This is a genomic window from Streptomyces sp. NPDC044063 (assembly GCF_056434285.1).
The window spans coordinates 254,108-310,739 of sequence record NZ_JBWKFM010000002.1 but is presented as its reverse complement, the minus strand read 5'-3'; the positions used below and the strand labels follow the sequence as shown (position 1 = coordinate 310,739).

Below are 56,632 nucleotides of genomic sequence, written 5' to 3'. Positions count from 1 at the left end.
AGGAGGTGGTCCGCCGCCTCGCGGCCGAAGGCCGGTGTGTCGCGGGTGAGGGCGGTCAGGGCGGGGTGGGTGGTGCGGCAGAGGAGCGAGTCGTCCCAGGCCACGATGGACAGCGCGGCCGGGACCTGGACGCCTCGGGCGGCGGCGACCGCGAGGCCGGCCACCGCCATGACGTCGTTGTCGTAGACGATCGCGGTGGGCGGCCGCCGGGCGGCCAGGACGCGGCGGGTGGCCTCCGCGCCCGCCGCGTCCGAGTAGTCGGTGGTGACCGAGACCGCGCCGGGCAGACCGCGGCGGGCCGCCTCGGTGCGCAGGGAGTCGATGCGGCGGCGGGTGTGGGCGAACTCCGGCAGGCCCGCGATGTGCACGATGCGACGGTGGCCGAGGCGGTGGAGGCGGTCGACGACGGAGGCCATGGCGCCGGCGTCGTCGGCCCCGACCACGGAGAGGGGCGCGCCCGGCGGGACGGCCGCCGCGGGGGCGCCGACGATCACGGCGGGCAGACCCAGCTCGGCCAGGAGGGCCGGGCGGGGATCGGTGTCGCGGGGGTCGACGACGAGCAGGCCGTCCACGCGGTGCTCGGCCCACCAGCGGCGGTGGACGGCGCACTCGGCGGCCACGTCCTCGACGACCTGGAGGAGCAGGCCGAGGCCGCGGCCTGCGAGGGATTCCTGGACTCCGGAGACGAGTTGGAGGAAGAACGACTCGACGCCCAGGGTGCTCGCGGGCCGGGCCAGGACGAGGCCGACGGTGGCCGCGCCCTCGCCGGACAGGGCCCGGGCGGCCGCGCTGGGCCGCCAGCCGAGCTGTTCGGCGACGCGCCGGACGCGGGCACGGGTGGCGGCCGAGACGCCGGGCCGGTCGTTGAGCGCGAAGGAGACCGCGCTCTCCGAGACCCCGGCGCGGCGCGCGATGTCCTTCATCGTCGGCCTGCGCGGCATGGCTCTCCTTCCCCGGTGCCCCCGCACACTAAAGCGCATTAGTCCGTGGCGGAAGTACGGCGGGAGTGTGGTGGGAGTGTGGGTGGGAGTATTGACGAACTCCCTTTCGGGGTGCAGGTTTTGACCTGCCCGGAGCGTCCGGGCCGCCGCATGTCCGCACGCTGTCTCCTGCCGGCCGTCCCCGTTCGAAGGAGCTCCGCCCGCCATGCCCGTACGCCGGTCCAGACATCCCGCCGTGCCGCTCCTCGCCACCGCGCTGCTGCTCACCGCCTGCGGTTCGGGCGGAGGTGGTGCGGACGGCGGTCCGGGTGCCGCCGACGGCACTCCGGAGGGCCGTATCACGTTCCAGACCTGGAATCTGCGCGCGAACTACAAGGACTATTTCGAGGGCCTGGTCCGGGATTTCGAGCGGAAGTACCCCGATGTGAAGGTCAGATGGCTCGACCAGCCCGCCGAGCACTACGCCGACAAACTCAGCGCCGACGCGGGCGGCGGCACCCTGCCGGACGTCGTCAACGTCTCCCCCGACCTCTCCTATCCGCTGGCCAAGGCCGGGCTGCTGATGAATCTGGACAAGGAGAAGGCGGCGGCGCGGTTCAAGGGCGAGTACACGGCGGAGGCCTGGCAGGGCAATGTGCTGCCGGGGCTCGGTGGCGCGTACGCCTTCCCCTGGTATCTGAACACCGGGCCGCTCTTCTACAACAAGGAGCTCTTCCGGCGGGCCGGCCTGGATCCGGAGAAGCCGCCGCGGACGTACGACGAGCTGTTCGCGGCCGCGGACCGCATGGCGGGCCGCTCCGGCGGAGGAGCCGCCACCCTGGCGAGCTCCCCCACCATCGAGGACTTCGGGCGCTACGGCGTGCGGCTGATGAACGACGACGCCACGAGGTTCACGTACGACGAGCCCAAGGGCGTGGAACTCCTGGCCCGTTACAAGAAGCTCTACGACCACGGCGGGCTCGATCCGCAGGCGCTCACCAATACGCCGGAGAAGGCGGGCCAGCGCTTTCTGGAGCAGAAGGTCGCCATGAATCCGGGCGGCGCCCACGACCTGGAGAACTTCCGGAAGAACGCGCCGACGCTCTACCGCGGCCTCGGCATCACGGACGCGCCCAACAACACCGGCAAGCCCAACATGTATGTGATGGGCCTCGCCGTCGGTGAGAAGAGCCGGCACAAGGCCGCCGCGATCGCGTTCGCCCACTTCGTCACCGACCGCGCCCACCAGGAGGAGTTCGCGCACAGGGTCGCCGTCTTCCCCAGTACCCGGGGGTCGCTGGAGGACCCGTACTGGACGAAGGACGACGGCACCGACGCGGGCCGGGTACGGGTGGCCTCGGCGCGGATGCTCAAGGGGGCGGTCAACTACACGCCCGTGGTGATGAGCGACGAGATGAAGACGGTGCTGCGCAACGAGGTGGCCAAGGCGCTCCAGGGCAAGAAGTCGCCGCAGCGGGCGCTCGACGACGCGGTGGCGCGGAGCAACACGCTCCTCGGCCGGGGCTGAGCGCGGGTGTCCCCCCGGCGTACGCACCGGGCGACCAGCCCCTGGCTGTTCCTGCTGCCCGGCCTGGCCGTCGTCGCGGCGTTCAGCCTCTACCCGTTCCTCGGCACCGTCCGCGCGGCGTTCACCGACGCCCGCACCCTGACCCCCGGCCACTGGGTGGGGGCGGCGAACTTCCGGGCGCTGCTGGACGACGAGCAGTTCTGGGTGGCGCTGCGCAACAGTGGTCTGTACGTGCTGCTGGTCGTGCCGTTCACCGTGGTGCTGCCGCTGCTGCTGGCGCTGCTGGTGCACAAGCGGCTGCCGGGCGTGGGCTTCTTCCGGTCGGCCTTCTACACCCCGGTGGTCGCCTCCGTCGTCGTGGCGGCCCTGATCTGGGGCTGGATGCTGGACGACCGCGGCCTGGTCAACGGCATCCTGGGCGCGCTCGGCGCCGGCCCGGTGGGATTCCTGGGTGACGAGTGGCTACTGCTGTTCAGCGCCATGGCACTCACGGTCTGGAAGGGCCTGGGCTACTACATGGTCATCTACCTCGCCGCGCTGGGGAACGTCCCGCGCGAGCTGCACGAGGCGGCGGCCGTCGACGGCGCGGGCGCGCTGCGCCGCTTCACCAGCGTCACCGTCCCCGCGCTGCGCCCGACGATGGTGCTGGTCGCCGCGCTCTCGTCGGTGGCCGCTTTCAAGGTCTTCTCCGAGGTCTATCTGCTGGCCGGCCCGTCGGGCGGGCCGGCCGGGCAGGACACGACGCTGGTGATGCTCGTACAGCGGACCGGCACCGGGCTCGACGGCCGGGTGGGCTACGCCTCCGCCGTCTCGCTGGTGGTCTTCGCCGTCACGCTGCTGCTGATGCTCCTCGTGCTGCGCGCGGGCCGGGCGAGGGAGGACGCCTGATGGGGAAGGACGTCTGATGGGGAAGGACGCCTGATGGGGCGCACGCCGGGCTGGGAGAAGGCGCTGCGCTACCTCCTGATGCTCCTGGTGCTGGCCGTGACGGTCGGGCCGTTCCTCTGGCAGCTGTCCACCTCCTTCAAGGGGACGGCCGAGGACATCTACACCTCTCCCCCGCGCTTCCTGCCGGAGCGTCCGACGACCCGCAACTACGCCGGGGTCGCGGACGTCATCCCGGTCTGGGACTACGCGCTGAACTCGCTGCGGGTCGCGGTGGCGAGCGTGCTCACCAACCTGGCCGGCGCCTCGATGGCCGGCTACGCGCTGGCGCGGCTGCGCTTCCGGGGGCGCCGGGTCGCGGGCCTGGCCTTCGTGATGGCGCTGCTGGTGCCGCTGGAGTCCATCCTCATCGCGCAGTTCACACTGATCCGCGAGCTGCGGCTGAACGACACGCTCACGGCCGTGGTGCTGCCCGGTTCCGTGGGCGCCCTGAACGTGCTGCTCATGCGGAACGCGTTCGCCGCCGTGCCGTACGAGGTCGAGGAGGCGGCCGTCGTCGACGGGGCGAACGTCTGGCAGCGGTTCACCCGGATCGCGCTGCCGTCGGTGCGCGGCACGCTGGCGGTCGTCGCGATCTTCTCGTTCATGGGGGCCTGGGACGACTTCCTCTGGCCGCTGATCGTCCTGTCCGACCCGGAGCACTTCACGCTGACGGTCGGCCTGAACTTCCTGCACGGCACGTTCGCCCAGAACCCCCGGTTGGTCGCCGCCGGGACGGTCATCGCGGTCGCCCCGCTCGTCGTGATGTTCGCCTGCCTCCAGCGGTACTTCTTCCGCGGCGTCGGCGAGGGCGCCGTCAAGGGCTGAGTCACAAGCTGAAGGGACACAACGCCTCATGCGCTTCGGCGTCAACTACACCCCCACCCACGGCTGGTTCCACCACTGGCTCGACTTCGACCTGGACACCGTCCGCGCCGATCTGGACTCCGTCGCCGCGCTCGGCGCCGACCACATCCGCGTCTTCCCGGTCTGGCCCCTCTTCCAGCCCAACCGGACCCTGATCCGGCCGCGCGCCGTCGAGCAGCTCGCGCGCCTGGTGGACGCCGCCGGTGAACGGGGGCTGGACGTCGGGGTCGACGGGCTCCAGGGGCACCTCTCCAGCTTCGACTTCGTCCCCTCCTGGACCACCACCTGGCACCGCCGCAACATCTTCACCGATCCCGCCGTGGTCGAGGCCCAGGCCGCGTACCTGACCGTGCTGGCGCGGGCCCTCGCCGACCGGCCGAACTTCCTGGGGATGACCGTCGGCAACGAGATCAACCAGTTCTCCGGCCGCCCGCACCCCGACCCCGACCGGATCGGCCCCGACGAGGCGGCCCGCTGGCTGCGGCGGATGCTCGACGCGTGCGAGGGGGGCGCGCCGGGCCGCACCCATCTCCACGCGTCCTACGACGCCGCCTACCACGACGACGGCCACCCCTTCACCCCCGCGCACTCCGCGCGGCTGGGGGCCGTGACCGCCGTCCACTCCTGGGTGTTCAACGGCACCGCGCAGCGGCACGGCCCCACCGGCGCGGCCACCGAGCGGCACGCCGCGTACCTCGTCGAGCTGTCCAAGGCCTGGGCCACCGACCCGGCCCGGCCCGTCTGGCTGCAGGAGGTGGGCGCGCCGGCCCCGCACGTCCCGCCGGGGCTGGCGGCGCGGTTCACCGAGGCGACGATCGCCGCGGTGCTGGACTGCCCGGACCTGTGGGGGATCACCTGGTGGTGCTCGCACGACGTCGACCGGGTGCTCTCGGACTTTCCCGAACTCGAGTACGGGCTGGGGCTGTTCACGAATGACCGGCGGATCAAACCGGCGGGCGAGGCGTTCGCCCGGGCGGTACGGGCCTGGCGGGAGGCGGGCGGACCGGCGCCCGCGCCCCGGCGCACGGCGCTGGTCGTGGACGCGGGCGACGAGGAGAGCGCGCCGGGGCGGTCGGTGTGCGCGCCGGGCGGGGCGTTCTTCGAGGCCTGGATGCGGCTCGCCGCCGACGGGGTCCGCCCGGCCGCGGTGCTGGCGCAGCGGGCGGACGACACGGGGCATCTGGCCGCCCGGGGGATCACGGAGGTGCTGACAGTGGCGCAGGTGACGGCATGAGCGTGACGCGTCGCGAGGTGCTGTCCGCCGGGGCCGCGGGCGTCGCCGCGGCGGCCGCCGGGACCGGACACGCCGCCGGAACCGGACACGCCGCCCGGACCGGACACGCAGCGGCCACCCCCGCGTCCGCCGGCGCCGACCTGCGACCCTGTGCCTCCTACTGGTTCCCCGACCGGCTGCCCGACGGCTCGCCCGAGCCCGGGGTCGTCTGGCGCGGCCTCGCGTCCTGGACGCCCGAGGAGGACCCCGACCTGCCGTTCAACCGGGCCACCGTCCCCCTCGCGCCCCGGTTCGCTCCCCCGCCCGCCAACGCCACCGCCCGCGCGGGCCAGGCCCGGATCAGCGCGCTGGCCGCGTTCGCCCCCACCTCCGGCAATCCGTCGCAGGGTTCGCCGACCGCCGACACGTACGCCTTCACGCACTGGGCGTACCTCGACGAGCTGGTCTTCTGGGGCGGCTCCGCGGGCGAGGGGCTGATCCTGGCGCCCAACGCGCCCGTGGTGGACGCCGCCCATCGCAACGGCGTGCCCGTCCTCGGCACGGTCTTCCTGCCGCCCACGGCGTACGGCGGCCGGCTGGAGTGGACGCGCGACCTGGTGCGGCGCGGCCCGGACGGCGGGTTCCCGCTCGCCGACGCGCTGATCCGGGTGGCGCGCGAGCACGGCTTCGACGGCTGGTTCCTCAACGCCGAGACGGGCGGCGGGGACGCCCGGCTGGCGGCGGACGTACGGGACTTCGTGGACCGTCTGCGGGCGCGCGGCGACGGGCTGCGCGTCACCTGGTACGACGCGCTGGCCGTCTCGGGCGACGTGGCCTGGCAGAACGAGCTCAACGACGCGAACGCGCCCTTCTTCCGCGCCGCGGACACCATGTTCCTCAACTTCGGCTGGGACCGCTCCCGCCTCGTCGCGTCGGGCGGCCGGGCGCGGGACATGGGGCGCGACCGCTACGAGCTGTGGGCCGGGATCGACGTGGAGGCGCGGGGCTGGGACACCCGCGTCGACTGGGACGCGCTCGTACCGGCGGGCGCCCCGCACACCGCCTCGTACGGCTTCTACCGTCCCGAGTGGACGTGGCGGAGCCTGCCGGAGGGAGAGAGATCACCGGGCGCCTTCCACGCCCGGGACGACCGCTTCTGGTCCGGTCACGCGCTGGACCCGGCCCGCCCGGACGACGGCGGGCCGTGGCGCGCCCCCGCCGCCTCCGTGGCGGACCGGTCGACGCTGACCGCGCTGCCGTTCGCGACGACCTTCAACACCGGCCACGGCCTGGGCTGGTACGAGCGGGGCGAACGCACCGGCGACTCCCCGTGGAACCACCTCGGGTTGCAGGACCGGCTGCCCGGCCGCCGCTGGGTGATCCACACCGCGGGTGCCCGGCCGGCCGTCGGCTTCGACTTCGCCGACGCCTGGCGGGGCGGCGGCAGCCTCCTGGTGGCCGGCCCGCTCGCCGCCCCGGCGACGCTGGAGCTCTTCGCCTCGATGCTGCCGCTGACCCGCCCCACCGTCGTACAGCTGGCCCACCGTACGGACCCGGGTTCCGCGGCCGTCCGGGTGGACCTGGCGGTCGCCCTCGACGAACGGCGACCGCACCGCTTCACCCACGTGCCGGCGGGCACCCTGCGGGCGGGCGGCCACGGCTGGAGCACCGCCACCCTGCGCCTCGGCACGGCGATGGCCGGCCGGCGGGGCACCCGCGCGGTGCGCGTCCTGGGCGTACGGCTCACGGCGCCGGACGGCGGGGCGGTGCGCTGGCGGCTGGGCGGCCTCGCGGTGCGGGACGACACCCCCTGGCCGGCGCCGGGCCGGCCGGGCGCCCCGGTGGTGACGGCGTCGGCGCGCGGCGCGGACGGCACCGCCGCGCTGCGGATGGCCTGGACGCCGGCCCGGGCGCGGCCGGGCGCGCCGCCCGTACGCCACTACGAGCTGCACCAGGTGCTGCCCGACGGGACCCGCCGCTTCCTCGGGGGCACGTGTGGGCATGCCTACTACGTCCCGGCGCTGCGCCGCCCGGCCGGCGAGGAGGCGTCGCGCCTGGAGGTGCGGGCCGTGGACGAGCTGTACACCGCGTCGGCGCCCGCTTCCGTCACGTACCGCTGGTAGTCCCGGGCACGAACACCGGACACAGACCGGACAAGGAGAGGCATGCACAACGACCGCGCCATCACCGAAGCCCGGCTCGCGAGGGTGCTGGACGAGCGCGTCCGCCCGGCCGTGTACCCCGAGTCGGTGCCGCTGGAGGTCTCCGTGTGGCACGCGCCCGGCGAGCCGGTGCCCGTCGCGGAGGGGATCGCCGCCCCGCGTACCCCGATCGCGGTGGGCGACCGGTGGGGCCCGGCGTGGGGCACGAGCTGGTTCACGGTGTCCGGTACGGTGCCGCGCGCCTGGGCGGGCCGGACGGTCGAGGCCCTGCTGGATCTGGGCTTCGACGAGAACATGCCGGGCTTCCAGTGCGAGGGCCTGGTCTACCGGCCCGACGGCTCGCCGGTGAAGGGCCTCAACCCGCGCAACCAGTGGGTGCGCGTCGGGGAGCGCGTGGCGGGCGGCGAGCGCGTCCTGCTCCACGTCGAGGCCGCGTCCAATCCGGTGATCATGGACTACCGCCCCTTCGTCCCCACGGAGCTGGGCGACCGGGAGACTGCCGACGACGCGCCGCGCTACCGCCTGGAGCGGATGGACCTGGCGGTCCTCGACCGGACGGTGTGGGAGCTGGTGCACGACCTGGAGGTGCTCGGCCAGCTGATGGCCGAGCTGCCGGAGGAGTCGCCGCGCCGCTGGGAGGTCCTGCGGGCCGTCGAGCGGGCGCTGGACGCCCTCGACCTCCAGGACGTCGGCGGGACGGCGGAGCGGGCGCGCGAGCGGCTCGCGGGAGTGCTGTCGGCGCCCGCGCATGCCTCCGCGCACCGGATCAGCGCCGTGGGGCACGCGCACATCGACTCGGCGTGGCTGTGGCCGCTGCGCGAGACGGTCCGCAAGGTGGCGCGTACGACCGCCAATATGACCGCGCTGCTGGAGGACGAGCCGGACTTCGTCTACGCCATGTCGCAGGCGCAGCAGTTCGCGTGGATCAAGGAGCACCGGCCGGAGGTGTACGCGCGGGTGAAGAAGGCGGTCGCTGAGGGCCGTTTCGTGCCCGTGGGCGGGATGTGGGTGGAGTCGGACACCAACATGCCCGGCTCCGAGGCGCTGGCCCGGCAGTTCGTGTACGGCAAGCGCTTCTTCCTGGAGGAGTTCGGGATCGAGACGGAGGAGGTGTGGCTGCCGGACAGCTTCGGCTATTCCGCCGCGCTGCCGCAGCTCGTCCGGCTGTCGGGGTCGAAGTGGTTCCTGACGCAGAAGATCTCCTGGAGCCGGTCCAACACCTTCCCGCACCACACGTTCTGGTGGGAGGGGCTGGACGGCACCCGGGTCTTCACCCACTTCCCGCCGATCGACACGTACAACGCGCAGTTGTCCGGGCGGGAGGTGGCGCACGCGGTCCGCAACTTCCGGGAGAAGGGCGGGGCGACGCGGTCGCTGGCGCCGACGGGCTGGGGCGACGGCGGTGGCGGGACGACGCGGGAGATGCTGGCGCGGGCGCGCCGGCTGGCGGACCTGGAGGGCTCGGCCCGGGTCGTCTTCGAGAAACCGTCGGCGTTCTTCGAGAAGGCCCGTGCCGAGTACCCGCAGGCGCCGGTGTGGGTGGGCGAGCTCTATCTGGAGCTCCACCGGGCGACGCTGACCAGCCAGGCGCGCACCAAGCAGGGCAACCGGCGGAGCGAGCACCTGCTGCGCGAGGCCGAGCTGTGGGCGGCGACGGCCGCGGTGCGGACCGGGTCCGCCTATCCGTATGAGCGGCTGGACCGGCTGTGGCGGACGGTGCTGCTGCACCAGTTCCACGACATCCTGCCGGGCACCTCCATCGCGTGGGTGCACCGGGAGGCGGCGCGGACGTACGCGGAGGTGGCGGCGGAGCTGGAGGAGATCGTCGGGGAGGCGCTGGCGGCGCTCGCCGGGGACGGCACCGGCACGGTGGTCTTCAACGCGGCGCCGCACGGGCGGGGCGGGGTGCCGGCGATGGCGGCCGCCCCCGAGGCACCCTCGGTGTCCCCGGCCACGACGGTGGAGCCGCGCGAGGGCGGCGGCTTCGTGCTGGACAACGGCCTGCTGACGGTGGCGGTCGACGGGCGCGGGCTGGTCGTCTCCGTGTACGACCGGCTGGCCGGCCGCGAGGCCCTGGCGCCGGGCGCGGCGGGGAACCTGCTCCAGCTGCACCAGGACTTCCCCACCATGTGGGACGCCTGGGACGTGGACGCCTTCTACCGGAACACGGTGACGGACCTGACCGGCGCCGAGACGGTGGAGGCGGTCGACGGCGGCGCGGTGCGGGTCGTCCGGGCCTTCGGCTCCTCGCGCGTGGAGCAGCGGATCGTCCTGGCGCCGGGGGCGCGCCGGCTGGACGTCGAGACGGAGGTGGACTGGCACGAGACGGAGAAGTTCCTCAAGGCGGCCTTCCCCCTCGACGTGCACACCGACCGGGTGGCGGCCGAGACGCAGTTCGGGCATCTCCACCGCCCCACGCACACCAACACCAGCTGGGACGCGGCGAAGTTCGAGGCGTGCGCGCACCGGTTCGTCCACCTCGCCGAGCCGGGGTGGGGGGTGGCGCTGGTGAACGACTCGACGTACGGCTACGACGTGTCGCGCTCGGCCCGGGAGGGCGAGCGGCCCGGGACCACCACGACGGTACGGCTCTCGCTGCTGCGCGCGCCCCGCTTCCCCGACCCCCGCACGGACCAGGGGACGCATCGCTTCCGTTACGCCCTGGTGCCGGGCGCGTCCGTCGCGGACGCGGTGCGCGAGGGCCATCTGATCAATCTGCCCGAGCGGCGGGTGCCCGGTTCGGCCGCCGTGGAGCCGCTGGTGGCGGTGGAGGGCGAGGCGGTGGTGGTCTCGGCGGTGAAGCTGGCGGACGACGGCGGTGGGGACGTGGTGGTGCGGTTGTACGAGTCGCTGGGCGGCCGGGCCACGACGCGGCTGACCACGGCGGGGTTCGCGATCGCGGCGGCGTCGGTCTGCGACCTGCTGGAACGCCCGGTGGGCACGCTCTCCGTCGCCGATGGCGGGGTCGAGCTGTCCCTGCGGCCGTTCGAGATCGTCACCCTGCGGCTGCGGCGGTCCTGACCCACTCGGTGCGACGGAGTCCCACCTCCCTAGAGTGGCGGGATGACGACGTACGTGGCACTGCTGCAGGGCATCAACGTGGGCGGCAGGCGCAGGGTCCCGATGGGGACCCTGCGCGAGCTCCTGACCGGCCTGGGGTGCGACGGCGTGCGCACCCACCTCAACAGCGGCAACGCCGTCTTCTCGCACCGCGGCTCCGGCGCCGCGGAGCTGACGGCGGCCCTGGAGCGGGCCCTGGAGGAGGAGTTCGGCTTCCCCGTCGCCTGCGTCGTGCGCTCGGCGGACGACCTGCGGCGGGTGGTCGACGGGGACCCGTTCGCCGGGCGGGTGGCCGATCCCGCCCGGTACGTGGTGATCTTCCTGCCGGACCGGCCCGACCCGGCCTCCGTCGCGGACATCGACCCGGCCGCCCACGCGCCCGAGGCGTTCGCGCTGGGCGAGCGCGAGGTGTACCTGCACTGCGCGGACGGCATCCGGGACTCCCGGCTGGCGAAGCTCCTCACCAACCGCCGGCTGGGCATGACGGGCACCTCCCGCAACTGGAACACCGTCACCAGGCTGGCCGACATGGCGGCCGAGGGGACGACGACGGCCGCCGCCGAGACGGAAGACGGCTCCGCTTAGCATGCGGACATGAAGCTGCGTTTCCCCCGCCGTCTCCCCCGCCCGCGCGGGCGACGGGCGGCCGCCGCCGCGGCAGCCGTCGCCGTGCTCGCCGGTGCCGGCACCTGGACCGTGGCCTCGGCCACCGGCGACCCGCCCGTGCACCGCGAGGACCGGGTGATCGCCGTGCCCGGGGAGCCGGGCGACGGCGCTCGCGACGTCCGCCTCGACACCTCCTTCTTCACCGCGGGCGGCTCCGGCCGCCGGCCCGCCGTCCTGCTCGCGCACGGCTTCGGCGGCAGCAAGGACGACCTGCGGGAGCAGGCCGAGGACCTGGCCCGCGAGGGCTACGCCGTGCTGACCTGGTCGGCGCGCGGCTTCGGCCGTTCCTCCGGCCGCATCGGGCTCAACGACCCGGACCACGAGGTGGCCGACGTCGGCCGGCTCGTCGACTGGCTGGCCCGGCGGCCCGAGGTCCGCCTGGACGCGAAGGGCGACCCCCGGGTGGGTATCGCGGGCGCTTCCTACGGCGGCGCGATCGCGCTCCTCGCGGCCGGGCACGACAAGCGGATCGACGCCATCGCCCCGCAGATCACCTACTGGAACCTCGCCGACTCGCTGTTCCCCGGTGACGTGTTCAAGCGGCTGTGGGCCGGCGTCTTCTTCACCACCGGATCGACCTCGTCCACCGGCCCCGGGGGGAAGCGGACGGGCGCCGGCGGGACGGCGGCGGACCGTGCGGCCGCCGCCGGCTGCGGGCGGTTCGAGAAGAGCCTGTGCGCGATGTACGAGCGGGTGGCCGTGGCCGGCCGGCCGGACGCGGAGGCCCGGGCGCTCCTCGAACGCCGCAGCCCGTCCGCGGTGGCCGACCGGATCAAGGTGCCCACCCTCCTCGTCCAGGGACAGAACGACTCCCTCTTCCCCCTCGACCAGTCCGACACGGCGGCCCGGGCGATCGCCCGCAACGGCGCGCCCGTCGCCGTCGACTGGGCCTCCGGCGGCCACGACGCGGGCGGCCTGGAGAGCGAGCGGCGGCGCGTCGAACAGCGCACCCGGGCGTGGTTCGACCGCTATCTGAAGGACGACGAGGGGACGGACACCGGACCCGCGTTCCGGGTCACCCGGACCGGCGGCATCGACACCACCGACGGCAGGACCCAGCTGCGTACGGCCACCGGCACCCGCTACCCCGGGCTGCGCGAGGAGACGCGCACGGTCGGCCTGACCGGCGGCCGGCAGTCGTTCGGCAACCCGGCGGGCGGCAACCCGGCCGCCGTCTCCACCGTCCCGGGCGTCGGCGGGGCCGCGGCCCAGCTGTCGGGCCTGGGCCTCGGTGTGTCCCTCGACTTCCCCGGCCAGTACGCCCGCTTCGACTCCGAGCGGCTGTCCGAGGGCGTCCGCGTCACCGGCTCGCCCACCGTGAAGGTGAAGGTGGCCTCCGGCACGGACGAGGCGGTGCTGTTCGCCAAGGTCTACGACGTGGGGCCGAACGGGCAGCAGGTGCTGCCCGGCGGCCTGGTCACCCCGGTGCGGGTCACCGGCGCGCGCGACGGCCGTACGGTCGAGCTGCGCCTGCCGGCCGTCGACCACACCTTCGAGGCCGGGCACCGGATGCGCCTGGTGCTCGCCGCGACCGACCTCGGCTACGCGTCGCCGACCGCCCCGGCCACGTACACCGTCTCCCTGGCGGGCGACGGGCTGAGCGTGCCCACGGCGCCGGACGTGCGGACGGGCGCCGCCGGACTGCCGTGGTGGACGTGGGGGCTGCCGCTCGGCGGCGTACTGGTCGCCGCCGCGGTGCTGCTGACCGGCCGCCGGCGCGGCGCGACCCCGGCGCCGGACCCGGCGCTGGCCGACGTGCCGCTGGAGATCACCGGCCTGACCAAGCGCTACGCCGGGGCCGCCGACCGCTACGCCGTGCGGGATCTCTCCTACCGGGTGGAGCGCGGTCAGGTGCTGGGCCTCCTCGGGCCCAACGGCGCGGGCAAGACGACCACCCTGCGCATGCTCATGGGCCTCATCCGCCCCGACGCGGGCGAGATCCGGGTGTTCGGGCACGCGATCCGGCCCGGCGCGCCCGTGCTGTCGCGGGTGGGCGCGTTCGTGGAGGGCGCCGGCTTCCTGCCGCACCTGTCGGGCCGGGCCAACCTGGACCTGTACTGGCGGGCCACGGGCCGCCCGGCCGAGGACGCCCACGTCGAGGAGGCGCTGGAGATCGCCGGCCTGGGCAGCGCGCTGGACCGGGCCGTCCGCACGTACTCGCAGGGCATGCGGCAGCGCCTGGCCATCGCCCAGGCCATGCTGGGGCTGCCGGACCTGCTGATCCTCGACGAGCCGGCGAACGGTCTCGACCCGCCGCAGATCCGCGAGATGCGCGAGGTGATGATCCGATACGCGGCCGCCGGGCGGACCGTCATCGTCTCCAGCCACCTCCTCGCCGAGGTCGAGCAGTCCTGCACCCACCTGGTCGTCATGGACCGCGGCCGGCTGGTGACCGCCGGCCCGGTCGCGGAGATCACCGGCTCGGGCGACACCCTGCTGGTGGGCGTCGCGGGCCGGCTCACGGAGGTGACGGTCGACAAGGTGGCCGCGCTGCCGGGCGTCGCCTCGGCGGTGCGGACCGACGAGGGCCTGCTCGTACGGCTCGACGGCGCGACCGCGCCCGAGCTGCTGGCCGAGCTGGTCCGGCTGGAGATCCCGGTGGCGAGCGCGGGCCCGCACCGGCGGCTGGAGGACGCGTTCCTGACCCTGATCGGAGGCTCGGCATGACCACGCTCACGACCCCGGAGGCCGCGCCCGGCTACCGGGCGCGCCACACCCTGCCCCTACGGGTGGAGGCGGCGCGCCAGCTCCGCCGGCGCCGCACCCTGGTGATGGGGGCGGTGCTGGCCGTGCTGCCGTTCGTGCTGATCGCGGCCTTCGCGATCGGCGGCGACCCGGGCGGCCGCAACAACCGGGTGACGCTGATGGACACGGCGACGGCGTCGGGCGTGAACTTCGCGGCCACCGCGCTGTTCGTCTCGGCAGGCTTCCTGCTGGTGGTGCCGGTGGCACTGTTCTGCGGGGACGCCGTGGCCTCGGAGGCGAGCTGGTCGTCGCTGCGCTATCTGCTGGCGGCCCCCGTGCCGCGGGCCCGGCTGCTGCTGAGCAAGCTGACGGTGGCGCTGGGCTTCAGCGCGGCCGCCATGGTGCTGCTCCCGCTGGTGGCCCTGGCGGCGGGCACGGTGGCGTACGGCTGGGGGCCGCTGCGCATCCCCACGGGCGGCTCGCTGGACGCGGGAACGGCCACGGCCCGGCTGGCGGTCGTCGTCGCCTATGTGTTCGTCGGTCAGCTGGTGACGGCCGCGCTGGCGTTCTGGCTGTCGACGGTCACGGACGCGCCGCTCGGCGCGGTGGGCGGGGCGATGGGGCTGACCATCGTCGGCAACGTCCTGGACGCGGTCACGGCGCTGGGCCACTGGCGCGACCTGCTGCCGGCGCACTGGCAGTACGCGTGGGCGGACGCGTTGCAGCCGCACGCGGAGTGGGGCGGCATGGTGAAGGGGACGGCGGTGTCGGTGGCGTACGCGGTGGTGCTGTTCGCCTTCGCGTTCCGGCACTTCAGGGGCAAGGACATCGTGTCCTGACCGGGTCTTCGTACGGGCCCCGGCGCGCCCCGCCTCACCCGCCGGCCCCGTACACCGGCCGGGGCCGCCTGACGCCGCCGAGCAGGCCCCGGACGGCCCGGCCCACCTCCACCGGGGCCCACCGGTCGGCCTTGTCGGTGGTCGGGCCCGGGTGCCAGCCCTCCATCACGGTGATGCGGCCGCCGGCGGCCTCGAAGACCTGCCCGCTGACGCCGTCGCTGGCCTCCGAGGCCAGCCAGACGACGAGCGGCGAGACGTTGCCCGGCGCCATCGCGTCGAAGCCGCCGTCCGCCGGCGCGGCCATCGCGTCGGCGAAGGTCTCCTCGGTCATCCGGGTGCGGGCGGCCGGGGCGACGGCGTTGACCTGGACGCCGTAGCGGGCGAGTTCGGCGGCGGCGACGAGGGTCAGGCCGACGATGCCGGCCTTGGCCGCGCTGTAGTTGGCCTGGCCGACGCTGCCCAGCAGCCCGGCGCCGGACGTGGTGTTGACGACGCGGGCGGCGGCCGGGCCGCCCGCCCGGGCCAGGGCACGCCAGTGGGCGGCGGCGTGCCGCAGCGGCAGGAAGTGTCCCTTGAGGTGGACGCCCACGACCGCGTCCCAGTCCTCCTCGGCGAGATTGACGAGCATCCGGTCGCGCAGGAAGCCGGCGTTGTTGACCAGGGCGTCGAGCCGGCCGAAGCGGTCGAGGGCCGTGGCGACGAGGGAGGCCGCGCCGTCGTCGGTGGTGACGTCCCCGGCGTGGGCGACGGCGTGGCCGCCGCGGGCGCGGATCTCGTCGGCGACCCGCCGGGCGGGGCCCTCGGAGGGGCCCGTGCCCGCGCGGTCCACCCCGAGGTCGTTGACGACGACGCGCGCGCCCTCGGCGGCGAGCGCCAGGGCGTGGGCCCGGCCGAGGCCGCGCCCGCCGCCGGTGACGGCGACGACGCGGCCGGCGCAGATTCCGGTCATCCTCGGTCTTCCTCCTCGTGGGATTCGTGGGACTCGTGGGACTCGTGGGACGGTGGCAGGGGATCGGAGGCCGCGTCCAGGAAGGCCGGGCGTTCGCCGCCGCCGTGCACGAGCAGGGCGGCGCCGGTGATGTAGGCGGCGCGGTCGGAGGCGAGGAACACGGCGGCCTCTCCGATCTCGTCGGGTTCGGCGAGGCGCCCGGCCGGCACGGTCCGGGCGACGGCGGCGGTGCCGCGCGCGCCGCCGTAGTGCGCCCCGGCGGCCTCCGTGCGCACCAGGCCCAGGACGAGGGTGTTGACGCGGACGGCCGGGGCCCATTCCACGGCCATGGTGCGCGCGAGGTTCTCCAGGCCGGCCTTGGCGGCGCCGTAGGCGGCGGTGCCGGGCGAGGGGCGGGTGCCGCTGACGCTGCCGACCATCAGGACGCAACCGCCGGCGCGCTGGGCGCGCATGAGGCGGTGGGCGGCGAGGGAGGCGGTCAGCGCGGCGGTGAGGTTGAGGGCGATCACGCGCGCGTGGCGGGCGGCGTCGGCCTCGTCGAGCCGCCGGTGAGGGGTGCCGCCGGCGTTGTTGACCAGGACGTCGAGCCGTCCGTGGTCGCGGGCGACGCGGTCGAAGAAGGCGTCGACGGCGTCGGGTTCGCGCAGGTCCACGGGGAGGAAGCGGGCGGTGCGGCCGGCCGCCGCGACGGGGTGCTCCGGGGGTCTGCGGGCGCAGACGACGACGTCCGTGCCGGCGCGCAGGAAGGCGCGGGCGATGCCGGCGCCGACCCCGCGGGTGCCGCCGGTGACGACGGCGACGCGGCCGTCGGAGCGTGGAGCGCTGACCATTTCGGGCACCTCCCGAGGCCGTCGGTCCGCTGCTACCGTCGCACCTAACAAACGTTAGGTGGAAAGGTAGCCGATGAGCGTCTCCACCGCACGCCCCGAACCGGGCGTCTCCGTCGTCACCGTCGACTTCCCGCCGGTCAACGCCCTTCCCGTGCACGGCTGGTACGAACTGGCCGATGCCGTGCGCGCGGCGGGCCGGGACGGTGCCACCCGCTGCGTGGTCCTCGCCGCGGCCGGGCGCGGCTTCAACGCCGGTGTGGATCTGAAGGAGTTGCAGCGCACTCCCGGTCACGAGGCCCTGGTCGGCGCCAACCACGGCTGCTCGGCGGCCTTCTCGGCCGTCTACGAGTGCGAGGTCCCCGTCGTTGCCGCCGTCCACGGCTTCTGTCTCGGCGGCGGCATCGGGCTGGTCGGCAACGCCGACGCCGTCGTCGCCTCCGACGACGCGGTGTTCGGCCTGCCCGAGCTGGACCGCGGTGCCCTCGGCGCCGCCACCCACCTGGCCCGGCTCGTCCCCCAGCACCTGATGCGCACCCTCTACTACACGTCCCGCACGGTCACCGCGCGGGAGCTGCACCGGCACGGCTCCGTGTGGCGGGTGGTGCCGCGGGACGAACTCGCCGCGGCGGCCCTGGCCCTGGCGCGGGAGATCGCGGCGAAGGACGGTGTGCTGCTACGGCTGGCCAAGGCCGCGCTGAACGGCATCGACCCGGTCGACGTCCGCCGCAGCTACCGCTACGAGCAGGGCTTCACCTTCGAGGCGAGCCTGACCGGGGTCGCCGACCGCCATCGTGACGCGTTCGTCTCCGGCGGCGCGGCGGCCCGGGGCACGGGAGAGGAGCGGCCGTGACGGCCGACAAGCGGATGACCGCCGACGAGGCCATAGGCAGGCTCACGAGCGGCATGACGATAGGCATCGGCGGCTGGGGCTCGCGCCGCAAGCCGATGGCCCTGGTCCGGGCCCTGCTCCGGTCGGACGTCACCGATCTGACCGTGGTGTCCTACGGAGGCCCCGACGTGGGTCTGCTGGTGGCCGCCGGGCGGGTGCGCAAGCTCGTCGCCGCCTTCGCCACCCTCGACTCCATCCCCCTCGAACCCCACTTCCGGGCCGCCCGGCAGCGCGGCGAGCTGGAGCTGATGGAGCTGGACGAGGCGATGTTCATGTGGGGCCTGACGGCCGCCGCGCACCGGCTTCCGTTCCTGCCGGTCCGGGCCGGACTGGGCTCGGACGTCCTGCGGGTCAACCCCGGTCTGCGCACGGTCACCTCGCCGTACGCGGACGGCGAGGAGCTGGTGGCCGTGCCCGCGCTCACCCTCGACGCGGCGCTGGTCCACCTCAACCGGGCCGACGCCCACGGCAACGCCCAGTACCTGGGCCCCGACCCGTACTTCGACGACCTCTTCTGCGAGGCGGCGCGCGAGGCGTACGTCTCGTGCGAACGCGTCGTGGACGGCGAGGAGTTCGCGGCGGCGGGCGGGCCGCAGACGCTGCTGGTGCAGCGGCACTGCGTCTCCGGTGTCGTCGAGGCGCCCGGGGGCGCCCACTTCACCTCCTGCGCCCCGGACTACGGGCGGGACGAGGCGTTCCAGGCGGCGTACGCGAAGGCGGCGGCCGACCCGGCGGGCTGGCGGGAGTTCGCCGCGCGCTTCCTGTCCGGAGACGAGGCGGACTACCGGGCGGCGGTGGCCCGGGCCCGGGAGGCGTCATGAGTACGTGCGCCAGCAGGGCGGAGGTCTGCGTGGTGGCCTGCGCGGAGGTCTGGCGGGGCGCCGGCGAGATCCTGGCGAGCCCGATGGCCGGCGTCGTACCGACGGCCGGCGCCCGGCTGGCGAAGCTCACCTTCGCGCCGGAGCTGCTGCTGACGGACGGGGAGGCGATGCTGGCCGCCGACGTCCCGGCGCTGGGCGCCCGGCCCCGTACGGTCGAGGGCTGGCTCCCCTTCCGCCGCCACCTGGCGCTGGTCGCGGGCGGGAAGCGGCACGCGATGATGGGCGCGAGCCAGCTGGACCGGCACGGCAACCAGAACATCAGCTGCGTCGGGGACTGGCGGCGCCCCGCCCGCCAGCTGATCGGCGTGCGCGGGGCACCGGCCAACACCGTCAACCACCCCGTCAGTTACTGGATCCCCCGGCACTCCCCGCGCGTCCTGGTCGAGCGCGTCGACATGGTCTGCGGCGTCGGCTACGACCGGGCCGCGGCCGCCGGGCCCTCGGCGAGCCGCTTCCACAACGTCCCGCGCGTCGTCACCGATCTCGCCGTGCTCGACTTCGAGACCCCCGACCGCACGATGCGGGTCCGCTCCCTCCACCCCGGGGTCACCGCCGAGGAGGTACGGGCCGCCACGGGCTTCCCGCTGGACGTGCCCGCCGATGTGGCGCGCACCCGCGCCCCGACGGACGCCGAACTCCGGCTGATCCGGGAGGTCATCGACCCGGCCGGGCGGCGCGACCGCGAGGTGCCGGCGTGAGGACGGCGCTGACCGGCCTGGTGGGGGTGCGGCACCCGGTCGTGCAGACGGGCATGGGCTGGGTGGCCGGGCCCCGCCTGGTGACGGCGGTGGCCGAGGCGGGGGCGCTGGGCATCCTGGGCTCCGCCACCATGACCCCCGACGGGCTGCGGGCCGCCGTGCGCGAGGTGCGCTCGCGCACGGACCGGCCCTTCGGGGTCAACCTGCGGGCGGACGCGGGCGACGCCGCCGAACGCGTCCGGATCATCATCGACGAGGGCGTCCGGGTGGCCTCCTTCGCGCTCGCCCCCTCCCCGGAGCTGATCGCCCGGCTGAAGGACGCCGGGGTCGTGGTCGTCCCCACCGTCGGGGCGCGGCGGCACGCCGAGAAGGCCGTGGCCTGGGGCGCCGACGCGCTGGTGGTCCAGGGCGGCGAGGGCGGCGGCCACACCGGCCCGGTGGCGACCTCGGTGCTGGTGCCGCAGGTGGTGGACGCGGTCGGGGTGCCCGTCGTCGCGGCGGGCGGCTTCCACGACGGGCGGGGCCTGGTGGCCGCGCTCGCCTACGGCGCCTCCGGTGTCGCCATGGGCACCCGCTTCCTGCTCACCTCCGACAGCACGGTCCCGGACGCCGTGAAGGCCGCCTACCTCGCCGCGTCGGTCACGGACGTCACCGTCACCACCAAGGTCGACGGCCGGCCGCACCGGGTGCTGCGCACCCCCTTCGTCACCGCCCTCGAACGCGCGGGCCGCCCGGCCACGTTCCTGCGGGCGCTGCGGCACGCCCGCGCCCTGCGCGGGATGACCGGGACGGGCACGGCCCGGCTGCTGCGCGACGGCCTGGCCCACAAGCGCGGCACGGACCTGGGCTGGGGCCGGGTGCTGCTCGCGGCGAGCACCCCGGTGCTGCTCCGGGCCGCGATGGTGGACGGCCGGACGGACCTGGGCGTGATGTCCGCCGGGCAGGTGGCCGGCGTCATCGACGACCTGCCGTCCTGCGCCGCGCTGATCGGGCGGATCATGGCGGAGGCGGAGGCGACGCTGCGCCGCCTGGGGACGGAGGAACCCCCCGGGGACGGGTTCACAGCCGTTCGATGATCGTCACATTGGCCTGGCCGCCGCCCTCGCACATCACCTGAAGGCCGTAGCGGCCGCCGGTGCGCTCCAGTTCGGCGAGGAGCGTGGTCATCAGCCGGGCGCCGCTGGCGCCCAGCGGGTGGCCGAGGGCGATCGCGCCGCCGTTGACGTTGACCCGTTCCGGGTCGGCGCCCGTCTCCGTCAGCCAGGCCAGCACCACCGACGCGAAGGCCTCGTTGATCTCGACGAGGTCGATGTCGCCGATCGTCAGACCGCTGCGGCGCAGGGCGTGGGCCGTGGCCGGGATCGGGGCGGTGAGCATGCGGATGGGGTCCTCGCCGCGGACGGAGAGGTGGTGGACGCGGGCGCGCGGGGTCAGGCCGTGGACGCGCACGGCGCGTTCGCCCGCCAGCAGCAGGACGGCGGCGCCGTCGGAGATCTGGGAGGAGAGGGCGGCCGTCAGCCGCCCGCCCGGCACGACGGGTTCCAGGGCGGCCATCCTGGCCGCGGTGGTGTCCCGGCGCGGGCCTTCGTCGGCGGCCATGGCGCCGTACGGGACGAGCTCGCGGTCGAAGCGGCCCTCGTCGGCGGCGCGCACGGCCCGCCGGTGCGAGGTCAGGGCGAACTCCTCCATCCGCTCCCGGGCGATGCCCCACTGGTGGGCGATCAGCTCGGCGCCGTGGAACTGGTTGACGGGCCGGTCGCCGTAGCGCTCGCGCCAGCCGCGGGAGCCGGCGAAGGGGCCCTCGGACAGGCCGAGCGGCTCGGCGGCCCGGCGGGCCGCGTAGGCGATGGGGATCTGCGACATGTTCTGCACGCCGCCCGCCACCACCAGGTCCTGGGTGCCGGAGAGGACGGCCTGCGCGGCGAAGTGGACGGCCTGCTGGCCCGATCCGCACTGCCGGTCGACGGTGACGCCGGGCACTTCCTCCGGCAGGCCCGCCGCCAGCCAGCTGGTGCGGGCGATGTCGCCGGCCTGCGGCCCGACCGCGTCCAGGCAGCCGAGGACGACGTCGTCCACGGCGGCGGGGTCGACGCCCGAGCGGTCGAGGAGCGCCGTGAGCACATGGGCGCCGAGATCGGCCGGGTGCACCGCGCTGAGGCCTCCGTTCCGCTTGCCGACGGGGGTGCGGACCGCTTCGACGACGTAGGCCTCGGGCATGGCGCGCTCCTCGGTTGGTGCGGCTGGTTTCCTACCGTGTTCCCTACCGTGTTCCCTACCGTGCGGAGATCCCGTCCAGGACCATGGACAGGTACTGCCGGGCGATCTCCTCGGGGCTGTGGGTGCCGCCCGGCCGGTACCACGACGCCGCCACCCACACCGTGTCGCGCACGAAGCGGTAGGCGAGGCGGACGTCGAGGTCGGCGCGGAAGGCGCCCTCGGCGACGCCGCGCTCGAGCGTGCCCAGCCACGTCTCCTCGAACCGCCGCTGGGACTCGGCGAGATAGCCGAAGCGCGGCCGGCCGGCGAGGTCCCTGGCCTCCCGCTGGTAGATGGCCACGGCGGCGCGGTGCCGGTCGATCTCCCGGAAGGACTCGGTGACCAGCGCCTCCAGGGTCGCCCGGGGGCCGAGCCCGGCGGCGAGCACGGCGTCGTAGCCGGCCCACAGCTCGCCGAGGAAGGCGGAGAGGATCTCGTCCAGCATCGACTCCTTGGAGTCGAAGTGGTAATAGAGGCTGCCCGCGAGCAGTCCGGCGGCGTCCGCGATGCGGCGGACGGTGGTCGCGGTGTAGCCCTGCTCGGCGAACACCTCGGCCGCCGTCGCGAGCAGCTCCTCGCGCCGGCCCGGGGCCGGCCTCTCGGTGGTGGTCTTCTTGCTGATCGGCACGGAGTCATTGTCGGCCACGTCTGTCGTCCCGTTGTCCGCGCTCAGGCGCGCTGACTGCTGACGGCCACGGTCTCGCCCGTCATGTACGACGAGTAGCCGCTGGCGAGGAAGACGATGACGTTGGCGACCTCCCAGGGCTCGGCCGCCCGGCCGAACGCCTCGCGCCGGGCCAGCTCGGCGAGCAGCGCGGGCTCGGCGACCCGTTCCAGGTGGGGGTGGGCGGCGAGGCTGGGCGAGACGGCGTTGACCCGTACGCCGAACCCGGCGGCCTCCACCGCGGCGCAGCGGGTGAGCGCCATGACGCCGGCCTTGGCGGCGGCGTAGTGGGCCTGGCCGCGCTGGGCGCGCCAGCCGACGACGGAGGCGTTGTTCACGACGACCCCGCCGGTGCCGCTCGCGCGCATGCGGCGCAGCGCGGCGCGGGTGCAGCGGAAGGTGCCGTACAGCGTGGTGTCGACGACCCGGTCCCACTGCTCGTCGGTCATGTCCACGAGCTCGGCGGTGCCGCCCAGGCCGGCGTTGTTGACGAGGATGTCGAGGGGACCGTGCCGGTCCTCGGCGAGGCCGAGGAGGGCGGCGACCCGCGCCTCGTCCGTGACGTCGCAGGGCTCGCCGGCGACCCGGTCGGCCCCGAACTCCTCGGCCAGGGCGGTGACGGCACGCGCGAGGCGGCCGCCGTGGAGATCGCCCAGGACGACGCTCGCGCCCTCCTCCAGGAAGCGGCGGGCGGTGGCCCCGCCGATGCCGGAACCGGCGGCCGCGGTGATGACCGCGGTACGGCCGGACAGCAGCTCGTGGGCGGGGAGGTAGGGCGGCGGGCCGAAGCTCTCGACGCTGCTCATGACCGTACGTTAACCTACCAAACACTTGTTAGGGAAGGATGGTTGATGACCACTGACCCTGTTGACCCGGTGGTGCGCTACGAGCGGCTCGGCCCCGTCGCGACCGTCACGATGAACCGGCCCGCGTACGCGAACGCCCAGAACTCCCGGATGACGTACGCCCTGGACGACGCCTTCCGCGCGGCCGCGGCCGACGACGACGTCAGGGTGGTCGTCCTCGCGGGCGCCGGCGACCACTTCTCGGGCGGTCACGACATCGGCACCCCGGAGCGCGACGCCCACCTCTCCTTCCCGCGCCGCGCGGGGCTGTGGTGGGACCACACGGACAAGGAGGGCGCGGCGTCGCGGTTCGCCCGCGAGTCCGAGGTGTACCTGGGCATGTGCCGGCGCTGGCGCGAGCTGCCCAAGCCGCTCGTCGCCCGGGTCCAGGGGGCCTGTGTGGCGGGCGGGTTGATGCTGGCGTGGGTGTGCGACGTGATCGTGGCGTCCGAGGACGCCTTCTTCGCCGACCCGGTGGTCCGCATGGGCATCCCCGGCGTCGAGTACTTCGCCCACCCCTGGGTCATGCCGCCGCGCGTGGCCAAGGAGTTCCTCTTCACCGGCGACCGGATGAGCGCCCGGCGCGCGTACGAGATCGGGATGGTCTCCCGGGTGGTGCCGCGCGGCGAACTGGAGGAGCGGACGGCCGCGCTGGCCGCCCGGATGGCCCGCATGCCGCGCCTGGGGCTGGCCCTGGCGAAGCGGGCCGTGAACCAGGCCGAGGACCTCCAGGGGCTGCACGCCGGGCTGGACGCGGCGTTCGGCCTCCACCACCTGGCGCACGCGCACAACGCGGAGACCACCGCCGACCCCCTCGGCGGCGTGGACGTCCGCGCCCTGAAGAACCGCGCCCCGAAGGACGCGTGATGGGCCCCGGCCCGGCTCCGGCCCCGACACCGAAGCGGGCCCCGGACCCCTGCGCCGCCCTCCTCCTCGACCCGGCCCCCGGCGAGGCCGCGTTCCGGGCCGAGGCCCGGGAGTGGCTGGCGGCCCACGTCCCGCGCGCGCCGCTCGCCTCCCCGGAGACCGAGCGGGGCTTCGCCGAGCACCGCGCCTGGGAGCGGACCCTCCACGCCGGTGGCTGGTCGGCGGTCTCCTGGCCCCGGCGCTACGGGGGCCGGGACTGCTCACCCCTGCGCCGGCTGGTCTTCGAGGAGGAGTACTGGGCGGCGGGCGCGCCCGCCCGGATCTCGCAGAACGGCGTCTGCCTCCTCGCCCCCACGCTCTTCGAGCACGGCACCCCCGCGCAGCGCGAGCGTGTCCTGCCGCCGATGGCGAGCGGGGAGGTTGTGTGGGCGCAGGCGTGGTCGGAGCCGGAGGCGGGCTCGGACCTCGCGGCGCTGCGCTCGACCGCCCGCCGCACGGCGGGCGGCTGGCTGCTCGACGGGCAGAAGACGTGGTCGTCGCGGGCGGCGTTCGCGGACCGCGCCTTCGGGCTGTTCCGCAGCCACCCCGGCGGGCGGCGGCCGCACGAGGGGCTGACGTACGTGATGTTCCCGCTGGACGCGGACGGCGTGACCGTACGGCCCATCGCCCGGCTCGACGGCCGGCCTGCGTTCGCCGAGGTGTTCCTCGACGGCGTGTTCGTGCCGGACGAGGACGTCGTCGGCGAACCGGGCGCGGGCTGGCGGGTCGCCATGAGCACGTCGGCGAGCGAGCGGGGGGTGACCCTGCGCGGCCCCGGCCGCTTCCTGGCCGCCGCCCGGCGGCTCGTCACGTTGTGGCGCACGACCGCCGACCCGGCGGACACGGCGCTGCGCGACCGCGTCGTGGACGCGCTGATCCGGGCCCGGGCCTACCAGTTGTACGGCTGCGCGGGGGCCGGCGGCGCGGACGCGCCCGGCGCGGCGGCGAGCCTCACCAAGGTCTTCTGGTCCGAACTGGACCTGGCGCTCCATGAGACGGCCCTGGACCTGCTGGGCCCGCGCGGCGAGCTGGCGGCCGGGGCGGACGAGGCGCCGTGGGGCGGGGCCTGGGCGGACGGCTGGACGTTCGCCCTGGCCGGGCCGGTGTACGCGGGCACGAACGAGATCCAGCGCGACATCGTGGCGGAACGGCTGCTGGGCCTGCCGAAGGGGCGGCGGGGGTGACGGGACCTTCCGGAAGGACGCCGGTATGAGGCTGGTGCTGGACGCCGAGCAGGCGGAGTTCGGGCGCACGGTGGACCGGATGCTCGCCTCGGCCGGGACCGCGGCGGCGGCGCGGGCCTGGGCGCGGGGTGAGCACGGGCCGGGGCTCGCCCTGTGGGGGCGGCTGGCGAAGGCAGGGGTGTTCGCCCTGGCGGTGCCGGAGGCGTACGGCGGGGACGGCCCGCTGCCGGTGGAGCTGGGCGTGGCCCTCGTCGCGGCGGGCCGCCACTGTGTGCCGGGGCCGCTGGTGGAGACGGCGGCGACCGCCGTCCTGCTGGGCCGGCTCGCGGCGGCGGGCGGGACGGCGGCGGCGGCGCGGGACCGGCTGCCCGGGCTGTGCGCGGGCGGCACGGTCGCCACGCTGGCGCTGGCGGGCGGGGGCCCGTACACGAGCCCCTACGCGCTGGACGCGGACGCGGCGCACCTGGTGTTCGCCGTGACGGACGACGCTTTCGACGGGCCCGTGCTGCGGCTCGCCGCCGGGCACGGTCCCGTGCAGCCGTCGCTGGATCCGGCGCGGCGGCTCATGCGCCCGGGCGAGGCCGGGGAGAGGCTCGCGGCCGGGCCCGCCGTGCGGGAGGCGGCGGCGCTGGCCGCGGTCTGGGCCGCGTACGCGACGGCGGCCCAGGCCTACGGGGTGGGGCTGACGCTGCTGGAGCGGACGGTCGCGCATGCCCGGGAGCGCCGGCAGTTCGGGGTGCCGATCGGGTCGTTCCAGGCGGTCAAGCACCGGCTGGCGGACACGCTGATCGGTCTGGAGTTCGCCCGGCCGCTGCTGTTCGGGGCCGCGGCGGCCCTGGCGGCGGGTCCGGGTCACGACCCGTCGGCCGCCGTGGCGGCGGCCAAGATCGCTGCCTGCGACGCGGCGTACGTGGCCGCGCGCACCGCGCTCCAGACGCACGGCGCGATGGGCTACACCGCCGAGAACGACCTGTCGCTGTGGATCGGCAAGGCCCGGGCGCTGCGGGCGGCGTGGGGCACGCCGGGGGCGTGCCGGGCCGAAATCCTTCACCAGATCCTTCACAAGATTCTTCACGAGTAAAACACCTGCTAACGTCGTAGCATGCCCACACCGCCGAAGCCGCCGCTCCCCGTGCCCGCCCAGCCCCGGCCCCGGCCCCTTCCGCTGCCCCTGCGCGGCCTCGTCCGACTGCGGCCCGCCGCCGACACCTGGCGGAAGGCGGCCTTCAGCGCGGCCGCCGCGATGGCGGTGCCCGACCTCGTGCTCCTCCTGCTCGGCCGCCTGGACCTGGTCCCCTACACCGCGGCGGGCGCGCTGTGCGCCCTCTACGGCCACGACCGGCCGTACGCCGCGCGGGCCCGCCTCCTCGCCGGAGTGGTCCTGGCGGCGGTCGCGGGCACCGGGGTGGCCCTGGTCTGCGCCGCGCTGATCCCGTCGGCGCCGCTGCTCGTGCTCGGCGCCGCGCTCCTCGCGGCCGCGCACAAGGTGGGGTGCGACGCCGCCCGCGTCGGGCCGCCCGGCCATGTGGTGCTGACGTTCGTCACGTCCGCCGCCTTCTTCCTGCCGCAGCGGACCGGGCAGGTGCCCGGGCACGTCGGCCTCGTCCTGGCGGCCGGGGCGCTGGCCTGGCTGATCTGCATGGCGCCCGCGGCGGTACGGCCGTACGGGCCGGAGCGCGCCGCCGCGGCCCGCGCGCTGGAGGCGGCGGCCGGTCTGCTCGACGGCGGGGCCGCCGACCCCGCCCGCGCCCGCCACGCGACGGCCGCCGCCGTGCGCGCGGCCCGCCGGGCCCTCGCCGGCGACACCGCGACGGCGGACGCGCTGCGGCGGGCGGTCGACCGGGCGGACGCCGCGCTGGCCCACGACGGGGCCGACCCGGCGGAGGCCGTGGAGCTCCTGGCCCGGGCGCGCGGACTGCGGCGCGCCGACCCGGGCGGGACGACGGCGAGGGCGCGCGCCCTCGGGCGTACGCTCACTCACCTGGCACCCGTGGGCGTACGGGTGGCCGTGGGCGGCGCGCTCGCCGGGTGGGCCGCGCTCGCGCTCGGCAGCGCCCACCCCGCCTGGGCGGTGGTGACGGCGGCCGCGGTGTTCCAGGCGAACACCACACTGACGTGGCAGCGCGCGGTGCAGCGCGCGCTCGGCAACCTGCTCGGCCTCCTCCTGTTCACCGTGCTGCTGCCCCTCGCCCGGACGGGTGAGGTCGCGCTGGTGGTGGTGACCCTCCTCCTCCAGATCGGCGCGGAGGCGTTCATCTCCCGCAACTACTGGCTCGGCAGCGTGTGCGTCACCCCGATGGCGCTCCTGCTGGGCGAGTTCGCGGGCCCCCATCCGGCGGGGGCGCTCGTCCGGGACCGCTGGACGGACACCCTGGTGGGCGTCGCTGTGGGACTGACGGTGTGCGTACTGGTCACCAACCGGCGGGCCGGGACGCGCGTCCACCGGGCCGTGGAGCGGGCCGCGGCCGCCCGGACGGCGGCGGAGCCGCCCACCGGCCAGGGGACGGGAGCCGCCCGGGACCGGCTGGACGCCGCGCTGCTGGAGCTGCGCGAGGCCGTGGACGTCGCCTCCGGCGAGTGGTGGCAGGGCGAGTGGCCGCGGCGGCGGGCGGCCGAGGAGGAGCGCGCGGGTTACCGGGTGCTGGCGACGGCCGCGGGCGGGGGACCGACGTCCCGTCCGGGACGGGGGTCAGGGAAGCCCGCCCCGGCCGCGGACGGCAGAATCTGAGGCGGACCACCCCCGCACCCGAGAGGATCCGACACCGTGGCCGAGGACATCGTCGCGCGCGTGCTGCGCCAGTGGCAGCAGGTCCACCCCGGGCTCGACACCGCGCCGATGGCCGTGATCGGCAGGCTCAACCGGTGTGCGGCGCTGTTGCAGCAGGCGGCCGACGCGCCACTGGTCCGGGAGGGGCTGACGCGGGCGGAGTTCGACATCCTGGGGACCCTGCGGCGGACGGGCCGGGAGCTGACGCCCGGCCAGATCGCACGGGAGACCTTCGCCTCCGGCGCCGCGGTCACCAAGCGGCTGCGGGTGCTGGAGGAACGGGAGCTGGTCACCCGGCGCCCCGACGACCGCGACCGCCGGATGGCGCACCTCTCGCTCACGGACGCCGGCCGGGAGCTGATCGACCGGCTGATCCCCGAGCAGCTCGGCTACGAACAGGCGCTGCTGGCGGGCCTCGGCAAGGACCGCCAGGACGAGCTCGCGACCACCCTCGCCGAGCTGCTCGTCCTCCTCGAAGGACGCCTCGGCGGCCTCCAGCCCTGATCACCGTGCGGAACGGGGTACCTACCGCACGGCACATCGGGCGCCCGTTGTGAAGGGCCGTCGGTGGCACATTCCTGCCACCGGCGGCCCTTGAGCGCCGGCCCGCCCCCGCACGAGGCTGGACCCATGGATGATCTTCTGCTTCCCACCGCGGACCGCCGCCGGCCGGAGAGCGTGCTGGTGGTCGGCACCCGTCTCACGGACATCGCGTTGTACGCCGGCGGCACGATCGCCCAGTGGGTCGACCGCGGCACCCGGGCGACCTACTGCGTCGTCACCGGCGAGGACTCCGGGCGGCGCCCGGCCGCCGAGCGGGCCGGCGGCACCGACGTCCGCCACGTCGCCCCCGGGGAACTGGACGCGGTCCTCCGGGAGATACACCCCGCACGGGTGATCGCCGCCGGGCCGCTCCCGGCCGACGCGGAGGAGGCCCTCCGGACCGTGCCGGAACGGTGGCTCGCCGCCGGGCCCGCGACCGGCGAGGAGCGGCCCAACCAGTATGTGGACGTCACGGCCGTCTTCGACCGTACGCTGGAGGCGCTGCGCGACCGGCTCGCGCCGGGCGACGGGGAGCCGGACCCGGCGGAGGGGCTGCGCGACCGGCTGGCCGGCCAGGCCCGGGCGGGCGGACTGCCGCCGGGCCGCCTGGCCGAGGCGTTCCGGGTCGTCCGCGCCGAGCAGCCCGCCCACTGACCGGGCGGGCCCAGGGCCTGTCCGGTTTTCAGGGCCTGTCCGGTTTTCAGGGCGCGGCGCTCGGCGGGGCCGGTGCGACCGGGGCGTCGTACTTCTTGTCGCACCGCAGCCCGGCGAGTTTCCGGCCGGCGCCGACGAGGTCCACGGCCACCTCCTCGGGCCGCAGGCCGCCCGGCACACCGTTGTGGGCGGCCGTGCAGACGAGCTGGAGACGGGCGATGGGATTCAGCCGCGTGACGTCCAGGGGCAGGGTGATGGTGACCCTGCCCCGGGCGGAGACGACCTCGTAGCGGCTGCTGATCCTGGGCAGCTCGGTGTAGAGGCCGCTCAGCTTCTCGGCCTCGCTGGGGCCCGCCAGCAGCAGAGGGATCGCCTCCTCGGCGGTGACCTCCGCCGCGGCCTCGCGGGGCTTCATCAGGACGCCGCCGGGGTAGCCGAAGTACAGCCGGACCTGGGGCGTCTTGACGCCCGGGCGCTTGACGCCCTGGGCGGGCAGGCCCACCTCGACGACGTCGGTCGGCTCGACGCCGCAGCCCGCCAGCGGCGCGGCGAGCAGGGCCGGCAGCAGGGCGGCCAGGGCCGCGCGGCGTCCCCTCACTTCTCGTCACCTCCTCGCCGCAGGGGCAGGTCCACGGTGAACACCGCTCCTCCCCCGGGCGCGTTGGCCGCCCGCACGGTGCCGTCGTGGAGGCGCACGTTCTCCATGGTGATGGCGAGGCCCAGGCCGCTGCCCTCGGAGCGGACCCGGGCGGCGTCCGCCTTGAAGAACCGTTCGAAGACGTGCGGCAGCACCTCGGGGTCGATGCCCTCGCCCCGGTCCGCGACCTCGATCAGCAGCCGCTCGCCCGAGCCGTGCGGCTGGACCCGGACGGCGAGGCTCACCGGCTCGCCGCCGTGCCGCAGCGCGTTGCCGACGAGGTTGGCGACGACGACGTCGATGCGGCGCGGGTCGAGCCGGGCCCGGACGTCCTCCGGCAGCTCGGCCCGTACCTTGTCCTGCCAGCCGCGGGCCTGGAGCGTCTTGCGGATCGTCTCGGCGACGTCGACCTCGTCCAGGTGCAGGGCCGCCGCGCCCGCGTCGAAGCGGGAGATCTCCATCAGGTCCTCGACCATACGGGCGAGCTTCCCGGTCTCCTGGCTGATGAGCCGGACCGCGTACGCCGTGTCCTCGTCGAGGCTGTCGGCGTCCTCGTCGAGGACGTCGACGACGGCGGTCATGGCGGCGAGCGGGGTGCGCAGCTCGTGGGAGACGTCGGCGGCGAAGCGCCGCGAGTTGGCCTCCATGCGGCGCAGCTCGGCCACGTTCTCCTCCAGCGCCGCGGCCATGTCGTTGAAGGTGCGCGAGAGGTCGGCGAGCTCGTCGCCGCCGGTGACCTTCAGCCGGGTGTCGAGCCGGCCGTCGGTGATCTGCTGGGTGGCGCGGCGCAGTTCGCGTACGGGCCGCAGCACGCCGCGCGCGGCGATCAGGGCGGGGACCACGGCCAGCGCGATGGCCGGCAGGGCTCCGCTCTGGGCGGCCTTGACCAGCGCGGAGACATTGGCCTCGTCCTCGCGCAGCGGAACGTGGGCGTAGACCTCCAGCCCTGACATCTGGGCGCCGTCGCCGCTGAACGCGACGGGCAGGCCGATGGCGAGCCAGGGCCGGCCGTCGGCCTCGACCCGCTGAAAGGCGGCGATGCCCCGGTCCACCTTCTGGCGCACCCCGTCGGGCACGGTCCTGCCGACGGCCTTGGCGCTGGGGTAGAGGGGCTGGTCGCCGACGCGGGCCTGGACGATCCAGTGCTGGGCCTGGCCGGCCCGGTCCAGGTTCTGGGTGAACTTGGCGAGCTGGGCGGGGGTGGGCGGGAAGTTGAGTTCGGGCGCCTGGGAGTTGACCTGCGCGCGCAGCTGCTGGACGGCCGTGTCCTGGGTGCGCTTGAGGATCGCGGTGCGGGCCTCACGGAAGGTCAGGGCGGCCGTGGTGAGCGCGCTCAGCGCGGCGACGAGGAGGAACGCCACGACGAGGCGGGCGCGCAACCCCCGGGCGAGGGTACGCAGGTCACGCCGGCGCAGGGCGGGCCGGCGCAGGGCCGGGCGGCGGATCGTGGGGCGGCGCGGGGCGGCCGGTCGTCTCACGGGCGGGCGCTAGCTCTGGACGGGACCGAAGCGGTAGCCGAAGCCGCGCACGGTCTGGATGTACTTCGGGGACCGGGTGGACTCCTCCACCTTGGTGCGCAGCCGCATCACGCACGCGTCGACCAGGCGGGCGTCGCCGTGGTAGCTGTGCTCCCAGACGTGTTCGAGGAGCTGCTGGCGGCTGAAGACCCGGCCGGGGGTGGCCGACAGGTAGAGCAGCAGCTTCATCTCGGAGGGGGCGAGGGCGAGGTCCTGGCCGTGCTTGGAGACGAGCAGACCGGCCCGGTCGATGGTGAGGTCGCCGTGCGTCTCGGCCGCGGCCGGGGCGAGCGCCGGATCGGGACCGCCGCCGTCGACGGGCGCCGCACGGCGCAGGACGGCGCGGATACGGGCCTCCAGCACCTCGCCGCGGGCGGGCTTGACGATGTAGTCGTCGGCGCCGGCCTCCAGGCCGAGGACGACATCGATGTCGTCACCGCGGGCGGTGAGCATGATGATCGGGATCTGCTGGGTGGCCCGGATCTTCCGGCAGACCTCGAAGCCGCTCATGTCGGGCAGCATCAGGTCGAGCAGGACCAGGTCGGGCCGGAAGGCGTCCAGGGCCGTGAGCCCGGCGCCGCCCGTGGGCGCGGCCTCCACCTCGTGGCCGCGGCGGCGCAGGGTGAGGGTGACTCCGTCCCGTACGGCCCGGTCGTCCTCGATCAGAAGCACGCGTGACATGCGGACAGTATCGGTCGTTCGAACACACGAATGCGCCCTGAGGTGGTCGGACCGGGGGAACTGTCACTGATTTCTCATATTTCACTCCCACCACTGCCGCCTCTACCGCCTCTGTCGTCGCTATATCCCGATGTGCCGGAGGAGCAGGGCCCGGAAGTCCCGGTCGAAGGCGTCGTAGCGGGTGCGCAGCCGGTCGCCGGGCCAGTCGGCCGGCAGCAGCGCGGCGGGCAGGACCGGGTCCGACAGGAGGTGACGCAGGACGGCGGCGGAGACGGTGAAGCGCTCGGCCAGGGCGCCGGGCCCGTCCGGCAGGGCCGCCAGGGCGGCCTCCAGCGCGCGGGCCCGGCGGGCCCAGCCGGCCAGGTCCCACAGGGCGGCGGCCAGCTCGGCGGGGTCGCCCTCGGGGTTCCCGGTGAACATCGCGCACTGGTCGGCGACGACCGCCGGGCGGCCGGCGCGGACCAGGTTGGCCGGGCGCAGCCAGCAGCCCTCCCGCAGCTCGGCCAGGCGCAGGGCCGTCATGGCCTGGCGCAGCGCGGCGCGGTCGGGGGCGGTGCGGCGCTCGGGGGTGACGACGGCGATCTCCCACGCGCCGTCCCAGGGGCGGGTGCGCGGGGCGCGGCTGTCGTCCTGGCGGGCCTGCCGGGCGAGGAGCCGGTCGGTGAGGCGGTACGCGCCGTCGCGCTGCTCCAGGTCGCCGGCGGCGACCATACGGGTCAGGGCGGTGCGGACGGTGCCCTCGGCGGTGCCGAACAGCTCACCGACGCGGACGAGGGCGCGGGCCGGGAGGGCGGGCGGGTGGTGGCCCAGCAGCGTGGAGAGCACGACAGAGCGCGCGGTCAGCGGCCGCAGGGAGAGCGGCTCGGGCGAGTCGGGCCCAGGCTCGGCCGAATCGGGGGAGGCGGTGTCATCCATGGCTGACGAAACCCTATCCATTACAGTCTCCCATCACGCATCATGAAACTGTAATGCCACACACCGGCAATGCCGCCCGTCCCGCCGAGGACCACCCCGCCCGGAGGTCGCCGTGAGCGCCACGCACGACGTGTTCAACCAGGCCCCGCCCCTGACCGGTTTCTCCACCGCCGACGACCCCGCCCTGCTGGAGGCCCTGCGGCGCGACGGCGGCGACTGGGGCGAGGCGGAGGTCCGCGCGCTCGGCGCGCGGGCCGGCTCGCCCGAGGTCCAGGACTGGTCCCGGATGGCCGAGGCGAACCCGCCGGTGCTGCACACCCACGACCGCTACGGCCACCGCGTCGACGAGGTCGAGTTCCACCCCGCCTGGCACCGGCTGATGGCCGCCGCGGTCGAGAGCGGCCAGCACGCGGCCCCCTGGGCCGAGGCGCGACCGGGGGGCCACCTGGTACGGGCGGCGAAGTTCTACGTCTGGGCGCAGGCCGAGCCCGGTCACGGCTGCCCGATCTCCATGACCTACGCCGCCGTCCCCGCGCTGCGCGCCCAGCCGGAGCTGGCGGCCGTCTACGAGCCGCTGCTCGCCTCCCGTACGTACGACTACGGGCTGCGGCCCCCGCTGGAGAAGCGGGGCCTGATCGCGGGCATGTCGATGACGGAGAAGCAGGGCGGCTCGGACGTACGGGCCAACACCACGACCGCCGTCCCGGCGGGCGACGGCTCGTACCTCCTCACCGGCCACAAGTGGTTCACGTCGGCGCCGATGAGCGACGTCTTCCTGGTCCTGGCGCAGACGGCGGAGGGGCTGACCTGCTTCCTGATGCCCCGGGTGCTGCCCGACGGGACCCGCAACGCGATGCGCCTCCAGCGGCTGAAGGACAAGCTCGGCAACCGCTCCAACGCCTCGTCGGAGATCGAGTACGAGCAGGCCGTCGCCTGGCCGGTCGGCGAGCCCGGTCGCGGCGTCCGGACGATCGTCGAGATGGTCAACGTGACCCGGCTGGACTGCGTCATCGGCTCGGCGGCGGGCATGCGGGCCGGGCTGCGGCAGGCGCTCCACCACACGGCACACCGGCGGGCGTTCGGCGCCGAGCTGATCGACCAGCCGCTGATGCGCAACGTCCTGGCGGATCTGGCCGTCGAGTCGGAGGCCGCGACGGCCCTGGCGATGCGCCTCGCGGCCGCCCTGGACCGCGCGGAGGCCGGGGACGCCGCGGAGGGGGCGCTGCGCCGGCTCGGCCTGGCCGCCGGCAAGTACTGGGTGTGCAAGCGCGGCAGCGCGCACGCCGCCGAGGCCCTGGAGTGCCTGGGCGGCAACGGCTACGTCGAGGACTCCGGCATGCCCCGGATCTACCGCGAGGCGCCGCTGCTGTCGATCTGGGAGGGCTCCGGCAACGTCGCGGCGCTGGACGTGCTGCGGGCGCTGACCAGGGAACCGGACGCGCTGGAGGCGTACTTCGCCGAGATCGCCCCGGCCGCCGGCGCGGACCGGCGGCTGGACGCCGCGACGGCGCGCCTGCGCGACCTGCTGGGCACGCTGTCCGACCCGCTCCACGCCCAGCTGGCCGCGCGCCGGGTGGCCGAGCTCCTCACGCTCGTGCTGCAGGGCAGCCTGCTCGTGCGGCACAGCAGCCCGGCCGTCGCGGACGCGTTCTGCGCGTCGCGGCTCGGCGGGGACTGGGGTACGGCGTTCGGCACCCTGCCGGCCGGCACGGACCTGGGGGCGGTGCTGGACCGGGCGCGGACGGAGGACGCCAAGGCGTCGGCGTGACGCCGCACCACACCCGGACGTCAACACAGCATCACAATTTCACCCCATAGGGGGAATTCGGCCGGATGGGTGAGTGAGGTCGCGGCGGGGGCCGCAGTATCCCCGTCGTGACGGGATGGCGCAGGGCGGCAGGCACCGGGTTCGCGGCCCTGGCGGCCGTGCTGGCGACGGCGGGCGCGGCGCACGCCGCCCCGCCACCGCCGGCACCGCTGCCGGACGGCGCCGTCGCGGCCTCGGCCAGAGCCACGGTCGGGCTCGACCCGCTCTCCGTGTGCGTCGCCGCCGACGCGCGGGTCCTCGCGATCACCGCGCACGCCCGGATCCTCTGCCCGCCCGACGCCGCCCCGGCACCCCCCGCGCCACCGGCCCCGGCCCCACCGGTGCCGGCGCCGCCCGCCCCCGCTCCCCCGGCACCCGCTCCCCCGGCCCCGGCGCCGCCCGCGCCGGCACCTCCCGGGCCGGGGGCCCCGCCGGCACCCGCGCCCGCGCCCGCACCACCGGCTCCCGTGCCGCCCGGGCCCGGGGCACCCGCACCGGGGGCTCCCGGTGCGCCCGGAGCTCCCGCTCCCGGAGCCCCGCCGGCCCCTCCCGCCCCTGGAGCGCCGGCGCCCGCTCCCCCGGCACCTCCCGCCCCGGGCGCACCGGGCGCGCCCGCACCGCCGGCACCACCGGCACCTCCCGCGCCCGCACCGCCAGCGCCTCCCGCGCCACCCGCACCCCCGGCTCCTCCCGCACCCGCGCCGCCACCGCCGGCGAACCCGCCCGCCCCGGCGCCACCCGCCCCGGCGCCCGGCGCGCCCGCACCGGCAGCTCCCGCACCCGCCGCGCCCGCGCCTCCTCAGGCGCGCCCCGCGCCCCCTGCGGAGGCCCCGGCACCGCCCGAGCGGGCGGCGGCAGCGGCTCCCGCGCCGCCCAGGGCGACGCCGCCGCGCGTGCCCGTCCCGCCTCCGGCGCACCGCCCGCGGCCGCACCCGTACCGCCAGTCGTCCGCGTCCCAGCTCGCCGGCGCCGGCACGTCCGTGGTCACGTTCACGCTCGTGCTCAGCGCGCCGGCCGTGCTGGCCGCCGCACTGCTGCGACCGCGCGGCGGGGGCCGCCGCGGCCGCTGACCCCGTACCGCCCCGCCCGTGGGCTCTGTCGCGTTCCGTCCCGCCCGTCGTACCACCGTCGCCCGAACCCGGAGGTTCCCTTGTCCGAGTGGCTGGTTCTGGCCATCGCCATGGCCGCCGCCTGTGCCGTCGTCCTGACCATCACCGTGCTCAGGGAGCGCAGGCTGAGCGATGACGACGACCCCAGCGAGACGCCCGACGTCATCGAGTACATGACGATGATGGTCGGCGTCGTCTACGCCATCGTGCTGGGGCTGGCCATCGCCGGTGTGTGGGAGGCCCGCAACAGCGCGCAGGACACCGTCCGGGCGGAGGCGCAGGCGCTGCACGAGGTCGACGAGCGGGTACGGGTCTACGCGCCCGAGGCCCGGGACGGCATCCGCAAGGACGTCGACGCCTACGTCACCTATGTGGTGGACAAGGAGTGGCGCACGATGCTGGAGGACGGCGAGCTCACCGACCAGGGCGCGAAGCTGCTGGAGAAGGTGCGCGACGACGTCACCTCGTACAAGCCGCGGGACGACTTCGAGAGCCAGTCCTACCAGCCGCTCCTGGACCAGGTGGGCGCCGCCGACGCGGCGCGGAACGCGCGAGGGCAGGCCGCCGGGCCGACCATGCCGGGCGTGGTGTGGTTCGGCCTGATCGGCGGAGCACTGGTGTGCGTGGGGCTGATCTTCACACTGCAGATCAGGCGGTCGCCGCGCGAGCTGCTGATGGCGGGCGTCTACAGCGCGCTGATCTCCTTCCTGCTCTTCCTCATCTGGGACTTCAACTCGCCGTTCGGGCACTCCGTGGCGGAGGGGGCGGGGCCGTTCATGGACCTGTTCTCCATCTGACGGGCAGGTGGGTGAGCCCGTTCTGGAAGTTGGACGTGAGCCGGACCGGTTCGCCCGCGAGTTCCAGGCCGGGCAGCCGGTCCAGGGTCGCGCGCAGCATCGCGCGCATCTGGGTGCGCGCGAGGTGGGCGCCCAGGCAGAAGTGCGGTCCGAAGCCGAAACTGACGTGGTCGTTGGGGGCGCGGGTCACGTCGAAGCGGTCCGGGTCGGGGAAGACGCGCTCGTCGCGGTTGGCGGACGCGTGGTAGACGACGACCTTCTCGCCGCGCCGGATCCGCTGCCCGCCGAGCTCGGTGTCGCGGGTGGCGGTGCGCCGGAAGTGCACCACCGGTGACCAGTACCGCAGCATCTCCTCGACCGCCGAGGGGACGAGTTCCGGCCGGGTGCGGAGGAGTTCGTGCTGGTCGGGGTGGACGAGGAGGGTCAGCAGACCGCCGGGGACGCCGTTGCGCAGCGTCTCGTTCCCGGCCACCGCGAAGAGGAAGAACATGTTCTCGAACTCGTCGCGGGTCAGCCCTCCTTCACGCATCCGGGCCATGACGCTCCCCGGGCGCGGCCGGTCCGCGAGGGCGTGGGCGTAGGCGAACATGTCGGCGAGCGCCTCCCGGGACCGCGGGTTGACCGCGGAGCCGTCGGGCCGTGGCGCGCGTCCGGCGCCGGGCGAGTGCCGCGCGGCCCATGGCGGTGAGCCCGGCCGGATCGGCGGTGTCCGACGCCGCGTGCTCGGGGTCCTGGTAGCCGATGACGCGGTTCGACCAGTCGACCAGCAGCCGCCGGTCCCGCTCCGGGACGCCCATGACGTGCGCGAGCGTCCACACGGGCAGGTCGGCGGCGAGCTCCGCGTAGTCCGCCGCCCCGCGCGCCGCGACGGACCCGACGAGGGCGCGGGCCCGGTCCTCGATCACGGCCTCCAGCTCCCGCACGGCGCGCGGGGTGAAGGCCGCGGCCACGATGCGGCGCAGCCGGGCGTGGTCCGGCGGGTCCTGGTTGAGCAGCATGGCCCGGACGAAGGCCAGGTCACGCGGGGTGTCCGGGTCGCGGAGCTGGGTGGCGCCCAGGTGGGAGGAGAAGACCTCCGGGGTGCGCAGGACGTGTTTGACGTCGGCGTGCCGGAGGACGGCCCAGTAGCCGGGGCCGGCGGGCCACGGGCCGACGGCCGGTTCCGGGACGCGGCAGACGGGGCTGCGGTCGCGCAGCTCGCGGAAGAGGCCGTGGGGCACGCCGTGGGCGTAGGTGGCGGGGTCGAACACGGCGGTGGTGTCGTGTGCGGTCACCCGCCGGACGGTACGGGCTCCTCTGGCGGGCCCGTCAAGGCCTGGCCACAATGGGGGCGTGGCCGAACGTACCGCTCCGGGCACGGTCCGTGTCGACTTGTGGTCCGCGGGCGAATTCCGGTCGGCGCGCCCGGCCCGCGCGGGAGCCCGGATGACCGGTTCGGGGCCCGGATCCGCAACCCTCCGACTGGCGGCGGTGTTTTGGGGGTACGGAGCAACGGACGGGAGGTAGCGAGCGTGACCGAATGCTTTGCTGACGAAGAGGGCCTCACCAGGCCCGTCGGCGAATCCGAAGCCGACGCGTACGTCCGGGGCATCTGTTTCAAAACGGGGCCGCCCCGCCTGCTGGGTGCCGAGCTGGAATGGCTCGTCCACGACGCGCACGACCCGACACGACCCGTCGCCCCGCACCGCCTGGCGGCCGCCGCCGACCAGGTGGGACGGCTTCCGCTGCGGTCGCTGTTCACGGTCGAGCCCGGTGGCCAGCTGGAGTTCAGCTCCCAGCCCGCGGAGTCCCTCACCGCGTGCGTCGAGGATCTCTCCGCGGACCTCGCGCGGGCCCGCGCGGCCCTCCGCGAGCTGGACCTGGTCCTCGCGGGGTACGGCAAGGAGCCGTGGTGCGAGCCCCCGCGCGTACGGACCGGCTCCCGCTACAACGCCATGGAGATCTACTACGACCGGATCAACGGCGCCGGGCGCAATGTCATGTGCCGTACCGCGTCGGTGCAGGTCTGCGTGGACGCGGGAGAGGAGGACCCCGGGCCGCAGTGGTACCGGCGGCGCTGGCGGCTGGCCCACCAGCTGGGCGCGGTGCTGTGCGCCGCGTTCGCCAACTCCCCGCTGCACCTGGGCCGTCCCAGCGGCTGGCGCTCCAGCCGGCAGGCGTGCTACGCGCGTATGGACCCCGGCCGCACCCTGGCCCCGGCGGGCGAGGACCCCAGGGCCGCCTGGGCCGCGTACGCCCTCGACGCCCATGTGATGTTCGTACGGCACGAGGACGAGCCCTGGGCCGTCCAGCGGGGGCTGGCCCTGCGGCAGTGGACCCGCACGGGGCTGCCCCGCCCGGTCACCACCGACGACGTGGCCTACCACCTGACCACGTTGTTCCCACCGATAAGGCCGCGGGGCCACCTCGAGCTGCGCATGATCGACGCGCAGCCGGGGGACGACGGCTGGATCGTGCCGCTCGCCGTGACCGCCGCGCTCTTCGACGACCCCGTGGCGGCGGAGACCGCCCTGCTGGCCGTCAAGGGCCTGGCGGACGCGCCGGACACCTCGCCACCACCACGCAACTCCCTGTGGCGCAGGGCCGCCCGGCACGGCATGTCCGATCCCGAGCTCCACGCCGCCGCCGTGGTCTGCTTCGCGGCGGCCCGCGAGGCCCTGCCCCGGCTGGGCGCGCGGACGGCCGTCCTGGACGCCGTCGGCGAGTTCACCGCCCGGTACGTCGACCGCGGCCGCTGCCCCGCGGACGACCTGCTCGACCTGGCCGCGCGCGGGGAGGTCCCGGCATGAACGCCGCCCCCGCGCCCGGCACCGGCGGGCCGCGGGAGCGCGCCGCGAGCGCCCTCATGGGCGCTCGCGAGCGCACCCGCCTGCTCACCGGCTGCGTCGGCGACCCCGAGCTGACCGCCCAGCACTCGCCGCTGATGTCCCCCCTGGTGTGGGATCTCGCGCACATCGGCAACCAGGAGGAGCAGTGGCTGCTCCGCGCGGTGGCCGGGCGGGAGCCGCTGCGCCCCGACATCGACTCCGTCTACGACGCCTTCGAGCATCCGCGCGCCGAGCGCCCCTCCCTGCCGCTGCTGTCCCCGCGGGAGGCGCGGGGGTACGTGGCCGACGTCCGGGAGCGGGTCCTGGACGTCCTGGACGGCGCACCGCTGTCCGGCGGGCCGCTGGTGGAGTCGTGCTTCGCCTTCGGCATGATCGCCCAGCACGAGCAGCAGCACGACGAGACCATGCTGATCACCCACCAGCTGCGCCGGGGCCCGGCGGCCCTCACCGCTCCCGAGCCGCCGCCCGCGACGCCCGACGCCGCCCTGCTGCCGGCGGAGGTGCTCGTCGAGGGCGGGCCCTTCACGATGGGCACGTCCACCGAGCCCTGGGCGTTGGACAACGAACGCCCCGCCCATACCCGCATCGTGCCGTCGTTCTTCATCGACACCCTTCCCGTGAGCAACGGCGCCTACCTGCGCTTCATCGAGGACGGCGGCTACACCGACCCGCGCTGGTGGCATCCGGAGGGCTGGGAGCAGGTGCGCCGGCACTCCCTGGCGGCGCCGCTGTTCTGGCGGCGCGAGGGCGGCGCCTGGACGCGGCGGCGGTTCGGCGTCGTCGAGCCGGTGCCTCCCGACGAGCCGGTGCTGCACGTCGGCTGGTACGAGGCCGCCGCGTACGCGGCCTGGGCCGGCCGGCGGCTGCCCTCCGAGGAGGAGTGGGAGAAGGCCGCCCGCCACGACCCGGTCTCCGGCCGCTCGCTGCGCTATCCGTGGGGCGACGTGGACCCGGCCCCCGAGCACGCCAACCTCGGCCAGCGGCACCTGCGCCCGGCGCCCGTCGGCGCCTATCCGCGCGGCGCCTCCCCGCTGGGCGTGCGGCAGCTCATCGGGGACGTGTGGGAGTGGACGTCCAGCGACTTCCTGCCGTATCCCGGCTTCCGGGCCTTCCCCTACCACGAGTACTCCGAGGTGTTCTTCGGCGACGGGCACAAGGTCCTGCGCGGCGGGTCCTTCGCCGTGGACCCGGTGGCCTGCCGGGGAACGTTCCGCAACTGGGACCTGCCCGTCCGGCGGCAGATCTTCGCCGGTTTCCGTACCGCCCGTGACGCGGAACCCTCCTGATGTGCCGTCATATCGCGGTCCTGGGGCCCGACGCCCCGCTCGCCGAGACACTGGTGGAGCCCCCGCACTCCCTCGTGCACCAGTCCTGGGCGCCGCGCAGCATGGCCAGCGGCACGGTCAACGCGGACGGCTTCGGCGTCGGCTGGTACGCGCCGGGCGACCCGCTGCCCGCGCGCTACCGCCGGGCCGGCCCCATCTGGGGGGACGAGTCGTTCGCCGACATCGCCCGGGTCGTCAGGACCCGGGCGCTGCTCGCGGCCGTCCGGGACGCCACCGTCGCCGGCGCGGACGCGGAGGCGGCGGCGGCCCCGTTCGCCGGCGGCCCCTGGCTGTTCAGCCACAACGGCGCGGTGGCCGGCTGGCCGGGCACGGCGGCGCCGCTGGTCCCGCTGCTGCCGCCCGAGGCGCTGCTGCGGCTGACGGCCCGCAGCGACTCCGCGTTCGTCTGGGCGCTGGTGGAGCGGCGGCTGCTGGCCGGTGAGGGGCCGGGCCCGGCCCTGGCCGGGGCGGTGACGACGCTGGCCCGGGCCGCGCCGGGCTCCCGGCTGAACCTGCTGCTGACCGACGGCGTCACCATCGCCGCCACGGCCTGGGGCGACTCCCTGTGGTATCTGGCGGGCGGCGCCCACGGCCGTACGGTCGTGGCGTCCGAGCCGTACGACGACGACCCCCGCTGGGCCGAGGTGCCCGGCCGCAGTCTGGTGACGGCCGGCCGGGAAGGCGTCGAGGTCGTCCCGCTGCGGCCGCCGCACCCGCCGCCCGAGGACCGTCCGCCGCGCCGGCCCGCGGATCCGCCGCGCCCGTCGCGTCCGCCGCGCCCTCCGTCTCCCCCGCTTCCCCCGCTTCCCCCGCTTCCCCCGGATTTCCCGCGCAAGGAGCCCGTTCAGTGAGTTCGTTCGTCCTCACCCGCACCCTCCCCCTCGACTCCACGGCCGCCGCCCTGCGCGCGGACGTCTCCGAGGGGCTCACCCGCTCGCCCAAGGTGCTCCCGCCGAAGTGGTTCTACGACGCGCGGGGCAGCGAACTGTTCGACGAGATCACCCTGCTGCCGGAGTACTACCCGACCCGGGCCGAGCGCGAGATCCTGCTCGCCCGCTCGGGCGAGATCGCCGCGGCCACCGGCGCCCGCACCCTGGTGGAGCTGGGCTCGGGCTCGTCGGACAAGACCCGTCATCTGATCGACGCCCTGTCCGGCCTGGAGTGCTACGTCCCGGTCGACGTCAGCGAGAGCGCCCTGCGGGGCGCCGCCGAAACGCTTCTCTCCGAGCATCCGGCGCTGACCGTGCACGCCCTGGTCGCCGACTTCCAGTACGGTCTCGTCCTGCCGCGCGACGTACCGGGGCCGCGCCTGCTGGCGTTCCTCGGCGGCACGATCGGCAATCTCCTCCCGCCCGAGCGGGCCACGTTCCTGGCCGGCCTGCGCTCCCGGCTCTCCCCCGGCGACGCGCTCCTGCTCGGCACGGACCTGGTCAAGGACGAGAGCGTGCTGGTGCCGGCCTACGACGACGCGGCAGGCGTGACCGCCGCGTTCAACAAGAACGTCCTGGCCGTCATCAACCGCGAGCTGGGCGCCGACTTCGACCCCGGCGACTTCGACCACGTGGCCGTGTGGGACGCCCGGCGGGAGTGGATCGAGATGCGGCTGCGGGCCCGTACGTCCGTGGTCGCCAAGATCCAGGCCCTGGACCTGGCGGTGAACTTCGAGCCGGGCGAGGAGCTGCGGACCGAGGTGTCCGCGAAGTTCCGCCAGGAGGGCGTCCGCCGGGAGCTGGCCGCCGCCGGGCTGGAGCTCACCCACTGGTGGACGGACGCGGCCGGCCGCTTCGCCCTGTCCCTGTCGGTGCCGGAGCCGCACCCGCTGCACGCCGGCTGACCGTACGCGTCCTACCCTCACGATGTGAACGAGGAGATGCGTGGCGGCGGCCTGCCGACCGGCTTCGAGCGCGGCACCGACGGCCCCAAGGTGATCGTCGTCGGTGTCGACGGCTCGGACACGTCCTGGCGGGCCGCCGCCTACGCGGCGGGCCTGGCCCGCCGTCAGAACGCCCTGCTCGCGGTCGTCCACGTCCAGCCGGTGCTGGCCGGCAGCGTGGCACTGGGCGCCCCGGTGGCGGAGATGACCGAGGAGGTGGCCGAGGAGCTGCTGGCCGAGATCCGCGACGCCGCCGAACAGCTGCGCGGCGTCTTCGAGATGCGCTGGCAGTTCCACACCTTCCGCGGCGACCCGTACGCGGGCCTGGTCCGCGCGGCCGACGAACTGAAGGCCGACGCCGTGATCGTCGGCGCCTCCGAGCAGGCGGGTCACCGCATCATCGGCTCGGTCGCGGTCCGCCTGGTGAAGGCGGGCCGCTGGCCGGTGACGGTGGTGCCGTAGCCCCTCCGGGGCGGCCCTATGTCTCGCGGGATGCCGGCACCGCGCGGGGCGGGGGGCGCCGTACCGGCCGTGCCCGGCGGCAGGAGCGCTCCCCCGAGCGCGTTCGGCGACCTGCTCCGCGAGGTGCGCTTCGCCGGCCGCCGGCTGCCGGCTGCCCGCGACGGTCGCCGTCGTCGACGCCCGCCCCGGGACGAGACCGCCCCCGCACGGCGTCGCGGCCCCCGCCTATCCTTGACCCGAGCGGCCCGCAGCCACGTCACCGGGGCCGGACGACGGAAGGACCCGCCCGCCCCATGCTCCTTCAGGCCCTCGCCGAGGTCGGCCCGTTCTTCGCGCTGCGCGCCGGCGACGCCCCCGGTGACATCCCCGACGGTGCCGGGGAGTACCTCCCGCTCGGGCCGGAGGCCGTACGGCTGCGCGTCTCGACCGTGGGCGGGCGGCTGGGGACGGCGGACCGGCGGGTGGCGGCCTCGATCGCGTTCCAGGGCATCGCCGGACGGCTGCTGTCCATCGGCCTCGGGTCGGCCGTGCTCACCGGGTGGGTGCCCGACCTGACGGCCGCCGGGGGCCTCCGCTGGCACCCGGACCGCACCGCGCCCGACGACCTCTGGCTGCCCGCGGAGCCGGTGGTGGCACCGCCGGCCGCCGCCGGGCCCGAGGAGCAGGCCGCGCGGATCGCGGACGAGGTCCTGCACGGCCTCCTCGTACCGCTGCACACGGCCACCCGCGCGGTCGTGCCCGTCTCCGCCCGTCTGCTGTGGGGCAACGCCGGCTCCTCCCTCGCCGGTTCGCTGCGCGTCCTCCACGCCTGGTGCCGGGAGCGGGGGCGCCCCGGGGACGCCGGGAACGCGCTCGCCGTGGCCCGGGCGCTCTTCGAGGACCCGCTGCTGCGCGACACCGGGACGCTGACCGAGGGCCCCGGCGGCGTCTCCTTCGCGCGCTCCACCTGCTGCCTGTACTACCGGGTGCCCTCCGGCGGGCTCTGCGGCGACTGCGTGCTGCGGCACGCGCCGCGCTCCCGCTGAGGAGCGCCGGGCGCGGGCCGGGCGGGTGGCTGCGAAGAGCCGGCGGGCGCGGGCGGCCACTCCCCCGGCGTCAGCACCCCCAGGACGTACGCCTTCGCCACCAGCGCCGTGCGGTTGGGCACGCGCCAGCGCCGGGTGAGACGCGTGAGGTGGTAGTTCACCCCGTCGACGGTCAGCCCGACCGCCTTGCCGATGGCCGCCGTCGTCGCCCCCGCCGCCGCCAGCGCCAGGATCGTGCCCTCCACCTCGCTGACCTCCGCCACCGGTGCCGGCGACGGCGCCTCGGCCCGTACCCGTAGGACGGCCAGCAGCAGGGGGTACTCCAGCGAGGCGTCGCCCACCGGGTCCACCAGCAGCTCGCCCGCCCGCTCGGCCCCGTCCTCGCCCGCCTGCCAGCGGACGTCGATGGTGTAGCGGGAGCGGCGGCCCAGCCGCAGCGCCTCGGTGAGCCGGCCGATCTGGGCGGCGGCGCTGTGGCTGGGGCGGAGGAGTTCCAGCAGGTTGCGGCCGCGCACCCGGCCCGGGACCGTGCCCCACTCCGCCGCCATGGCCGGGTTGGCCACCGTCACCACGCCCTCCGCCGTGCAGACCGCCACGGGAATGGGCAGCCGGTCGAGCAGCATCAGGAAGTAGTTGCGCCACGCGAAGTACTCGTCGCGGTCCACGGTGCCCGGCCCCCTCGCTCGTACAGTGCCCGGCCCGCGCGCAAGACCGACGCGCCGCGCGCCACTGCACAATCATGCAGTGACCGCCCCCGGCGGCCCGGTCCGGGGCGGCGACGCTGGACGCATGACCCACGCGACCCAGGACAAGGTGGCGGCCGTTCCGCTCGTGGACGTCTCGGCCGTCGGCGCCACCGACACCCCCCTCCAGCAGGCGATGCGCCTGGCCCGGCGGCACGGGCCGGTCTTCAGGCGGCGGCTGCACGGCACCGACCGGCTCTTCGTGACCTCGCTCGACCTCGTCACCGAGCTCTCCGACGAGGAGCGCTTCACCAAGCACGTCGGCGCGGCGCTGGAGAACGTCCGCGAGTTCACCGCCGACGGGCTCTTCACCGCCTACAACCACGAGCCCAACTGGGCCCGGGCGCACGACATCCTGATGCCCGCCTTCGCCCTCGGCTCGATGCGCGCCTACCACCCCGCCATGCTCACCGTCGCCCGCCGCGTCATCACGGCCTGGGACGCCCGTCTGGCCCGGGGCGCGGCCGTCGACGTGGCCGAGGACATGACGCGGATGACGCTGGACACCATCGGCCTCGCCGGGTTCGGCTACGACTTCGAGTCGTTCACCCGCGGCGACGAGCCCCACCCCTTCGTCGCCGCCATGGTCCGCTGCCTGGACTGGAGCATGAACAAGCTCGGCCGCGACCCCGACGCCGACCACACCGCCACCGACGCCGCCTTCCGCGCCGACGCCGCCTTCCTCGCGACCGTCGTCGACGACGTCATCGGCGCCCGCACCGCCTCCGGCGACACCCGCACCGACGACCTCCTCGGGCTGATGCTGGGTGCCCCGCACCCGTCCGACGGCGCGACCCTCGACGCCGCCAACATCCGCAACCAGGTCATCACCTTCCTCATCGCCGGCCACGAGACCACCTCCGGCGCCCTCTCCTTCGCCCTCCACCACCTGCTGAAGGATCCCGTCGCCCTGCGCCTCGCCCAGCGCGAGACCGACGAGCTGTGGGGCGACACGGCCGACCCCGAGCCGACGTTCGAGGACGTCGGGCGGCTCCGCTGGATCCGCCAGGTCCTCAACGAGGCGCTGCGCCTGTGGCCCACGGCGGCGGCCTTCGCCCGCGAGGCGCGCGAGGACACCCTGCTCGGCGGGCGGTACCCGCTGCGCGCCGGCGAGGGCGTCACCGTCCTCACCCCGCTCCTCCACCGCGACCCGGTCTGGGGCGACAACCCCGAGCTCTTCGACCCCACGCGCTTCGCCCCCGAGGCGGAGGCGGCCCGCTCCCCGCACGCGTACAAGCCCTTCGGCACCGGTGAGCGCGCCTGCATCGGACGGCAGTTCGCCCTGCACGAGGCCACCATGCTCCTCGGGCTGCTCGTCCACCGCTACCGCTTCATCGACAACGCCGGCTACCGGCTGCGCGTCAAGGAGACCCTCACCCTCAAGCCCGACGGCTTCACCCTCACCCTGGCCCGCCGCACGGCGGCCGACCGCCTCGCCGCCCGCGCGGCGCTGCCCGGCTCCGTACGCCCGTACGGCCGGCCGGGGGCGGATTCCGGGGTGGCGGGTGCCGGGGCGGCGGGTGGAGGGCCCGGCACGGACGCCGCCGGGCCGGTGCTGCCCGCCCGCGCCCGCCGGGGCACCGGGCTCCTCATCCTGCACGGCTCCAACTACGGCACCTGCCGCGACCTGGCCCACGCCCTCGCCGGCCGGGCCGCCCGGCTCGGCTTCGAGCCCTCCGTCGCGCCGCTGGACGAGCACGCGGCCGGGCTGCCGGCCGGCGCGCCCGTCGTCGTGGTCGCCGCCTCGTACAACGGCCGCCCCACCGACGACGCGGCCCGCTTCGCCCGGTGGACCGAGCACGCGGCCCCCGGCGCGGCCGACGGCGTCCACTACGCCGTCCTCGGCGTCGGCGACCGCAACTGGGCCGCCACCTACCAGCGGGTCCCCACCCTCCTCGACGAGCGGCTCACCGCCCTCGGCGGCACCCGGCTGCTGCCCCGCGCCGAGGCCGACGCCTCCGGCGACCTCACCGGCGCCGTCGACGACTTCACCCACGCGCTGTGCCGGACGCTGCTGGAGCGCTACGGCGACCCGGCCACCGCCGGCGCGGCGACCGGGCCGGGCGGTACGGCCGGGGGCGGCACCGGCCCCGACGACGAGGGCCCCGCCCACACCGTCACCGTGCTCACCGGCGACGACCCGTTCGCCGCCCTGGCCGCGCGCCACGGCATGACGCCCATGACGGTCACCGAGGCCCACGAGCTCACCGACCCGGCCCACCCGCGCACCAAGCGCTTCCTCCGGCTCGCCCTGCCGGACGGGACCGGCTACCGCACCGCCGACCACCTGACCGTCCTGCCCGTCAACGAGCCCGCCCTCGTGGAGCGCGCGGCCCGGCTCTTCGGGGCCGACCCCGGCACCCTCCTGGCCGTCGTCCCCCGCCGCGACGGGCGCGGGGCCCTGCCTGTCGACCGGCCCCTGACCGTACGCGACCTCCTCGCCCACCACCTGGAACTCCAACAGCGCCCCACCGCCCGGCAGCTGCGGGCCCTCGCCGACCGCAACCCCTGCCCGCCCGAGCAGGCCGCCCTGCGGGCCGTGGACGCCGACGACCCGCGCACGACCCTGGACCTCGTCGAGGACCACCCCGCCCTGCGCGGCGTCCTGGGCCCCGCCGACCTCCTGGAGCTCCTGCCGCCGCTGCGGCCCCGGCACTACTCCATCTCCTCCTCCCCGGCCCGCGACCCGCACCACGTCGACCTGATGGTCTCCCTCCTGGACGCGCCCGCCCGCTCCGGCCGCGGCCGCCACCGGGGCACCGGCTCGCACCACCTCGCCCGGCTGCGGCCCGGCGACACCGTGCTCGCCCGCGTACAGCCGTGCCGCGAGGACTTCCGCGTCACCGGGCACGACCGCACGCCCGTCGTGATGGTCGCCGCCGGTACGGGCCTCGCCCCCTTCCGCGGCACCGTCGCCGACCGCGTCGAGCTCGCCGCCGCCGGTACGGAACTCGCCCCCGCCCTGCTCTACTTCGGTTGCGACGCCCCCGACGCCGACTTCCTCCACTCCGCCGAACTCCACGCGGCCCAGGAGGCGGGCGCGGTCTCGCTGCGGCCGGCGTTCAGCTCCGGCGGCGGCACCGGCGGCCCCGGCCCGTTCGTCCAGCACCGCATGGCCGCCGAGGGCGACGAGCTGTGGGACCTGCTCGAACGCGGGGCGCGCGTCCACGTCTGCGGTGACGGCAGCCGCATGGCGCCCGGCGTCCGGGCCGCCCTGCGCGACCTGTACGCCCGCCGCACCGGCGGCGACGCGCGGGCGGCCGACACCTGGCTGCGCGAGCTGACCGACGCCGGCCGCTACATCGAGGACGTGTACGCGGCGGGCTGACGCGGCGGGCTGAGCCGGCGCCCGGGCCCCTGCCGCTCCATCACTCCGTCAACTCCCGTAACCTGCTCCTCGTTCATCACAGCAGTAACGGGGAGCGGGGAGCGGTGGGGGCCATGCGCACAGCCATACGGAGAAGAACGACGACGGCGATCGCGGCGGCGGTCGCCGCGCTGGCCGTCCCGGCGGCCACTCCCGCCGGAGCCGAGCCCTCCCCGTCGTACGCCGCCACGACCTCGGTCGGCGTCCACAACGCCTACGAGCGGGCCAAGTACCCCTACCTCGCCGACGCCCTCGACTCCGGCGCCGGCCTCCTCGAACTCGACGTCTGGACCAACGGCTTCGGCGGGCGCGCGTTCCGCGTCTCCCACGCCAAGCCGCTGAGCAACGAGAACAACTGCGAGGGCGCCACCTCGCCGGCCCGGCTGCGCACCGGCACCCGCGACCAGCCACTCTCCGGCTGCCTCGCCGACATCCGCGCCTGGCACGACGCCCACCCCGGCCACCGGCCGATCCTCCTCAAGGTCGAGATGAAGGACGGCTTCAACGCCGACAGCGGCCGCGGCCCCGCCGAACTCGACGCCCTGCTCACCGCGAAGCTCGGCGACGCCCTCTACCGCCCCGCCGACCTCAAGGGCGGCCACGCCACCCTCGACGAGGCGGTACGCGCCGGCGGCTGGCCGAGCCGGTCCGCGCTGGCCGGCAAGTTCGTCGTCGAGCTCATCCCCGGCACGGTGGAGGAGAAGAACCCGGCCGACCGGCTGTGGACCGACCGCGAGTACGCCACCCACCTCCGCGACCTCGCCGCCGCCGGGCACCTGAGCAAGGCCGCCGCCTTCCCCGCCGTCCACGGCGCCGTCCCCGGCGACCCGCGCACCCGCTACGCCGACGCGTCGATCCGCCCCTGGTTCGTCCTCTTCGACGGCGACGCCGCCACGTACGCCAAGGGCGGCATCGACACCGCCTGGTACGACGACCGCCACTACCTCGTCGTCATGACGGACGCCCACAAGGTCGCGCCCGCCATCGACATCACCCACCCGACGGAACCCCAGGCCCGCGACCGCCTCACCCTGATGGCCCGCACCCACGCCAGCTTCGCGACGGCCGACTGGTACCCGCTGCCGGGGGTGTTGTCGACGGTGGTGCGGCGGGGGTGACGGGGAGGGTCAGGCCCGGGCGCGCTCGTAGAGGTGACGGGCGGTGGGGTTCCCGAGGTGGGGACGGAGGCGCCTGAGCATGTCCGCCATCCGCTCGTCGCACTGCGCCGACTGGACCTGCGGATAGATCTCCAGCGCCTTGCCCCAGGTGTCGCACGCCGCCTCCAGGTGGCCGACCTCGCACTGCCGCTCGGCGAGCATCGACAGATAGCGCACCCGGCTCCTCCAGTGCAGGTGGTAGCGCAGCCGGTCGGACTCCTCCAGCGCCTCGATCGAGCCCCGGACGTCCCCGAGCTCGTAGCGGACCTGACCGACGTGGTACGTCAGCGACGAGGGGTTGTAGGAGGCGAAGGTCGTCGCCCGGGACTCGGCCTTCTCCATCGCGACCTCGGCCTCCTTGAGGTACATGAGCGCGGCCGCGCGTTCCCCGGTCCGCGCGGCCGCGTGCGCCTGCTGCCCGGCCAGGAACGCCCGCATCCGCGGACCGGCCTGCGGGGACGCGGCGGATGCCGCGTCCGCCAGCCGCATGGCCTCCGGCCCGTGCCCGAGGTCGACGGCCTGGACGCTCATGCCCCGCAGTGTCGTGCAGTACGTCAGGTGGTCCTCGGAGGCACCGGCGAGGTGCAGGGCCTTGAGGTAGTAGCGCTGCGCCAGCCCGTGGAGTCCCTCGTCGACCGCCATGTACCCGGTGAGGTAACAGAGATCCGACGCCGCCGACATCATCGCCTTTCGGACGGCCTCCGGCGCGTCGGCCCGTAGGTACGGGGCGACGGTGTTGACGAGGAAGGCGGCGGCCATGGGGCGGGCGTGGCGGCCGCCGAACTGGTCGTCGAGTTCCGACACCCGTTCGGTCATGGCGACGACCATGTCGACCTCGGGCATCCCGATGCGCACGGTGCGCCCCGTCTGCACGGCCTCCATCCGCCCGACGACGTCGGGCCAGCCGGGCACGGTCAGCGCGACGGAGAAGAGGCTGTACCCCAGCACGCTGCGCCGGGAGGGGTCCATGTCGGTACGACCGAGATCGACCAGGGACTCCACCGTGCCCGGGGCGGCCGGCGCCGCCTGCTCCGGAGGGGGGAATCCGGCCTCCGCGTGCGTCACCGGGCGCCGGAGGCACCGTGACAGTGCTTCGAGGATCAGCGGCCGGACCTCCGCTTTCGGCAGGTGCCCCTTGAGCCACTGGTGGACCGACGGCTCGCGGTAGCGCAACGGCGTCCCGCGCTCCGTGCCCAGCCGGTTGACCTCGCGCGCGAACCGGCCCAGCGTCCACGTGGTCTCGCGGTACAGGCGCTCCAGCCCGGTGTTCGGCTCCCGGTTCCCCACAGCCATCAACTCCTCGCCCCTGGGCGACGTTTAAAGGTCTTAAACCGCGCCACCGCTCCTCACCGTACCGCCGACCGGCGTCGCACGGTTGCCTGGAGCGAAGGAGAGATCACCGTGAGCGACGTGGAGCGAGAGGTGGGCGTGATGACGTATCGGATCGGTGCGTTCGTCGTGGACAAGCGTGACGGCAGGCTCGGCCAGGTGATGGACCGTGAGGGCCCGTACGTGCAGCTGCGGCCGCCGCGAGGCGGGCGGGAGTGGGACTGCCCGCCGGGCGCGCTACGGTTGGCCCGGGCCGAGGAACTGCTGCCCGTGGCCTTCGGCCCGTCGGCGCCGGGCGCGGCGCGGTGTGCGGAATGCGCGGAGATCAAGCGGCAGCGCGCGGAGGCCGAGCGGCGGAACGACGCCCCGCTGATGCGTGCCGCCGCCACCCGGATGGGCGTCCACCTGCGCGAGGCGCACGCGTGAGGGGGCCGGGGCCGACGGAGCCTCCGGGCATGGGTCAGGAGTGCTCCGGCGCCGGTGGCAGCGTGACCTCGAAGCGGCAGCCGCCCGGGACGTTGTGGGCCGTCACCTCGCCGCGGTGGGCGTCGACCACGCCGCGGACGATCGCCAGGCCCAGGCCGGCGCCGCCCGGTGGGGTGCGGGCCGGGGAGCCGCGCCAGCCGGTGTCGAAGACGCGGGGGAGGTCCTCCTCCGGGATGCCGCCGCAGCCGTCCGTCACGGACATCACGACCGCGTCCGGCTCCCGGCGGACGGCCACCGTGACCGTGCCGCCGGTGGGCGTGTGGCGGACGGCGTTGGCCAGGAGGTTGTCCAGGACGCGTGCCATCTCCCGGCAGTCGGCCTCGACGGCGGCCTCGATCGTCGTCGTGGCGGTCAGCCGGACGCCGCCGTTCTCGGCCAGGGCCGTGGCGCCCGCGAGGGCGTCGGCCACCAGGTCGGCCGCGGAGATCCGGGCCGGGCGCAGTCGTAGTGCCCCGGCGTGGATGCGGGAGAGTTCGAAGAGGTCACCGACCATGGCGTCCATCCGCGTCACCTCCGCGCGCATGCGGCGCAGGTAGCGGCCGGGGTCCTCGGCGACGCCGTCCTCCAGGGCCTCCGCCATGGCCCGCAGGCCGGCCAGCGGGGTGCGCAGGTCGTGGGAGATCCAGGCGACCAGTTCGCGGCGGGAGGCGTCGAGGGCGCGTTCGCGTTCCCGGGAGGCGGCGAGCCGTTCGCCGGCGGCCGTCAGTTCGCGGCCGAGCCGGGCCAGTTCCGCCGTGGCCCCGCCGGCCGGGGCGGCGAAGTCCCCGTCCTCGCCGAAGGAGCGGGCGGCGCGGGTGAGGGCCTCGCTGCGGGCCACCACCCAGCGGCCGAGCAGCAGGGCCGTGGCCAGGGAGACGACCGCGGCCATGGCGCAGACGGTCGTCACGACCGTCAGGTCGTGCGGGGACAGGAACATCGCCCGGGCGACCGCCAGCGTCCCGGTCAGCATCGCGATCACCGGTACCGCGGCCACCACGGCGAGCGGGACCGCGACCGACCGGTGGCGCAGCGCCCGCAGCGCGCCGGCCCCCAGCAGCCCCGCGGCGACCGCGCCGAGCAACGCGTAGAGGGCGATGAGCAGCACGTCACGCATGGTCCGCCGCCTCGCCGGCGGGCGGCGCGGCGAAGCGGTAGCCCACGCCCCACACGGTCTGGATCAGGCGCGGCCGGGCCGGGTCGTCCTCGACCTTGCCGCGCAGCCGGCGGACGTGCACGGTCACCGTGGACACGTCGCCGAACTCCCAGCCCCACACCTCGCGCATCAGTTCCTCCCGGGAGCGGGCCCGGCCCGGGTGGCGCAGCAGGAAGGCCAGCAGGTCGAACTCGCGGAGGGTGAGGGCGAGTTCCGCGCCGTCCTTGGTGGCACGCCGGGCGACGGGGTCGAGCTCGATGCCGGCGGCGCGCAGCGGCGGCGTGGCCGCCGGTTCCGCGGCCGCCGCCCGGACGCGGCGCAGTACGGCCTCGACGCGCAGCACGAGCTCGCGCGGCGAGAACGGCTTGGTGACGTAGTCGTCGGCGCCGACCTCCAGGCCGAGGATGCGGTCCTCCGCGTCGCCGCGCGCCGTCAGCATGATCACGGGGAGCCGGTCGTGGGTGCGGCGCAGCCGGCGGCAGACCTCCAGGCCGTCCATGCCGCCGGGGAGCATGAGGTCGAGGACGACGAGGTCGGGGCGGGCCGCGGCGGCCTCGGCGAGGGCGGCGGGCCCGTCCTCGGTGCGGGTGACGGTGTGGCCGGCGCGGGTCAGATAGCCGGCGACGACTTCGGCGACGGTGGGGTCGTCGTCGACGACGAGGATGTGGTGCATGCCGCAAGCCTCGCAGCCGGCCGGGCCCGGGGCACACCGCGGGGGGCGCGCCCCGGCACAGGGGCGTGGCGGCGGCCGGGGCGCGTACCACGACGCACGCCCGTGCCCCGGCCTCCGTCTGCATAGGATCGAGCGCATGCACGACCCCTATGTCCGCGTACGCCGGGCGACGACGCACAATCTCAAGGCCGTCGACACCGACATCCCCCGCGACGCCCTCGTCGTCTTCACGGGCGTGTCCGGCTCCGGCAAGAGCTCGCTCGCCTTCGGCACCATCTACGCGGAGGCGCAGCGGCGCTACTTCGAGTCCGTGGCCCCGTACGCGCGCCGGCTGATCCACCAGGCCACCGCGCCCGCCGTGGAGGAGATCAGCGGTCTGCCGCCGGCCGTGGCCCTGGAGCAGCGCCGGTCGGTGCCCGGCGCCCGGTCGTCCGTCGGCACCGTCACCACCCTGTCGAACTCGCTGCGCATGCTGTTCTCCCGCGCCGGCACCTACCCGGCGGGGGCGCCCCGGCTGGACTCCGACGCCTTCTCGCCCAACACCGCGGCCGGCGCCTGCCCCGAGTGCCACGGCCTGGGCGAGGTGCACGCGGTCACCGAGGAGTCGCTGGTCCCCGACCCGTCGTTGTCGATCCGCGAGGGCGCGATCGCCGCCTGGCCCGGTGCCTGGCAGGGCAAGAACCTCCGGGACATCCTGGACGCGCTCGGGTACGACGTCGACCGGCCGTGGCGCGAGCTGCCGCGGGAGGAGCGGGACTGGATCCTCTTCACCGACGAGCAGCCCGTCGTGACCGTCCACCCCGTACGGGAGGCGGAGCGCATCCAGCGGCCGTACAAGGGCACGTACATGAGCGCCCGCCGCTACGTCCTCCACACCTTCGCCGACTCGAAGAGCCCCGCGCTGCGGGCCCGGGCCGAGCGGCACCTGGTCAGCGGGCCCTGCCCGGGCTGCGACGGGCGGCGGCTGCGGGCCGAGGCGCTGGCCGTCACGTTCGCCGGGCGGACCGTCGCCGAGCTGACCGCGCTGCCGCTCACCGCGCTGGCCGCCGTACTACGGGCGGCCGCCGGTGACGACGGCGTGGCCGCCACCCTCGCGCACGACCTGCTCGCCCGCATCGAGGTCCTCACCGAACTCGGCCTGGGCTACCTCTCCGTGGACCGGCCCACCACCACCCTGTCCGCCGGTGAGCTGCAACGGCTCCGGCTGGCCACCCAGCTGCGCTCCGGGCTGTTCGGCGTGGTGTACGTGCTGGACGAGCCGTCCGCCGGGCTGCACCCGGCCGACACCGCCGCGCTGCTGAAGGTCCTGGACCGGCTGAAGGAGGCCGGCAACTCGCTGTTCGTGGTCGAGCACCACCTGGACGTCGTCCGCCGCGCCGACTGGATCGTGGACGTCGGTCCGGCGGCCGGGGAGCACGGCGGGCGCGTCCTCTACAGCGGTCCCGTCGAGGGGCTCGCGGAGGTGGCGGAGTCCGCGACCCGCCGTTTCGTCTTCCCGGGGGGTGCCGCCGGGGACGGCCCGCACGCCCGGGCGCCCCGCACGCCCCGCACGCCCTCCGGCACCCTGCGGCTGCGCGGCGTGACCCGGCACAACCTGCGCGACCTCGACGTGGACCTGCCCCTCGGTGTGTTCACGGCCGTCACGGGCGTGTCCGGCTCCGGCAAGTCCACCCTGGTCGGGCAGGTGCTCGCGGACGCCGTCGCCGCCCACCTGGACGGCGGCGGGGACGGCCCGTGGCGGGTGACGGGCCTGGAGGCCGTCGGCCGCCTGGTGCGCGTCGACCAGAAGCCGATCGGCCGGACGCCGCGCTCCAACCTCGCCACCTACACGGGCCTGTTCGACGCCGTGCGCAAGGTCTTCGCGGCCGCGGACGAGGCGCGCGCCCGCGGCTACGGCGCCGGCCGCTTCTCCTTCAACGTCCCGGGCGGACGCTGCGAGGTCTGCCAGGGCGAGGGGTTCGTCGCGGTCGAACTGCTCTTCCTGCCGGGCACGTACACGCCGTGCGCGGACTGCCGCGGCGCCCGCTACAACCCCGAGACGCTCCAGGTCACCCACCGGGGCGCGACCATCGCCGACGTCCTGGACATGACGGTGGACGCGGCCGCGGAGTTCCTCGCCGACGTGCCCGCCGCCCGGCGCGGCCTGCGCGCGCTGCGCGACGTCGGCCTGGGCTACCTGCGGCTCGGCCAGCCCGCCACCGAGCTGTCCGGCGGGGAGGCCCAGCGCATCAAGCTCGCCTCCGAGCTCCAGCGCACCCACCGCGGCCACACCCTCTACCTGCTGGACGAGCCCACGACCGGCCTCCACCCGGCCGACACCGAGGTGCTGCTGCGCCAGCTGCACGGGCTGGCCGACGCCGGCCACACCGTGGTCGTCGTCGAGCACGACATGACCGTGGTGGCCGGCGCGGACCATGTCCTCGACCTCGGGCCGGGCGGCGGGGCCGAGGGCGGCCGCGTCGTCGCCGAGGGCCCGCCGGCGGAGGTGGCGCGGTCGGCGGCGAGCGCCACCGCGCCCTATCTGGCCCGCGCCCTCGGAGGCTGACCACGCGGTCTGGACGGGTCCCGGCTCGCATGGTTATGTCATGCCCAGGTGTTCGACAGCGTGTGCGGCGAGCCGGAGCGGACCACCATGACCCCTGTCCTGATCATCGGCGGCGGCGTCGCCGGACCCGTCACCGCCATGGCGTTACGCCGCGCCGGTATCGAGGCGGCGGTGTACGAGGCCGCCCCGGCCGGCGCGGACGACGGGGGCTCCTTCCTCACGCTCTTCGCCAACGGGCTCGCCGCCCTGGGCGCCATCGGCGCCGACGGGCCGGTGCGCGCGGTCTCCTGCGTCGCCGAGACCGTCGAGTTCGTCAGCGACACCGGGCGCGTCCTGGGCCGGCGGCCGCTGGCCGGCTCCTGGGACACGGGGTACGGCCCCCGTACGCTGCCCCGCGCCGACCTGTGCCGGGTCCTGCGCGAGGAGGCCCTCCGCCGGGGCGTACCCGTCGTACGCGGCAAGCGGCTGACCGATGTCACCACCCGCCCCGGCGGCCCGGTGACGGCGCACTTCGCGGACGGCACCCACGCCGAGGGCTCGCTGCTCGTCGGCGCCGACGGCATCCGCTCGCGCACCCGCGCCCTGATCGACCCCGCCGCCCCCCGGCCCCGGCACACCGGGCAGATCAGCGTCTCCGGGCGTACCCGCGCCGCACCCGCCCCGGCGCCCCCGCGCACGTACCGCATGTACTACGGTCGGCGCGGCTTCCTCGGCTGCACCACGGCCCCCGACGGCACCACCTACTGGTTCGCCGACATCCCCGGCCCCGAGCTGCCCCGGCCCGTCCTCGCCGCCACCACGGCCGCCCAGTGGCGACGGCGTGTGGCCGGTGTCTTCGCCGACGACGACACCCCCGCCGCATCGCTCGTCGCCGCCACCGGCGACGACATCACCGCCATCAACGCCTTCGACATCCCCAGCACCCCCGTCTGGCACGACGACCGCGCCGTCCTCGTCGGCGACGCCGCGCACGCCACCGCGCCCAACGCCGCCCAGGGCGCGTCCCTGGCCATCGAGGACGGCGTCGTCCTCGCCCGCTGCCTGCGCGACCTGCCCACCCCGCGCCGGGCCTTCCGCGCGTACGAGGCGCTGCGCCGCGAGCGGGTGGAACGGGTGGTGGCCATGAGCGCCGCCATGGCCGACCGCCGGCCCCGCACCGCCGAGGAGCGGCGCGAACGCGACGCCGAGGTGGAGCGCCGCACGGCCGGGGACCCCCGCGCCGCCGCGCACTGGCTCACCGGCTACCGCATCGACTGGGCCGCCCGGGTGCACTGAGCCCCCTCCGCCCGCCGGC

The 56,632-nt window shown here is 75.6% G+C and carries 50 protein-coding genes (1 of these 50 only partly in view); 33 read left to right on the top strand and 17 right to left on the bottom strand.

Going from position 1 to position 56,632, the window contains the following annotated elements; genetic code table 11:
* A protein-coding gene (locus tag AC07BS_RS04980; protein WP_478930260.1) for a LacI family DNA-binding transcriptional regulator crosses the window boundary here: on the bottom strand, positions 1-941 show its 5' portion. 100 nt of this gene lie to the left of the window's left edge; 941 of the gene's 1,041 nt are visible here — the first part of the coding sequence; the start codon lies at positions 939-941; its stop codon lies beyond the left edge, outside the window.
* Between the two features lie 205 nt (positions 942-1,146).
* Here AC07BS_RS04980 and AC07BS_RS04975 point away from each other — a divergent pair, with 205 nt between their 5' ends.
* Genes AC07BS_RS04975 through AC07BS_RS04935 form a run of 9 tightly spaced genes read left to right on the top strand, consistent with a single transcriptional unit; the run spans position 1,147 to position 14,864 of the window.
* The gene (locus tag AC07BS_RS04975) at positions 1,147-2,448 is read left to right on the top strand and encodes an ABC transporter substrate-binding protein (protein WP_478930258.1); all 1,302 of its coding nucleotides are present in this window, start codon (positions 1,147-1,149) and stop codon (positions 2,446-2,448) included.
* A gap of 6 nt (positions 2,449-2,454) precedes the next feature.
* Complete coding sequence (locus AC07BS_RS04970; protein ID WP_478639774.1) at positions 2,455-3,336, top strand: carbohydrate ABC transporter permease; 882 nt, start codon at positions 2,455-2,457, stop codon at positions 3,334-3,336.
* Between the two features lie 33 nt (positions 3,337-3,369).
* Complete coding sequence (locus AC07BS_RS04965) at positions 3,370-4,200, top strand: carbohydrate ABC transporter permease (RefSeq protein ID WP_478930255.1); 831 nt, start codon at positions 3,370-3,372, stop codon at positions 4,198-4,200.
* A 28-nt stretch (positions 4,201-4,228) separates the two neighbouring features.
* A complete protein-coding gene (locus AC07BS_RS04960; RefSeq protein ID WP_478930253.1) occupies positions 4,229-5,473 on the top strand; it encodes a glycoside hydrolase 5 family protein in 1,245 nt (414 codons plus the stop codon).
* Complete coding sequence (locus AC07BS_RS04955) at positions 5,470-7,575, top strand: endo-beta-N-acetylglucosaminidase (RefSeq protein WP_478930251.1); 2,106 nt, start codon at positions 5,470-5,472, stop codon at positions 7,573-7,575. Before AC07BS_RS04960 ends, AC07BS_RS04955 begins: the two co-directional genes overlap by 4 nt.
* A gap of 42 nt (positions 7,576-7,617) precedes the next feature.
* Entirely contained in the window at positions 7,618-10,635 is a 3,018-nt protein-coding gene (locus tag AC07BS_RS04950; protein WP_478930249.1) for an alpha-mannosidase, read from the top strand.
* A 42-nt stretch (positions 10,636-10,677) separates the two neighbouring features.
* Positions 10,678-11,259, top strand: a complete 582-nt coding sequence (locus tag AC07BS_RS04945; protein ID WP_478930247.1) for a DUF1697 domain-containing protein — start codon at positions 10,678-10,680, stop codon at positions 11,257-11,259.
* Positions 11,260-11,268: 9 nt separating this feature from the next.
* Positions 11,269-14,007, top strand: a complete 2,739-nt coding sequence (locus AC07BS_RS04940; protein WP_478930245.1) for an alpha/beta fold hydrolase — start codon at positions 11,269-11,271, stop codon at positions 14,005-14,007.
* Complete coding sequence (locus AC07BS_RS04935) at positions 14,004-14,864, top strand: ABC transporter permease (protein ID WP_478639788.1); 861 nt, start codon at positions 14,004-14,006, stop codon at positions 14,862-14,864. Before AC07BS_RS04940 ends, AC07BS_RS04935 begins: the two co-directional genes overlap by 4 nt.
* Before the next feature lie 34 nt (positions 14,865-14,898).
* On the opposite strand, the gene AC07BS_RS04930 is transcribed toward AC07BS_RS04935, so the two are convergent.
* Both AC07BS_RS04930 and AC07BS_RS04925 read right to left on the bottom strand, forming a co-directional pair.
* Positions 14,899-15,813 carry an SDR family oxidoreductase gene (locus AC07BS_RS04930; RefSeq protein WP_478639790.1) on the bottom strand — a complete coding sequence of 305 codons (915 nt, stop codon included), beginning with the start codon at positions 15,811-15,813 and terminating at the stop codon, positions 14,899-14,901.
* On the bottom strand, positions 15,810-16,643 hold the full coding sequence (locus AC07BS_RS04925) for an SDR family oxidoreductase (protein ID WP_478639791.1): 834 nt from the start codon (positions 16,641-16,643) through the stop codon (positions 15,810-15,812). Before AC07BS_RS04925 ends, AC07BS_RS04930 begins: the two co-directional genes overlap by 4 nt.
* Positions 16,644-16,716: 73 nt before the next feature.
* Between AC07BS_RS04925 and AC07BS_RS04920 the strand changes: the two genes are divergently transcribed.
* From AC07BS_RS04920 to AC07BS_RS04905, 4 genes are read left to right on the top strand one after another with little or no spacing between them, the layout of a single operon-like run.
* Complete coding sequence (locus AC07BS_RS04920) at positions 16,717-17,493, top strand: enoyl-CoA hydratase family protein (RefSeq protein ID WP_478639792.1); 777 nt, start codon at positions 16,717-16,719, stop codon at positions 17,491-17,493.
* Positions 17,494-17,507: 14 nt separating this feature from the next.
* Positions 17,508-18,353, top strand: coding sequence for a CoA transferase subunit A (locus AC07BS_RS04915; RefSeq protein WP_478641061.1), 846 nt, complete (start codon positions 17,508-17,510; stop codon positions 18,351-18,353).
* On the top strand, positions 18,350-19,111 hold the full coding sequence (locus AC07BS_RS04910; protein WP_478639794.1) for a CoA-transferase subunit beta: 762 nt from the start codon (positions 18,350-18,352) through the stop codon (positions 19,109-19,111). Before AC07BS_RS04915 ends, AC07BS_RS04910 begins: the two co-directional genes overlap by 4 nt.
* On the top strand, positions 19,108-20,187 hold the full coding sequence (locus tag AC07BS_RS04905) for an NAD(P)H-dependent flavin oxidoreductase (RefSeq protein WP_478930242.1): 1,080 nt from the start codon (positions 19,108-19,110) through the stop codon (positions 20,185-20,187). The genes AC07BS_RS04910 and AC07BS_RS04905 overlap by 4 nt, the downstream gene beginning before the upstream one ends.
* On the opposite strand, the gene AC07BS_RS04900 is transcribed toward AC07BS_RS04905, so the two are convergent.
* From AC07BS_RS04900 to AC07BS_RS04890, 3 genes are read right to left on the bottom strand one after another with little or no spacing between them, the layout of a single operon-like run.
* Positions 20,171-21,328, bottom strand: coding sequence for an acetyl-CoA C-acetyltransferase (locus AC07BS_RS04900; RefSeq protein WP_478639797.1), 1,158 nt, complete (start codon positions 21,326-21,328; stop codon positions 20,171-20,173). The two genes, AC07BS_RS04905 and AC07BS_RS04900, sit on opposite strands and share 17 nt — an antisense overlap.
* A gap of 55 nt (positions 21,329-21,383) precedes the next feature.
* Positions 21,384-21,995, bottom strand: a complete 612-nt coding sequence (locus AC07BS_RS04895) for a TetR/AcrR family transcriptional regulator (RefSeq protein WP_478639798.1) — start codon at positions 21,993-21,995, stop codon at positions 21,384-21,386.
* Between the two features lie 41 nt (positions 21,996-22,036).
* The gene (locus tag AC07BS_RS04890) at positions 22,037-22,837 is read right to left on the bottom strand and encodes an SDR family oxidoreductase (RefSeq protein ID WP_478639800.1); all 801 of its coding nucleotides are present in this window, start codon (positions 22,835-22,837) and stop codon (positions 22,037-22,039) included.
* A 45-nt stretch (positions 22,838-22,882) separates the two neighbouring features.
* Here AC07BS_RS04890 and AC07BS_RS04885 point away from each other — a divergent pair, with 45 nt between their 5' ends.
* The 6 genes from AC07BS_RS04885 to AC07BS_RS04860 all read left to right on the top strand — a co-directional run bounded on the left by AC07BS_RS04885 (position 22,883) and on the right by AC07BS_RS04860 (position 28,930).
* Positions 22,883-23,743 (top strand): enoyl-CoA hydratase, encoded by an 861-nt coding sequence (locus tag AC07BS_RS04885; protein WP_478639801.1) that lies wholly within the window; start codon positions 22,883-22,885, stop codon positions 23,741-23,743.
* Positions 23,743-24,966, top strand: coding sequence for an acyl-CoA dehydrogenase family protein (locus tag AC07BS_RS04880; RefSeq protein WP_478639803.1), 1,224 nt, complete (start codon positions 23,743-23,745; stop codon positions 24,964-24,966). The genes AC07BS_RS04885 and AC07BS_RS04880 overlap by 1 nt, the downstream gene beginning before the upstream one ends.
* A 25-nt stretch (positions 24,967-24,991) precedes the next feature.
* Positions 24,992-26,047, top strand: a complete 1,056-nt coding sequence (locus AC07BS_RS04875) for an acyl-CoA dehydrogenase family protein (protein ID WP_478930238.1) — start codon at positions 24,992-24,994, stop codon at positions 26,045-26,047.
* A gap of 21 nt (positions 26,048-26,068) precedes the next feature.
* Positions 26,069-27,694: an FUSC family protein gene (locus AC07BS_RS04870; RefSeq protein WP_478639808.1), complete on the top strand. Its 1,626-nt coding sequence runs from the start codon at positions 26,069-26,071 to the stop codon at positions 27,692-27,694.
* Positions 27,695-27,730: 36 nt separating this feature from the next.
* A complete protein-coding gene (locus AC07BS_RS04865) occupies positions 27,731-28,237 on the top strand; it encodes a MarR family winged helix-turn-helix transcriptional regulator (protein ID WP_478639810.1) in 507 nt (168 codons plus the stop codon).
* Between the two features lie 126 nt (positions 28,238-28,363).
* A complete protein-coding gene (locus AC07BS_RS04860; protein WP_478639811.1) occupies positions 28,364-28,930 on the top strand; it encodes a PIG-L deacetylase family protein in 567 nt (188 codons plus the stop codon).
* A gap of 46 nt (positions 28,931-28,976) precedes the next feature.
* Here AC07BS_RS04860 and AC07BS_RS04855 read toward each other — a convergent pair whose 3' ends face one another.
* The 4 genes from AC07BS_RS04855 to AC07BS_RS04840 all read right to left on the bottom strand — a co-directional run bounded on the left by AC07BS_RS04855 (position 28,977) and on the right by AC07BS_RS04840 (position 32,680).
* Positions 28,977-29,528 (bottom strand): hypothetical protein, encoded by a 552-nt coding sequence (locus tag AC07BS_RS04855; RefSeq protein WP_478639813.1) that lies wholly within the window; start codon positions 29,526-29,528, stop codon positions 28,977-28,979.
* Positions 29,525-31,045 (bottom strand): ATP-binding protein, encoded by a 1,521-nt coding sequence (locus tag AC07BS_RS04850; protein ID WP_478639814.1) that lies wholly within the window; start codon positions 31,043-31,045, stop codon positions 29,525-29,527. Before AC07BS_RS04850 ends, AC07BS_RS04855 begins: the two co-directional genes overlap by 4 nt.
* A 9-nt stretch (positions 31,046-31,054) precedes the next feature.
* Positions 31,055-31,765 carry a response regulator gene (locus tag AC07BS_RS04845; RefSeq protein WP_478639815.1) on the bottom strand — a complete coding sequence of 237 codons (711 nt, stop codon included), beginning with the start codon at positions 31,763-31,765 and terminating at the stop codon, positions 31,055-31,057.
* Positions 31,766-31,885: 120 nt separating this feature from the next.
* Positions 31,886-32,680 carry a PaaX family transcriptional regulator C-terminal domain-containing protein gene (locus AC07BS_RS04840; protein WP_478930235.1) on the bottom strand — a complete coding sequence of 265 codons (795 nt, stop codon included), beginning with the start codon at positions 32,678-32,680 and terminating at the stop codon, positions 31,886-31,888.
* A 112-nt stretch (positions 32,681-32,792) separates the two neighbouring features.
* On the opposite strand from AC07BS_RS04840, the gene AC07BS_RS04835 reads away from it, so the two are divergent.
* Positions 32,793-34,448: an acyl-CoA dehydrogenase family protein gene (locus AC07BS_RS04835; protein WP_478930233.1), complete on the top strand. Its 1,656-nt coding sequence runs from the start codon at positions 32,793-32,795 to the stop codon at positions 34,446-34,448.
* 303 nt (positions 34,449-34,751) lie between these two features.
* Here the strand turns inward: AC07BS_RS04835 and AC07BS_RS04830 are convergent, their stop codons facing one another.
* On the bottom strand, positions 34,752-35,324 hold the full coding sequence (locus AC07BS_RS04830) for a hypothetical protein (RefSeq protein WP_478930231.1): 573 nt from the start codon (positions 35,322-35,324) through the stop codon (positions 34,752-34,754).
* Positions 35,325-35,380: 56 nt separating this feature from the next.
* Between AC07BS_RS04830 and AC07BS_RS04825 the strand changes: the two genes are divergently transcribed.
* Together AC07BS_RS04825 and AC07BS_RS04820 are read left to right on the top strand one after the other, a co-directional pair.
* On the top strand, positions 35,381-35,557 hold the full coding sequence (locus AC07BS_RS04825) for a hypothetical protein (protein ID WP_478639821.1): 177 nt from the start codon (positions 35,381-35,383) through the stop codon (positions 35,555-35,557).
* 80 nt (positions 35,558-35,637) lie between these two features.
* Positions 35,638-36,393 (top strand): bestrophin-like domain, encoded by a 756-nt coding sequence (locus AC07BS_RS04820; RefSeq protein ID WP_478639824.1) that lies wholly within the window; start codon positions 35,638-35,640, stop codon positions 36,391-36,393.
* Here AC07BS_RS04820 and AC07BS_RS04815 read toward each other — a convergent pair.
* Entirely contained in the window at positions 36,371-36,931 is a 561-nt protein-coding gene (locus AC07BS_RS04815; protein ID WP_478930230.1) for a cytochrome P450, read from the bottom strand. The genes AC07BS_RS04820 and AC07BS_RS04815 overlap by 23 nt on opposite strands.
* Positions 36,915-37,667, bottom strand: coding sequence for a cytochrome P450 family protein (locus AC07BS_RS04810; protein ID WP_478930228.1), 753 nt, complete (start codon positions 37,665-37,667; stop codon positions 36,915-36,917). The genes AC07BS_RS04815 and AC07BS_RS04810 overlap by 17 nt, the downstream gene beginning before the upstream one ends.
* A 237-nt stretch (positions 37,668-37,904) precedes the next feature.
* Here AC07BS_RS04810 and egtA point away from each other — a divergent pair, with 237 nt between their 5' ends.
* The 6 genes from egtA (at position 37,905) to AC07BS_RS04780 (ending at position 43,906) form a co-directional block, all read left to right on the top strand.
* Positions 37,905-39,182, top strand: a complete 1,278-nt coding sequence (gene egtA, locus AC07BS_RS04805; RefSeq protein ID WP_478639827.1) for an ergothioneine biosynthesis glutamate--cysteine ligase EgtA — start codon at positions 37,905-37,907, stop codon at positions 39,180-39,182.
* Positions 39,179-40,507 carry an ergothioneine biosynthesis protein EgtB gene (gene egtB, locus AC07BS_RS04800; RefSeq protein WP_478930226.1) on the top strand — a complete coding sequence of 443 codons (1,329 nt, stop codon included), beginning with the start codon at positions 39,179-39,181 and terminating at the stop codon, positions 40,505-40,507. The genes egtA and egtB overlap by 4 nt, the downstream gene beginning before the upstream one ends.
* Positions 40,507-41,397, top strand: coding sequence for an ergothioneine biosynthesis protein EgtC (gene egtC / locus AC07BS_RS04795; protein WP_478930224.1), 891 nt, complete (start codon positions 40,507-40,509; stop codon positions 41,395-41,397). Before egtB ends, egtC begins: the two co-directional genes overlap by 1 nt.
* The gene (egtD, locus tag AC07BS_RS04790; protein WP_478639831.1) at positions 41,394-42,380 is read left to right on the top strand and encodes an L-histidine N(alpha)-methyltransferase; all 987 of its coding nucleotides are present in this window, start codon (positions 41,394-41,396) and stop codon (positions 42,378-42,380) included. The genes egtC and egtD overlap by 4 nt, the downstream gene beginning before the upstream one ends.
* 36 nt (positions 42,381-42,416) lie before the next feature.
* Complete coding sequence (locus tag AC07BS_RS04785; RefSeq protein WP_478930339.1) at positions 42,417-42,881, top strand: universal stress protein; 465 nt, start codon at positions 42,417-42,419, stop codon at positions 42,879-42,881.
* A 293-nt stretch (positions 42,882-43,174) separates the two neighbouring features.
* Positions 43,175-43,906 carry a (2Fe-2S)-binding protein gene (locus AC07BS_RS04780; RefSeq protein WP_478930221.1) on the top strand — a complete coding sequence of 244 codons (732 nt, stop codon included), beginning with the start codon at positions 43,175-43,177 and terminating at the stop codon, positions 43,904-43,906.
* On the opposite strand, the gene AC07BS_RS04775 is transcribed toward AC07BS_RS04780, so the two are convergent.
* Entirely contained in the window at positions 43,840-44,571 is a 732-nt protein-coding gene (locus AC07BS_RS04775) for a PAS domain-containing protein (RefSeq protein ID WP_478639835.1), read from the bottom strand. The two genes, AC07BS_RS04780 and AC07BS_RS04775, sit on opposite strands and share 67 nt — an antisense overlap.
* Before the next feature lie 124 nt (positions 44,572-44,695).
* Between AC07BS_RS04775 and AC07BS_RS04770 the strand changes: the two genes are divergently transcribed.
* Positions 44,696-47,977 (top strand): cytochrome P450, encoded by a 3,282-nt coding sequence (locus AC07BS_RS04770; protein WP_478930219.1) that lies wholly within the window; start codon positions 44,696-44,698, stop codon positions 47,975-47,977.
* Positions 47,978-48,090: 113 nt separating this feature from the next.
* Positions 48,091-49,134 carry a phosphatidylinositol-specific phospholipase C domain-containing protein gene (locus AC07BS_RS04765; protein WP_478930217.1) on the top strand — a complete coding sequence of 348 codons (1,044 nt, stop codon included), beginning with the start codon at positions 48,091-48,093 and terminating at the stop codon, positions 49,132-49,134.
* 9 nt (positions 49,135-49,143) lie between these two features.
* On the opposite strand, the gene AC07BS_RS04760 is transcribed toward AC07BS_RS04765, so the two are convergent.
* Positions 49,144-50,460 (bottom strand): tetratricopeptide repeat protein, encoded by a 1,317-nt coding sequence (locus AC07BS_RS04760; RefSeq protein WP_478930337.1) that lies wholly within the window; start codon positions 50,458-50,460, stop codon positions 49,144-49,146.
* Positions 50,461-50,574: 114 nt separating this feature from the next.
* Between AC07BS_RS04760 and AC07BS_RS04755 the strand changes: the two genes are divergently transcribed.
* Positions 50,575-50,928, top strand: a complete 354-nt coding sequence (locus AC07BS_RS04755) for a hypothetical protein (RefSeq protein WP_478930215.1) — start codon at positions 50,575-50,577, stop codon at positions 50,926-50,928.
* Between the two features lie 34 nt (positions 50,929-50,962).
* Here the strand turns inward: AC07BS_RS04755 and AC07BS_RS04750 are convergent, their stop codons facing one another.
* Positions 50,963-52,081, bottom strand: a complete 1,119-nt coding sequence (locus tag AC07BS_RS04750) for a sensor histidine kinase (RefSeq protein WP_478930213.1) — start codon at positions 52,079-52,081, stop codon at positions 50,963-50,965.
* Complete coding sequence (locus AC07BS_RS04745) at positions 52,074-52,793, bottom strand: response regulator transcription factor (RefSeq protein ID WP_478930211.1); 720 nt, start codon at positions 52,791-52,793, stop codon at positions 52,074-52,076. Before AC07BS_RS04745 ends, AC07BS_RS04750 begins: the two co-directional genes overlap by 8 nt.
* A gap of 136 nt (positions 52,794-52,929) precedes the next feature.
* Between AC07BS_RS04745 and AC07BS_RS04740 the strand changes: the two genes are divergently transcribed.
* Entirely contained in the window at positions 52,930-55,338 is a 2,409-nt protein-coding gene (locus AC07BS_RS04740; RefSeq protein WP_478930209.1) for an excinuclease ABC subunit UvrA, read from the top strand.
* Between the two features lie 48 nt (positions 55,339-55,386).
* On the top strand, positions 55,387-56,613 hold the full coding sequence (locus AC07BS_RS04735; RefSeq protein WP_478930208.1) for an FAD-dependent oxidoreductase: 1,227 nt from the start codon (positions 55,387-55,389) through the stop codon (positions 56,611-56,613).
* Positions 56,614-56,632 lie beyond the last annotated feature (19 nt).

What these genes read in the sequence shown, in the direction of transcription:
- AC07BS_RS04975 (WP_478930258.1), top strand. Translation starts at nt 1,147, where the DNA reads ATGCCCGTACGCCGGTCCAGACATCCCGCCGTGCCGCTCCTCGCCACC.
- AC07BS_RS04965 (WP_478930255.1), top strand. Translation starts at nt 3,370, where the DNA reads ATGGGGCGCACGCCGGGCTGGGAGAAGGCGCTGCGCTACCTCCTGATG.
- AC07BS_RS04960 (WP_478930253.1), top strand. Translation starts at nt 4,229, where the DNA reads ATGCGCTTCGGCGTCAACTACACCCCCACCCACGGCTGGTTCCACCAC.
- AC07BS_RS04955 (WP_478930251.1), top strand. Translation starts at nt 5,470, where the DNA reads ATGAGCGTGACGCGTCGCGAGGTGCTGTCCGCCGGGGCCGCGGGCGTC.
- AC07BS_RS04950 (WP_478930249.1), top strand. Translation starts at nt 7,618, where the DNA reads ATGCACAACGACCGCGCCATCACCGAAGCCCGGCTCGCGAGGGTGCTG.
- AC07BS_RS04945 (WP_478930247.1), top strand. Translation starts at nt 10,678, where the DNA reads ATGACGACGTACGTGGCACTGCTGCAGGGCATCAACGTGGGCGGCAGG.
- AC07BS_RS04940 (WP_478930245.1), top strand. Translation starts at nt 11,269, where the DNA reads ATGAAGCTGCGTTTCCCCCGCCGTCTCCCCCGCCCGCGCGGGCGACGG.
- AC07BS_RS04935 (WP_478639788.1), top strand. Translation starts at nt 14,004, where the DNA reads ATGACCACGCTCACGACCCCGGAGGCCGCGCCCGGCTACCGGGCGCGC.
- AC07BS_RS04930 (WP_478639790.1), bottom strand. Translation starts at nt 15,813, where the DNA reads ATGACCGGAATCTGCGCCGGCCGCGTCGTCGCCGTCACCGGCGGCGGG.
- AC07BS_RS04925 (WP_478639791.1), bottom strand. Translation starts at nt 16,643, where the DNA reads ATGGTCAGCGCTCCACGCTCCGACGGCCGCGTCGCCGTCGTCACCGGC.
- AC07BS_RS04920 (WP_478639792.1), top strand. Translation starts at nt 16,717, where the DNA reads ATGAGCGTCTCCACCGCACGCCCCGAACCGGGCGTCTCCGTCGTCACC.
- AC07BS_RS04915 (WP_478641061.1), top strand. Translation starts at nt 17,508, where the DNA reads ATGACCGCCGACGAGGCCATAGGCAGGCTCACGAGCGGCATGACGATA.
- AC07BS_RS04910 (WP_478639794.1), top strand. Translation starts at nt 18,350, where the DNA reads ATGAGTACGTGCGCCAGCAGGGCGGAGGTCTGCGTGGTGGCCTGCGCG.
- AC07BS_RS04900 (WP_478639797.1), bottom strand. Translation starts at nt 21,328, where the DNA reads ATGCCCGAGGCCTACGTCGTCGAAGCGGTCCGCACCCCCGTCGGCAAG.
- AC07BS_RS04890 (WP_478639800.1), bottom strand. Translation starts at nt 22,837, where the DNA reads ATGAGCAGCGTCGAGAGCTTCGGCCCGCCGCCCTACCTCCCCGCCCAC.
- AC07BS_RS04885 (WP_478639801.1), top strand. Translation starts at nt 22,883, where the DNA reads ATGACCACTGACCCTGTTGACCCGGTGGTGCGCTACGAGCGGCTCGGC.
- AC07BS_RS04880 (WP_478639803.1), top strand. Translation starts at nt 23,743, where the DNA reads ATGGGCCCCGGCCCGGCTCCGGCCCCGACACCGAAGCGGGCCCCGGAC.
- AC07BS_RS04875 (WP_478930238.1), top strand. Translation starts at nt 24,992, where the DNA reads ATGAGGCTGGTGCTGGACGCCGAGCAGGCGGAGTTCGGGCGCACGGTG.
- AC07BS_RS04870 (WP_478639808.1), top strand. Translation starts at nt 26,069, where the DNA reads ATGCCCACACCGCCGAAGCCGCCGCTCCCCGTGCCCGCCCAGCCCCGG.
- AC07BS_RS04860 (WP_478639811.1), top strand. Translation starts at nt 28,364, where the DNA reads ATGGATGATCTTCTGCTTCCCACCGCGGACCGCCGCCGGCCGGAGAGC.
- AC07BS_RS04845 (WP_478639815.1), bottom strand. Translation starts at nt 31,765, where the DNA reads ATGTCACGCGTGCTTCTGATCGAGGACGACCGGGCCGTACGGGACGGA.
- AC07BS_RS04840 (WP_478930235.1), bottom strand. Translation starts at nt 32,680, where the DNA reads ATGGATGACACCGCCTCCCCCGATTCGGCCGAGCCTGGGCCCGACTCG.
- AC07BS_RS04815 (WP_478930230.1), bottom strand. Translation starts at nt 36,931, where the DNA reads ATGGCCCGGATGCGTGAAGGAGGGCTGACCCGCGACGAGTTCGAGAAC.
- egtB (WP_478930226.1), top strand. Translation starts at nt 39,179, where the DNA reads ATGAACGCCGCCCCCGCGCCCGGCACCGGCGGGCCGCGGGAGCGCGCC.
- egtC (WP_478930224.1), top strand. Translation starts at nt 40,507, where the DNA reads ATGTGCCGTCATATCGCGGTCCTGGGGCCCGACGCCCCGCTCGCCGAG.
- AC07BS_RS04785 (WP_478930339.1), top strand. Translation starts at nt 42,417, where the DNA reads ATGCGTGGCGGCGGCCTGCCGACCGGCTTCGAGCGCGGCACCGACGGC.
- AC07BS_RS04780 (WP_478930221.1), top strand. Translation starts at nt 43,175, where the DNA reads ATGCTCCTTCAGGCCCTCGCCGAGGTCGGCCCGTTCTTCGCGCTGCGC.
- AC07BS_RS04770 (WP_478930219.1), top strand. Translation starts at nt 44,696, where the DNA reads ATGACCCACGCGACCCAGGACAAGGTGGCGGCCGTTCCGCTCGTGGAC.
- AC07BS_RS04765 (WP_478930217.1), top strand. Translation starts at nt 48,091, where the DNA reads ATGCGCACAGCCATACGGAGAAGAACGACGACGGCGATCGCGGCGGCG.
- AC07BS_RS04750 (WP_478930213.1), bottom strand. Translation starts at nt 52,081, where the DNA reads ATGCGTGACGTGCTGCTCATCGCCCTCTACGCGTTGCTCGGCGCGGTC.
- AC07BS_RS04745 (WP_478930211.1), bottom strand. Translation starts at nt 52,793, where the DNA reads ATGCACCACATCCTCGTCGTCGACGACGACCCCACCGTCGCCGAAGTC.
- AC07BS_RS04740 (WP_478930209.1), top strand. Translation starts at nt 52,930, where the DNA reads ATGCACGACCCCTATGTCCGCGTACGCCGGGCGACGACGCACAATCTC.